This is a genomic window from Methanoregula sp., from assembly GCA_041645435.1.
Classification (GTDB): Archaea; Halobacteriota; Methanomicrobia; order Methanomicrobiales; family Methanospirillaceae; genus Methanoregula.
Genome location: JBAZQB010000003.1, coordinates 230,200 through 285,437, shown reverse-complemented (window position 1 = coordinate 285,437; position 55,238 = coordinate 230,200). Strand labels below are relative to the sequence as shown.

Genomic DNA, 55,238 nt, shown 5'->3' with positions numbered 1-55,238 from the left:
CAATCTTATTCTTGATGACAAACGTTTCCGGGAACACCTTCCTACGATCCGTGCCCTTTCCGACAGCCGTGTCGTGATCGTCACCCACCAGAGCCGACCCGGTAAAAAAGATTTCACTCCCTTAGAAGCCCATGCGGAGAAGCTGGAGCATCTGCTGGGAAAACCGGTTACCTATGTCGACAGCATCTTCGGGCGCCATGCCCGGGAAGCCGTGCACGCAATGAAGACCGGTGAGGTGCTGATGCTGGAAAATGTCAGGTTCAATGCAGAGGAGAACCTGACTTTAAAACCCGAAGAAGCCAAAAAGACGCACCTGGTGAAGAAGCTCTCTGCAATGGCAGATGTCTTTGTCAATGATGCATTTGGTACTGCCCACCGTTCGCAACCTACGGTTGTTGGCCTCCCCATGGTCATGCGTTCAGCGGGGGGACTTCTCATGGAAAAGGAAGTCTCCACCCTTTCAAAAGTATTCTCCGGTGCACCGCGCCCGGTCTGCATGGTACTTGGCGGCACCAAGGTAGATGATTCTATCGACGTAGCCCGGCATGTGCTGGAGAATGGTATCGCTGATACGGTCATCGTCATTGGCGTTGTTGCAAATGTCTTTTTGATAGCAGCCGGGTACAATATCGGCAAACCCTCCACCCAGCTGATTGCCCAACTTAAGTACCAGCCGGAGATCGAAAAGGCAAAAGAGATCCTTTCCCGGTTCAGGGATCGGGTTGTGATGCCTGAATCTGTTGCGGTGAGGCAGGACAATCACCGGGTTGAGTATGCAATCGACCGGATACCTGATGATGCGCCTGTTCTGGACCTTGGCATGGATTCTCTTGCATCGTTTGTCCAGGTATTAAAGAAATCAGGAACGGTGGTATTCAACGGACCTGCCGGTGTCTTTGAAGATGCAGACTTTGCGACTGGCACCTATGAACTTCTCAGGGCCGCTTCTCAGGTCGAGTTCTCTGTTGTCGGCGGCGGGCACACTGCGGTGGTTATTGAAAAACTCGGTATCGAAAAGGATTTCACCCATATCTCAACTGGCGGCGGAGCGTGCATCGAATTCCTGACCGGAAAAAAGCTCCCTGCAGTTGATGCATTGGAGCAGTCAAAAAAGATTTTCGGGTAGATTATTCTTTTTTCAGCAACGCACTGATCATAAAATTTGATAGCGGTGTTTTATATCGCTTTGTTGTTACGATATCCGGAACGCACTGCGTCATTTGAACAGTTCCCGGTACTGCAGGTGAAGGAATTGTTTGGATAACAGGGATTCCCATCTCTTTTTTCCGGCTTTTCATGGTACTGAGCACAGCAAATGAGAAAGCCAGTGCGGTGAACATGAACAAGCAGATCGAAAAAAACAGGGTAATTCCTACGATACGGGTAATGATGCCTTCCTGGAGAACCGCCCAGGCACCGGGAATGAAAAGACTCCAGAATACAATTACAGCAAGTTTTGTGGATTCGGCCGGACTTGAGAGACTCCGTTCGCGGGACGTTTCATCACCGATTGGGTATTGATCAATCATCTTACCAAGAGCAATGAGCGCGACACTGCAGGCAACTGAGAAGATGCCCACGATTGCCAGGAGCAACAGGATGATTTCGTTCATAAGTCTACCTCGGAATGATCTCCTATTACCCGCCGCGCTATAAAAAGTATTCTATAAGTATGCTATAAAGGATACGATTATGAAATTCGTAATACTTATGAATTATTGCGGGCGATTAACAGGCTATTTATAGTATTTAGCCCTAGTTTTTAGGGAATGGCAGAAAAGATACCGGCGACCCGCGGGGAACGTGTTGCAATATCCTATAAAATGCCCCCCAATATCTACGAAAAGGTCAATAAACTCGTGTATGAGGAAAAGAAGTTCTCTACGGTCTCTGACTGTATTACACAAGCTTTATTAGCCTTCGTCGATAATCACCACGATATGGGACAGTTTAAAGAGCTGTTCAAGGACTACATGTCATCAGATGAGGGTCGGGAACTCATGAAAAATATGATGAAAGAAGTACTCATTGATGTGTTATCGCACCAGAAAATCGATACAAAAGACTCCAAAAGTAATCCATAGGTAAGTTACTTCCACCCATTTCCTTCTTATTCTTTTAGCATGCAGTATGCTCAAATGTTTAACTTCATTGCAGGGTAAACCATGCAGATCCGTATCATTGCGGTTGGAAAAATCAAGGAGAAATACCTGCAGGAAGGCATTGCCGAGTACGAAAAGCGCCTTCGTCCGTACGTGAAACTGCAGGTTATCGAACTGGCAGAAGAGAAACGTCCCCTTTCTGCATCATCATCTACTGAATCTGCAGCAAAGATAAAGGAAGGAGAGCGGATCGTTACAGCTCTCCCTGAAGATTCCTTTGTCATCGCCCTTGATGTGAGGGGGCAGAACTGGTCGAGTGAGGAACTGGCTGCCTCGTTCCGCGAACGGGAACTATCCGGGCAGAATCACCTGGCCTTTATCATTGGCGGGGATCTTGGGCTCTCCCCAGCTATCCTTGCCAGGAGCAATTTTCGTCTATCTCTCTCTAAGATGACCTTCACCCATCCCATGGCCCGGCTTCTTCTCGTTGAACAGGTATACCGGGCATTCCGCATTCTCCGGGGCGAGCCGTACCACAAGTAAGCAGGAATCACCCATAATCCCCGCCGACATGCTCGTTATTTCAAATGTCTTTGTTTTATTTTTGTTTGTTGACACCGGTTAAGTTCCGAATCGAGCCCATTCTCTTTAACTGAAGGACGAAATGGAGTAGATTCTGCCCGCATGAATAAAATATTAATAATTGAATTGCAGTATATTACTCTAATGTACCAGTCCCCTCCTCTTGAAACGGTCAGGATGACGCGGATATGGGCCGCTCATGGTAAGCGGATGCTTTTCTCTCTCAGTTAAAACCTGCTTTTTTTTTAGAATCCGGCAGGGAACTGGTAACGTTTTAAACTTTGGGATAATCAGGAGGAATCTATGTATTTAAGTCTTGAGAAACATGACGGCGAGTGGTTCAATTCCCGCTCTTACAAAGGGGCTGTATATGATCTGATGTACGCTGCCATGTCCGGAACGGATGCGGCAGGGCGGATTCGCGCAGTTATTGCCTTGGGGAAGAGCGATGATCCGCGTGCGGTCCGTCCTTTAATGGATCTGTTAACCGACATGGACCCGGAGATCCGGCTGTCTGCGACAACCGTTCTGGGCCAGCTGAAGAGTGGTCGCCCTGTGGATGAGCTGATCGGGCGCCTGCGGGACCGGAGTGAACGGACTGCTACCCGTGAACAGGCAGCAGTATCGCTTACTGCAATCCGAAGTACAGGAGCACTCCGGGGGCTCCGGGAGTTTATCGCGGATGAGAACGAGGACCCGGCCCTCCGATCATATGCAGGCAACCTGTTAACGAATATTGTAACTTTATAAGAGACGGTGCTACCGTTTCCTGTATCCAATCGCCACTCTTTTTGTATCAGTCCGGTACAATGAGATACTGCTATGAAACCCTCCCAACCAATCCCGGCAGCCGGTATATGCAACCGTTGCGGCGAATGTTGTCGCTGGCTTCCTGTTGTTCTTGTCTGGCAGTGCAAACCCCACCAGCTGCATTTCCTCCGCGAGCGGGGGCTCAGGGAAGAAGGCGGCTATTTCCTTGCCGATTCCCCCTGCCGGCACCTGATAAAAGAGGAGCCTGACGGCAGTGGGATACAGAAGTGGGGCTGTGCAATCTATAATACCCGGCCGGCCACCTGCCGGGACTTCTGCGGAAAAGCCTTAAGCGGTGGGAAGCGGTTTTACGTACCCGAAGGCTGCTCTATGGCTGGTGGAAAGGGTGGGGAAACAGGGAACGAACAGAAAAATCCCGATCAAAAATAGAAGTAACGGGGTTATATCAGGGTTGCAGTAATGCCCAGTACTCCCGACTGAATAATCACGGCAACGGCAATGATCACCCCGGCCATCATCAGCGCAACAGCAATATTGCCTTTCTTAAGCTCCCTGAATATCTCAATACCTTGTGTAAGCCGGTCAAGGATATAGAGAGCAAGATAGATTGCTGCTACGGCAAGGACAATGCCAAGAATGAACTGGATGATGGTAAATCCCACGACAACCAGACCGTCACTCGTGAAGATCCCGACATCCATTGCCTTGTTAATTCCGACTGACAGACCTGTGACGCCGGATTCAACAATAATGGCGATAGCAACAAAAACCGCAGCAACGAGGATGGCAACAGCGATGTTCCCTTTCGCCAGTTCTTTCTCTTCATCAATCCCAGGAGTAATCCTGCTCATGATAGAAAAACCGATATAGAGTGCCACAGCCGCGAAAACAACAGAGACTACTAACTGGAACAGACCTAATACGGCATTCGCAAGAAGCATGGGTTGTACCTTGGTTTTATCATTTATCCATTGTTCCGAATATATTTTTGCCTGGTAGATGAATTCTTCAGAATATATGCCATGAATTTTTCATTCATAGATCTATATGAACCGGTTAAGGATTATCCCCCTATCAATACATCCTCAGCAGTAGTGATGCCGGCAGACCTTTGGCCGATAGAACCGGTTCCGATACGATCTGTATGATCACTGTTATCAGGAGGCTCATGAGCACAAGCACAACATAGACACTCTGATTAAAATTCCCCATTTCAAGTCCGATAAGTGAAGACCACAATTGCAGCTGCCAGTCTGCCATCGCATCCGTACCCATTGGCAGCCTCCACCTTGCCAATACTAATCCCCCCTTCGTGTCATCTTACATGACGGTAAATGTGAAAAAATGAGTAGTGAATTTTTTTTCGTTTTATTATTCAAGCACTCTTCTCTTACCGGTTCAATCGGCCGCACACGATCGTGGTGCCTTTCTCCCCTGCAACGGTGCTCACCCCGCCATCCCAGTAGAGTCCGACCGGGTTGCTCTCCCCATCTACCATCATCCCGAGAATTCCACTACCAAGGCCGTTCTTGTATGCCGAGCCGGTCCGTGAATCATCGCTGTGGGCAATGGAAGCATCAAAAATCCGGACGAGCACCTCATCGTTCCGCTTCGGGTTCACCTTCGGCTCCCCGGCGATGATCCACATGTGGCCGGTGTCGAGCGTGCTTGGAGTAAGCCAGAGGCAGACGTCTCCTGGTTTCAGGTCAACGGGATGTGCCACCCTTGTCCATCCGCCCGCGTCCGGCGTCTTCGTATCGAGCTTGTTGAAATAACCGGCGTACGATTCGATAGACGGGTTGACCCCTTTGCCAATCACTTTGTAGCCGGCCGGATCGGCATTCATCAGCACGTGATCGATAAACCCGAGGCAGTCGAACTTGTATATCCCCGCCGGTTCGTCAACGGTATAGGGAGGATGCACATATTCAGTGGATTTCATGTTTGAGAACATCCGAAAAGCCTCGCGCCAGATTATATTATCCGTTTTCACCGCCGTCAACTGCGCGGCAATACTCAGTGCGGGCGTTGTTCCGGCTGCGTGGCTGGTCGTATCCGTCCCTGCCGGAACGGTCTTTTCCGGGGTGACAGATGTTACACTCACAGGAGCAGTCGCGCTCTGCGGTGCCGGGGCTGTGGTACACCCGCCGAATGCAGCGAAAAGAACGAGTATCAGGAGAACACAAACGGTTGGAAATCGGCAGTCCATAAAAATAGTATGCGTACGGTGTCTCTTATACTATCCGGAAGGCACGTCGGAAAAGAGGGTAATAAGGGGATGAGCCGGGATCTCTAGTTCCCTGCTTTAGGTTCTTCCTCTTTTTCTGCTTCCTCGCCCGGCTGAATCGTCTTCATCGAAGGGAACAGGATGACTTCCTTGATGGAATTATTATTTGTCAGCAGCATGACAAGCCGGTCGATACCGATCCCAACGCCACCCGTCGGCGGCATACCGTACCCGAGAGCATTGATGAAATCGTAGTCGATCATCTGGGCCTCAACATCGCCCATTCTCCGCTTCTCATCCTGTGCCTCGAACCGTGCCTTCTGGTCGACAGGATCGTTGAGTTCCGAGAACCCGTTTGCCACTTCCATCCCATGGATGAAGAGCTCGAACCGCTCGGTGAATCCTTCTTTGGTCCGGTGCCGTTTTGCCAATGGGGAGTTCTCTACCGGGAAATCGTACACAAACGTGGGCTGCATGAGTTTCTCTTCAACAAGCCCTTCAAAGAAGTAGACAAGGAATTCCCGCTGGGACTGTGGCTTTTCTGATTCCGGCAGTTTGTGCTGGAGTGCCAGAGAGCGGAGTTCTGCTACGCTGTGAGCAAAGACATCGATGCCCCCGTACTCCTTCACGGCATCCGTCATGGAGAGTTTCTTCCACGGCTTGGCAAAATTCAGGGAGATCTCGCCATAGGGGATCTCGAACTTCCCGTGTACCGTGTTGACGATCGAAGAGACGATATCTTCGGTAAAGCCCATCATGTCGTTGAAGTCATGGTACACCCAGTAGATCTCCACCATGGTGAACTCCGGGTTGTGGTTGGTATCAACACCCTCGTTCCGGAAGTTACGGGCGATCTCAAAGACCTTCTCGAATCCACCCACCACGAGACGCTTGAGGTAGAGCTCGGGCGCAATCCGCAGGAAGAGTTTCTGGTCGAGGAAGTGGTGGTAGGTGGTGAACGGGCGGGCATTTGCCCCCCCGTATACCGGCTGGAGAATGGGGGTTTCAAATTCTAAAAATCCGTTGTCATCGAGGAACCTGCGGATCAGGGCGACAATCCTGCTCCGGTCCCGGAATGTCTGCCTGCTCTCTTCGTTCGTAATGAGATCTACGTACCGCTGGCGGTAACGCTTCTCCACGTCCGTGAGCCCATGGAACTTCTCGGGAAGCGAGCAGACCGCTTTGCACAAAATGGTAAAAGAGTCCACCCAGATGGTGATCTCGCCGAGTTTGGTCCTGAAGACATGGCCGGTAACCCCGATGATATCCCCGCGCTCGATGTACTGGTTGAAGAGTTCGAACTGCTCTTCCCCGAGATCGTTTTTCCGTATGTAGAGCTGGATCTTGCCTGCTTCGTCACCAAGGTCGGCAAAGATGGTCTTGCCATGGTTCCTGACAATATAGATCCTCCCTGCGGTCGTGACACTCTCTGCACTCTTGTCATGAGTTATGTCGGCGTACCGGATTTTGATATCAGAAATGGTATCCTTACGGTCGAACGTGGGGGGAAAGATCGTGATTCCTTTCTCCTGAAGCGAGGATATTTTATCGAGCCTTGTTATTTCAAACGGAACGTTTTCGAGGATATTGGTCATCTTAAAAGCACCACGGTCAGTAAGGATGTTTATGTATCGTAATTATGCGATTCCGGGGGTAATAATACCATCAGCATTTGCGTCGGAAAATGATAGCAGTCTGTTTTTTTTAAGATTATTTTTACGCACGGCAATAAAAACGGCCAACAAACAATCAATCAGGTATTTTTTCGCTTTTTGAGCATTCCTGAAGCATATTTTGCAAGCCCATACACCCCGTCCGTCGAAGGGTGGACCTCGATGAACTCCTCGAAGTCATGAACGGAAAAATGGCGGCTCATGAGAAATGCCATATATCCCGCAATAAGTCCCCCGCCCGGGCCTGCGGTACATACGCCCTCGATCGCGCCATCTTCCCAATTGAGAAATATCTTCGCAAGACCCGTATCCCTCGCAGGGACCGACCAGAATGTACCCGGTCCGGCCGGCCCCGGGATTGCCAGCGATGCTGTGTTCTCGGTACCCGATCTGCAAAATGCCAGCTCCTGCGAGAGGTTGATCGATTGCGGGATGAACCGGGAATCCATGGCGCGGGAAATCCCCAGAATGTTATCCGCAGCCACGATACCCTGATGACGGGCAACCGGTGTCAGGTAGGGTGGGCCGATCACATCCCCGCAGGCATATACCTCCGGAATACTGGTGTGCATGTGCTCATCAACGATAACTTCACCAGCCGGTCCTTTTTTGACACCATTGAGCATTTCAGAACGCGGTACGAGTCCTGCGGCAATAAGCACGGCATCTGCCTGATGCCGGGTGATCTTCCCCTCTTTTTCCAGTGTGAGTGTTTTTTCGTGCGAGTTCCCGTTTATTGACTGGACCCGGGTATTTTCCTGTATGTCCACCGATGAAAGATCTTTAACTGCCAATGCACGGAGGTGATTATCCATATCTTTCAAAAGTGTGCTCCTGCACAGGAGAGTTACCTTACTGCCGAATGTACTGAAAATATAGGCAAATTCAGCAGCCATCACCCCCCCGCCGATGATTGAGAGGTTCTCCGGGATCTCCTTTAACGTAAACAGGGTATGCGGGGTGTAGACTTCCGGTAGATCTATTCCCGGAATTTCCGGAATATGGGGTCGTGACCCGGTAGCGACAATCACCGTATCCGCTTCGATCTTCTCGTCATCCAGAAAGACGGTCTTTCCCTCAAGCCGGCCGGTCTTCCCGTAGACGATGTCCACGCCAACAGATTTTGTCTCATTATCGAGTACAGATGCAATCTTTGCCTGGATCGCGTGCATCTCGTCAATCATCCGGGGAAAATTGATCACAGGGGATGCATCCATTATGCCGAGATGCTGGAAAGCATGGAAAGAATGGATCGTGCGGGCCACATCATTCAGGGCACAGACGGGCATACACCCAAAATGGAGACACTGGCCCCCGATACCTCCGCGTTCGATAAGCCGAACCTCTTTTCCTGCAGATGCGAGCCGGATTGATGCGATCCTTCCCGCAGGGCCACCCCCAAGAACAACGATCATGGGATTTCCTTTATCATAAAGAGAAAAATCTGGTTTTTAAGGGAAACGGGTTCTTCGCTATTACGGCCCGTATCAACCCCTTGTTTCAGAAGACTTCGCAGCCCTCATCCATAGGTTCAGAGAGCAATTCGCCGGTGAATGCGTTCACTTCGACAATCTTCTTGCCCCGTATCTGCCAGACCGGAATATAGATCTGCCTGGAATCAATGGCGATATTTTTCCTGTCAGGTTTCAGGATCTTCTCTTCATAGAATATCGCATCGCCTTTCTCCTGCTTGATCCGGACCTTCTGGGTGAGCCGTTCAATCAATTCATTGACAATTCGTTCGGAGGCTTCATCTTTGCGGATATGCGGATCACAGACCTCAGACCCTCCGGGAATATCGGTCTCCTCAACCATCTTACCGTCGAGTTCGATTTTTATCCCGTTGATCGCGTTGATCGCACCCCAGCCGTCTGCATCAAACGGGATTCTGCGGTCTTTGTAGACCTGCTCTCCGCTGCTCGTATAGTGGAACAGGAAATAGGGAATAAATCTCAGTTTTGCCGCACCCTGCACCCCGGCGGTTCGGATCGCAGCCTGCTCGGTGATCTTTATGGGGAGGTGGGGGAGCGTGATACCCGAAGGTTCTTCTGCCTTTGCTGCGGCCGATGCAGCTGCGGTTACAGCAGCTTTTCTGGCTTTTGCCGGCGTGAGATCCAGTGACAGTTCGCGATCGAGAATATCGGCAAGGACTGCTTCTCCGGTATACCGCACAAATTCGTCAACCCCCCACTGGATGCAGTTCTCGGTTGTGATCTCTTTATCGAGAGAGAACAGCAGTTTCTTGCAGGTCATCTCATGGTCATCGATCATGAGACTATAATTGGTCTTATCGAACTGTCCGATCAGATCGCTCTCGTTCGAACAGAGCACCAGCAGGCAGGTGCCATCACGCACTGCTGAAAGGTCAAGAGGGTCATCAACCTCTTCGACCTCGTACCGTGCCGCTTCAAGAATGAGTCGCATCGCATTCTTGGCTTTTTCCCGCATATCGTGTTCCATCATACATAAATTGCCTTACTCATATAGAACAATTTTTCTATTGTTATGTCCGAGATTAGTATAATGAACCTCCCGTTGAAATTTGTCAACCATAATATCGAAGATTTTGCCATTCAGGTAACATTCGATCCGACGACGGGAGAAGGAAACGTTGTATACAATCTCTCATTGATAAAAAACGAAGATCTTGATTTTGCGATATCTGTTCTCAAAGACGCTAACAAAACCGGTATCTGTGTCAGCGGAATGGTCAAGTTCTTTTCTTCAGGAGAAAAAGTTGCAGATTTTGTGATTCCCAAAGGCTGTACCGGCATCTGCACGATGTGCAGCATCACGTTTGATGGTCTTTTAGTAAGGCGCGGTATCCCGATCAACCCGATTGGAGGCGGAGTAGTCGAGATTGAGAACCGGACCCCGATCCGATTCACGCATATCATCCTGTACGAACATACCACCATCGATCCCCTGCAGGTACTCATATCCCAGAAGACCACCTCGGTAACCAATGTTATGCAGCGGGGGAGTGGTAACATTCTTGCAAATATCCGGGAGTTCCACATGGAAGCAGAGCCTCTGGTTGTTAATGTACTCGATGAATTATCGAGCAGCAGTTACTCAGGAATCCTTGAAGTGGGCATGCCCAACCTGTCACTCCTCGGTGTGCCCGTGAGCCCGCAATATGTTGCCATCGCAGCAATTGGCGGCACTAATCCTATGGCAGCGATCCGGGAAGGGGGACGCTGGGTTCAGATTCAGGCGATGAAGGGTCTGATGGATATCCGGCAGATGGACGAGATCAGAAATTATTAAAAGAAAAACGGGTTCTCATTCCGGCTTTCTCGCCCAGTCCACGATCAGGTTATAGTACCGTGAGAAGAACCGGATAAACCCTTCTGCTTCTGAGAAAAGTGCTACCGCATCTTCCTTCCCGGTTCCTAAAATGACCAGTACGCGCCGGTTATCGACAATGCAGATCCCTCCCGCCATCATATCCTTTACACGGTCAAGTTCGCGGGGCATCTCCGGATGCTTTTTGACATAGACTCGCATTTTTCCCGTGTTGCCGCAATCCCACTGGTGGGTGACAATCTCGACGTCTGCACGCTCTGCTTTATCCTCAAGAATCTCTTTTATTTCCGGTGAAATGATCTGGGGGTGGGCGATGATCCGTATATTCTGGCTTGCAGCGGTCAGGATATCCGTGAGTTTCCTCTGGATGTTTTCGATACCGTAGACATTCCATATCAGCTCCTCACTGCTCTGTTCGTGGCCGATCCGTTCACGGTGGATCGCTGACAGGATCTCGCGGGCATCGGCAGCATCGTGTTCGATCCTGCTCATCATGATTGAAACACCCTCATCCGGCGAGAGAGCAGCAAACCGTTTGGGGGTCGAACGGGCTACTGAAACAAGTTTTTTTTCCTGGAGTTGATCGAGTACCGGATATACAGATGCGCGCGGGACGGTGGATATTTCATGGATCTCACTGGCAGTCGCGCTTACCACTTTTAAAAGAGCAATATATACCAGAGCTTCATATTTTGTCAAACCGAGTGATTTGAGACAATCAATAACCCGGGCAGAGCCGGGTAAGGGTTGTTTCATTGGAACATGACTTTATATTGTGCAATAATAAATGTTGTTATAATAATAACAACAAGGGATCACTGATGGAATATCGAGGATGTATTATATTTATTCTGGTGCTGTTTCTCGGCTGCAGTATGCCGGTGCTGGCAGTCGACACCTATCTCGGGGCAACTCCTCACCTGTCAGCAGAAATCTCGGGTGTCAATGAGTTCACCCCGGGAGAGGATGTTACCATAAAGGTCATTGTACAGAACCGCGGCGTGAACGATTTAAAATTTCTCACCAAAGGGACGATCGCTCGCGATGATCTGCCGACAACCGCAAAGATGGTAACTGTTGGACTCGCGCCAGGCAATGCCCCCATCATAATCAAATCAGATTCCCAGAATATCGGGGATATCAAGACGCAGGGGCTTTATACCGTCTCCATTTTGGCAAAGATCCTCTCCAACGCCTCTATGGGGGAATACGAGATCCCTCTTACGATCCGGTACACCTACCTTGCTTCCTCTGACAATGATGTGGCTGACATCCTTCAAAACGATTACCGTGTCGTAAATGACACATTTCCCTTAACGGTAAAGATCAAGCCTCAGGTAAAAATTGAGGTGATCGAAGCAGTCCCGGAAAACCTGAATGTCGGCAGCGGCGGTTATCTCAACTTAACGATACAGAATATCGGGTTTGAAGACGGGAAGAAAGCGACGGTGAAGATACTTCGTAACGGCTTAAGCCCGATCATCCCAACCGATAGCAGTGTTTTTATCGGGGACTTCCCGCGCAATGGAACCGTTACCTGCCGGTACAAGGTGGCAGTATCAGGAGATGCAGCAAAACAGACCTATCCCGTAGATATTGCGGTCACCTATGAAAACCGGGACGGTGATATCGTTACCTCCGCGACAGATACGGTGGGTATTCCCATTGGGGGGAAACTGACGTTTTCTATAGCCTCAGCCCCTGCCCAAGTAAGTCCGGACTCCGACAATGTAATTACTGTCGAGTACAGGAATAACGGGGATACGACGGCCTATCATTCACAGGCAAGGATCTCCGCAGTTGACCCATTTACCAGCTCAGATGATACCACCTATCTCGGGGATTTAAAACCCGGCGAAAAGGCCACAGCCCGGTATCAGATACACACCGGTGATGAAGCAGAGATCAAGACCTATCTGCTCGATGCAGAGATACGGTATCGGGATTCACTCGATAACAGCCAGGTGTCAGATACGTTTAAAATACCGGTTGCGGTTGAACCAAAACCTGCTTCAAGTGAGCTGGTCACGATGCTTCCGGCATTTCTTCTCATCGTAATCATCGGCATTGGCGCGGGGTATTATTTACTTGTAATGAGAAAGAAGAAGTGATGCTTGGATGGGATGGGGCTCTCCCTTTGCCTTCAGTCCGGACAATTGAGGAGATGCGGTCTGTCCTTGCCGATCCTTCGTGCGAGGCAAACGCCCCCCTCTATTTTATGTACCGTGATCTGGCAAAGTCAGATGCGGATCGTCAATGGCTGCGCAGTCATGAGCTGCGCTATGATCTTACGGTGATTCCTCCCTGTACACTCAGCGGCGAATGGGTGAAGACCAAAGGACATTATCACCCGAAAAATCCGGTAGGGTCAGGCTATCCGGAAGTCTATGAGGTATTGGAAGGCGAAGCGAAGTACCTGCTCCAGTCGCGGAGGCTGGATGATGTGGTAATGATCTCTGCACATGAGGGCGACATCGTCATTATCCCCCCGGAGTATGGGCATATCTCCATCAATCCTTCTGCTGACAAGACTCTTGCAATGGCTAATATTGTTTCTACCGCATTCGAGAGCGAGTATGGTGAATACGAGACTCTCCACGGGGCTGCGTATTATGCAATGAGTAATGGCAGCCTGAAGAAAAATCCCTATTATCCGAAGATACCCGAGCTCCGGTATCCCGGCACCCCCTGGAGATCCACAGTAAGCCGGTTCTGCAGGGGGCCCCTTTACAATCTTATCGGGGATGAGGCCGGGCTCAGGTTTCTCAATTTCCCGGAACAATATCCCGGCATTTTTGCAGATCTGCTAAAAGGTTAGGTGCTGAGAGCCGCTTGTGCTCGCTTTTTTTCACCAATGCAAGGACTTTTTCTTCAGTGGGCGTTGCTGCCTTCCACTGGTGTTGCTCAAGAGCCCGTAACGCTGCATCGATCTCGGCATAGGAAAGCCCGATCTCCCGTTCGTCACTCTGGCCTTCCCATAACCCGGCAGACGGGGCTTTTTTCAGGATAGGATCCGGGATGTCCAGTTCCCGTGCTGCTTCATAGACTTCGTCCTTATACAGGTGAAGGATCGGCTGGAGGTCAGCTGCATTATCCCCGTATTTGGTGCAGTAGCCGAGCATATACTCGCTCCGGTTGGATGTCCCGCAGACCAGCCGGTGATCGAGATTGGCATAATAATAGACTACAGCCATCCGTATCCGCGCCATAAGGTTCCCGGTCAGGTACCGGGATCCGGTATATCCCGTCATGGCCCGGAATCCTTCAAGCATCGGTTCAATACTGACTACCCTGTGTTCCATACCAAGCCGTCCACAGAGTGTTGCAGCATCTTTGCAGTCTTCAGGATTACTGATTGCAGAGGGAAGTGAAAGCCCAAGTACCTTTTCAGGGCCGATCGCCCGGCAGCAGAACGTTGCTGCTACCGCAGAGTCTACACCCCCGCTCACGCCGATGACAATACCCGTGCATCCGCTGTTCCAGTAAGCGTACCGGATCATCTGTTCGATCTGTCCCAACCTGCACCCAAGATCTGTTGCCATGCGTATTCTTCCGGTTATTATTCTTCCGGTTATACTAGATGAATGAACTTTTTCAACTGTTCGGTATCTCCCACTGCAATGAGAGCATCCCCTTCTAAAATGATCTCTTCTGCCTCCGGGGCGATGATTGAACGGCTCTGGCTCTCGATACCGATGATCCTGACTCCTGTTTTTCTGGTGAACCATTTCAGGGGTTTCGAGTACGATTTATTGGCATGTTTGAGGATCACCAGATCGCTGTTTGGCAGTTCGAGAAGAATGGTGGCAGAATCAGCAAGGATGATCCTCGCGATTGTCTGTCCCCCGATCATGGGCAGGAGGGCCACGTAATCCGCACCCGCCCGGTAGAGCTTTTCAACCGTTGCCGGTTCATTGGCACGGGCAAGGATCCGTATGTCCGGGTTGAGGTTCCGGGTCATGAGCGTGGTAAAAATATTCACATCGTCATCGTTTAAGGCAACAATACAGAACCGTGCTTCTTCAATGCGGGCCTTTTTTAATACACTCTCATCCTCAGCATTGCCGATAACCTGTTCTACGGCATGTTGTTTTGAATCCACTACTATGCAGGTGACGCCGGATGCATGGAGTTCCTGGTACGCACCGGCACCGACATCCCCATATCCTGCGATCACCGCAAAAGCGTCTGAACATCCATCGGCATTGAACTCTTCCCGGATCGCAGTGACAATGGATTCTGCCCGGCCAAAAAGGAAGAGGGAGGTCGTGTTGTCGACAATGATATCGTGAGTGGGTTCAGGAACGAATTTCCCGGCTTTCCAGAGGAACGGAACAATTATGCCGAATCGTTCAAAGAGCTGAAGTGCTGACAGGGGGCGGAATGCCGCCCTGCACCCGGAAACCACCGGAATGTTGATGAGCCTGAGTTCCTGTTCTGCTGTGTGCTCGAGATTGATGTTGATCCTGTCCAGCCCGGGAATTTCCGGCTCTGCATCCCCGCTCGGGTTGAGGACGGCATGGCGTGCTAGGATCCTCCCGGTTGCGTGTTTGGGGGACAGTACGTAATCCGCTCCTGCATACCGGAGATATCGTTCAAAGGAGAGCTTGTCCACAACGGAAATGATCTTTCCTTTCACCCGTTCACGAATGCCGAGGACAATACTAGCGGTCTGCCGTTCATCTTTGCAGATTACGATATACTTTGCCTTATCGATGTGTGCAGCCGCCCATGTTGAGGGATCGGTATAATCCCCCCAGACAACGTAGGCACGTTTCCGGTAATGCGTGGCAATCTCAAGAGCGATTGCCTTGTCCTGTTCAATGATCACGATATCGTGTTCTGAGATCGTGAGGCTGTCAATAACCGAACGGGTGAGCTCATCATATCCCATCACAACGGTATGCCCTGACAGCACATGCGGGGTTTTTCGTGGGGGGGCGGGTGCAAGGAGGGCGGTAAGATACGGGGCGAGAAGAAGCGGGATAACGACGAAGATCATGATCACCCCTGACAACATAATCTGGATTGTCAGGAACATCGTAAGATCATTGGAAAACGGGAGCAGCCAGCCGAATCCCACCGTTGTCATCGATTCGACCACAAACAGCAGCGCCTGAGGCCATGAGAGCGGTTTGTTCTCAAGCACCGGATATACCGTGTGGAAGATGTACGTATAGAGGGCGATGAGCATGGCAAACGCAAAAAAATAAATGGATATCTGGATACCCGGCGAATTCCTGATCACCCGCCATATCCGCCCTCGTTTAGGCTGTGCCATCTTTCACCTCACTCTGTATTGAACCGTTATTGCAACACCTTTGCTGGTATTCCGCGAACCATTCACACGCATGGATGAGACCTGCGATTCCCAGGAGGGATACTGCCAGGTTTTCTCCCAGATTCAGGAGTGCGTATTTTGTTGCAGGATGATTATTTGTAAAGCTTTCCAGCATAGTGACCGTATCCTTGTGCAGTTCGTCTCCCTGTTCCGGGCTGAGTGCCGGTTCATCGCCAAACCCGCAGATTCCGGTATACAGGGATATTTCTGCTGCAGTGACTGATATGAACGGACAGATCCGGGGAATTGTTTCCGGACATGGTTTTCCGCTCAGCTTCTCCACCTCCCCCCGGATGATGCTCTCCAGCACCGCACCCGCTACATCATCGACAGAGAAACCCCGTGCAATTTTTGTGATCCCGTGTTGTTGAGCAACCTTTTCGAGCAGAAGGAAGTGATGGGAGTTACCATCGCAGGAAGCAGAAGGTTCTCCCGTTCTCTGCGTGACAGTATCAACCCCCTCACCTGATTTTCCCCCCCACGACCCCGTAATACATTCTGTATCCAGCCGCTCTGCAATCCGCTTAAGGTGTAATGTGTCGGTGGGATCACTCGTTCCGTCATCGATCATAATAGCGCTGATCCTTATATCGCGGCGCTCTGCGGTAAGTTTTTTTAAAAAATACAGGAGCGCGCTGCTGCTCTTATCGATGGAGAGGGGAACTGCGATGTGATCGCCGGATTTGAGCCAGCCCTGTGCACGTATCACCTTTTTTGCCTTTGCTTCAACATCGGCAATAATGTGCTGATCGCAGAGATGCAGCCCCGAATAGGGCTGGAAAACCATTGCATCACGGGGACACTTGCTGCACTGCATACATCTGACCTGTTTTATTCTGGAGAATAAAAGATGTTTAAGGTTGTCATGAATCGTTCCAGATAGTTAATAAGGAGTGATTTTATAGTCCGGGACATCACCACTTTAACGATTATGGCTGTCTCTGCGGAACACATCCGCACCCTGCATAAATACGAAAAGACCATTCTTTCGGTGCTTGAGCGCCAGATGTCACGCTATTCCTGGGTTCCCCTGGAACAACTCATAACCAGTACCGGATTCGCAGAATCCGAAGTGAATTACCGGTTAGCCCGCCTGATCGAGTGGGGCATGGTCCGGTTCAACCCGGTACCCTACGATGGGTATGCCCTTGTTTTTGGGGGATATGACACGCTTGCACTTGCAAGTCTCACCCGGAAAGGGATTATATCGGCTCTGGGGGCCCCGCTTGGGGAAGGCAAGGAATCAGTTGTCTATGAGGCTCTGGGTCTCGGGCCGGTTGCCATCAAGTTCCACCGGATTGGGAGCCGATCCTTCAATTCAGCACGGGTCAACCGGGAGTACATGGCCGAGGGGCATTGTCCCTGGCTCATCGCATCGAAGCTCTCTGCCGAACGGGAGTATAAGGCATTGGTAGCTCTTCACCCGAAGGTCAGCGTTCCGCTCCCCATCGCACAGAACCGGCATACCGTCGTGATGGCGCTTATCCGGGGAGCGAACCTCAGCCGCTGTCGGCTGGAAGCTCCTGCCGCTGTGCTGGATGAGATCCTGGCAAATGTCCATAATGCCTACCATGCCGGGGTCATCCATGCCGATCTCTCGGAATATAACATACTTATGGAAGACGGCAGGTGCGTGTTCATCGACTGGCCCCAGTGGATAGAGACCACTCACCCGAATGCAGAAACCATCCTTAACCGGGATATTGATAACATCCTCACGTATTTTAAACGGAAATACCAACTCACGTATGACCGTGAGGATGCGATTCAATGCGTGACCGGCTGAACGTTTTTGGCATCGATATCATCAAGGGATCGGTGAGATCGCGTACCCGCAGGCCGGTCTATGCCCTGGTCCGGATGCAAGGCCCGACGATCGTCAGCGAATCCGAAGTTTCGCTGTACCGGCTTTTCCGTATGCTGAGGGAGGAACAACCCGATATCCTTGCCGTTGACAGCCTGCAGGAAATTGCTGCGGACCAGCGCGAACTCTACTTCTTTTTGCAGGGTCTGCCCCCGCAGACCCGGCTCGTTCAGGTAACCGGGGGTGAGCGCAAAGAGACGCTTGGTAAGGTTGCAGCCCGGTACAATATCAGTTTCAACCGGTTCGATCCCTTTGCGGAAGCCCGGACAACCGCACAGGTTGCCTCGCTTGGTGCGGGTGCCGAAGTGATCGCGTTTGAGAACGAGAGCGAGATCATCGTGAGCCGGCACCGCTCACCGGGAAAGGGCGGGTGGAGCCAGAACCGGTACGTGCGAAAGATTCACGGTGCGGTCCAACTCAAGGGGCGGGAGATCGAGCAGGCGCTTGTCGCAGCCGGGCTGAGGTATGACAAGAAAGAGACCCGGGCATTCGGCGGGTGCAGCCGGGTGGTATTCCGGGTCTTTACTACCCGGGACCAGGTCCCCGTTTCAACCTACCGGGGCTCCGATGTGCAGGTGCGGATCAATGGCAAGCGGCTCGAACGGATCCGTTATCGCCCGCTCTCGGGAAAGCCGCGGTACCTGATTGTCGGGATCGACCCGGGGACTACTACTGCTTTTGCCGCATTGGATCTCGATGGGAACCTGTTGCATCTCCAGAGCTCCCGGCAGATGAATATGGGGGATGTGATCGAGTCACTCTACAAAGTGGGAAAACCCCTCATCATTGCATCCGATGTGCAGGATATGCCCTTTTCTGTCGAGAAGATCCGCCGGGCGTTCAGCGCGATTGCCTATACCCCGAAACAGGACGTGAGTGTCGAGACCAAGCTGGAGCTTACCGCACCATTCTCCTATGGAAATGATCACGAGCGGGACGCGCTCTCAGCAGCTCTCGATGCATACCGCCAGTACCGGCACAAGTTCCAGAACCTGATAAAGCGGATTCCCCCGGGCCACGATCTCGATGAAGTCCGGGCACGGGTGATCCGCGGGCAGTCGCTGGAACATGTGCTCGGCGAGATGAATGATGTCCCTCCCCCTGCCCTCCAACGGGAAGCGCCTCCTGTCCGTGTTGAAGAAAAACATGATGAACGGGTGCGGATGCTGGACGGGATGGTTAAGCGACTCCGCACGTTTGTTGCAGAACTGCAGGAAGAGTGCAAGGGAAAAGATTACGAGATCCATCGCCTGCAGGCACGTATCCGGAAGGTCCATACCTCCCGGGATGCCGAGCTGGCAAAGGATACCGAGGTAATAAAAAAGGATGCAGTTATCTCCAGCTTAAAAAAACATTTACGAAAAGAGGAACGCCATAACCGGAACCTTGCCAAACGGCTGGCACGGATCAAACAGTTCGCGGAACTTTCCATGGATGGCGAGGTGCTTCCGGTGAAGGTGATGGACGCGCTGACAAAAGACAGTCTTCGAAAACTTGCGGATGATGTGGGAATCGAGGAGGGAGATATTGTCTTTGTCACCCGGATCGACGGCTGGGGCAGGAGCGTTGTGAAGGATCTTGCCGAAATGCGGGTGAAAGCCGTGGTTGTCGGGGTCGCAGTTCTTGCCGGGAGCGATCCGCTGCTCCTTCCTGCATTTCGTGAAGCCGGTGTGCCCCTGCTGACCGATAAGGAGGCGGGCGTCCAGGTGCGGGGAAAGCAGGGACTCTGTGGTAAGGATGCGCTGGATATGGCACTGCTCCAGTGGCAGGGAGTACAGATCCGGCATGAGCGGGAGAAAAAGACGGAAATGATTGAGCACATCTTCAAGGAGTATAAGAGCGAACGGGGTAAGGAGGTAAAAAAGAGTGGATGACCGCGAGCTCCTGAACGTGGTGATGGGTGTAGTCGGGCGGGAGAACTGCCTTGATGATTGTGCTGAGCTGCCCTGTGGTGAACAGATCATGGTAGTGACTACCGATATGCTCCACCGGACTACCGATTTTGTCGAAGGAATGACCGACTGGCAGGCCGGCTGGATGAGTGCTGCAGTCACCCTCTCGGATATCGCCAGCATGGGTGCAGCCCCGAAATATCTCCTTATCGCCGTAGGGCTTGATGACTGGAAGTCCCTGTCGGGTGTGATGCAGGGTGCACAGGACTGCTGCAAAAAATACGGTGCGGCAATCATTGGTGGCGATATCGACCGGCACGGGGAGCTTACAATAGTAACGACCGGTATGGGACTTGTCGACAAAGACTCTATTGTGCGGCGGAAGGGTGCCCGGCCGGGCGATCTGGTCTGTATCACCGGTACGCCCGGGCAGGCGCAGGCATGGCTTGACGGGTATCTCCAGTTTGAAAAGGCGCTCTTTGAGCCGCAGCCCCGGGTTGAGGAAGGCCAGCGTCTCGGCCGGGCCGGTGTCAGTGCAATGATGGACGACAGCGATGGGATCGCTCTCTCTCTCTATGATTTGGCAAGCGTGAACGGGTGCGGATTTGCAATCGATACGGCAAAACTGCCCCTTGCTGCCGGTATACCCTTTGAGCAGGCACGCGAACTCGCGCTCCATGGCGGCGGGGATTATGAATTGATCTTCACGCTCTCCCCCGACAAATTCCCTGTTGCTGGTGTGCCTTCGACGGTGATCGGAACCGTAGTGGCAGAAAAAACGGTTACCGCTGATGGCCGGCCGCTTGCAAAACGCGGATACCAGCACCGGTGGGAATAATTTTTACCCAAATCACCGGCGCATTAATTACGATCAACACGAGACATCTCTCTACATAAGGACAAGGAACCGCATGGAATCGCTGGAAAGTAAGCTGGACCGGTTATCCCCCGATCAGCGCAGGGAAGTTGAAGATTTTGTGGATTTCTTACTCCACCGGTCAGGTTCCCCGCAGGAAACGTCCGGTCCGATTACGGCAAATACACTGGTTTTTAAGGCTGTCCCTCCCGTGGTGATCCCGGTGATGGCCCCCCTGATCGTTCAGGAAACCCCGCGGGTTGTGGTGCATGAGCAGAATCTCCGGCAGGAAGAACCACCCCCGCCGGGAATTCCAGAAGAGTATTCTTCCCCGATACAAGAGATTACCGTCGAGGTTGAGGACCGGATTACCCGGGACTACATGGATTACGGCCAGTTCGAGCAGCAGCCGTCTCCTGCAACCGAAGCGGTAAAAAAAGTCAAAGCGAAACTGATCCAGAAGAGCGAGCAGGACACGTCCCGCCACCTGCTTGACTGGATTGATTAATTCTGTCATGTTTTTTTTCAGAATTTTATGATCCAACCACTCCTGAGTCTTTTGTACATAACTTTCAATGATGATAGTGCCATCGCACCTGAAATTATCGCGAGGGTAGCACCATTTTTATCCGACACGATCCGGGTCATCAAATGAAAGCAGGTCCCCGTGCAACGGACTTTCAGAAAAAAATGAGAGAAAAAGATGGACTCGACGGGATTTGAACCCGTCAAATCGCGAGGGCTCTGCCCTTCGAACCCGGCACGACCTCTGTCGTGAAATGAACCGTAAAATAAATCCCGATCGCGTTACAGTGGCGTTCAGAAAAAATTGAGAGAAAACGAGTGGACTCGACGGGATTTGAACCCGTGGCCTTCACGTTGCAAACGTGACGATCTACCCCTGATCTACGAGCCCTGCAATGCTATTTGCGGCATACTATTTTTCCGCCTATCCCATATAGTTGTTACTGTTGTTTTGGTAAAAACCGGCCTTTTTTGCATAAGAAACGGGCCTCCTCCCAGAAAAAAGAACGAATTATCTATTTTGTGATCTTCTGGTTGTCACTCTTTTTTAGCCTTCATTACATGGGAAAATATTGTGGCTCCCGCCGCGATCATTGCGGTAATTACCCCGATTATGGCAACAACAATGCTCGAGTTTTCGAACAATCCCTTGGCCTGCGTAGGCTCAGCCGTTACCACCGGTACTATGATCGACACCGGTGTCGCGGCTGCCTGGACCTGGTTCAGGGGGGGAAGAGTCCCGAATGCATGGGATGTCTGACCCGGGATTACATAGATACTCCCCTCGTAATCATAGTACCCGCTCTGGGTAAGCCGGATGATGTGAGTCCCCTGCTGGATTCCGGTCAGGTTTGCCGGGGTTGTCCCGTAATATATCCCGTCAATGAGGATACTGGCCCCGGGGGGAGATGAGTACGCCGTCACGTTTCCTGTTGTTGGTATGGGTGTTTCTGATGGAACAGGAGGGGGAGTCGTAATGGAGGTTTCCGGCAGGGCGGTCATTACCGTGGTTTGTTGGGGAGTGACCAGTGTTGTCGGAATAGGAGCGGGTACAGGCAGTAACCGGGTTATCAGCCGGTCAAGGATGGTATCGGCTGTCCCGCCGTTCATGTATGACGGGACGGGTCTTGTTGTCCACTCGATCACGTACCCCTTCCCGTACGTGCCGTAAAGAAGGGCAGGCATCCCGGTATCATAATTCAGTACCGTAACAGAACCGTTCCGGGTAACCACCTGCCCGTTTTCGGGTGCTGCACCCTGCAATGAAAACCGGGTCGGCAGCCCCGCAAAAATTTCTTTGGAAGCAGCAGCAGTTGGATCGGATACTTCAAGAAATTGCCCGCCCGGGACAGTTCCGTTATTGTAAGCCGGCAGGCTTGCATTAAAAAGACGGTTACAGGGATACGTGACAACAAGGATTTTACCCTCTGCTACTGCCGCCTCGATCTTCGCCGCAGTTGACAGGCTAAAGGTATCTTCTCCGCCAAGAATGATCACATCTGCGGAAGGCTGGATGAAACGGGTTATGTTGCTGTCAAGATCGGTTCCTGCGGATCCCGGAATCGACTGCAGAACCACAACCGAATCATTGTGAAGCACCGTATCGAACCCGGAATTTGTACCATAGAGGGTGACATTATAGGCGCTGACCGGTAGTATGATTATCAGAATTGCAAAGAAAATTACTATTGATGTGGTATATGATCCGCTTACGCGTGACATTTGTCTCTCCCTGTCTTCTGGTTGATCCGCTTTAGTGAAGTAAATAAGTACGTTGTCAGGAAGTGTGATAAATCCGTTTTGGCATGGTGCCCCATCCGGCTCTGCAAACGTTATAAAAAAATAACAATAAGGACATTCACGCGTTTTTTATTGACACAACCTGCACTGCCGGATCGCGAGAAAAAACAGATGAAAAGAACCCGGAATATGGACCCGGCGGGATTTGAACCCGCGGCCTCTACGTTGCGAACGTAGCGATCTACCCCTGATCTACGAGCCCGCTTTTTGTGGCATACAATTTTTCAGCGCAGGGGATATAGTTGTTGCTATCCCTCGAACACCCGCTATCGCATCGTATGACAAGATGTCGTGAAAAAATGATGGCGTATCAGAGAATGATCTCGATATCGAGTTTCTCTGCAAGTTCCTTATACCGGTTCCGTATGGTGACCTCAGTGACACCTGCCACTTCTGCCACTTCGCGCTGGGTGCGTCGTTCTCCCCCGAGAATCGAGGAGATATAAATTGCGGCTGCTGCAACACCGGTCGGGCCCCTGCCGCTGGTCAACTCGCGTTCCCCGGCCTGCCTGAGAATCTCTACTGCGCGGCTCTGGACTTCTCCTTTGAGGGTAAGTCCCGAGCAGAAGCGCGGCACGTAATCGATGGGAGAAGTCGGGAGGAGCTTTAATCCGAGTTCACGGGAGATGAAACGGTATGTCCTTCCAATCTCTTTTCTCGACACACGCGACACTTCGGCGATCTCATCAAGGGTTCTTGGCACATTACACTGCCGGCAGGCCGCGTAGAGGGCTGCTGCTGCCACTCCCTCAATGCTCCGCCCACGGATCAGGTTCTTGTCCACCGCGTCACGGTACACGACTGCTGCGGTCTCACGGACATTTCGTGGGAGGCCGAGAGCCGATGCCATCCGGTCAAGTTCGGACAGTGCAAATGCAAGGTTGCGTTCGGTTGCATTGCTCACACGGATACGGCGCTGCCACTTGCGGAGCCGGTAGAGCTGTGCCCGGTTCTTGGACGAGATTGCCCGGCCATAGCTGTCGCGGTTGCGCCAGTCGATCATGGTCGAGAGACCTTTGTCGTGGATGGTAAAGGTCATCGGAGCGCCAACCCGTGAGCGCTTCATGCGCTGGTCATGGTCAAACGCACGCCACTCGGGACCCCGGTCGATAAAATCATCATCGAGTACAAGTCCGCAGCTCTGGCAGACCAGCTCCGCCCGCTCGTAATCGTGAACGAGCTGTCGCCCGCCGCACTCAGGACAGACCGTCTCGGTATGGTTCTCTGCTTTCTTCTCTGTCTCTTTCTGCTTTGTCCGCGACTTGAGCGCTTCCCTCTCACTCTGGAGAGTTTTTAATTTCTCAACTTCTGTCATCCACATTCCCCATTACTACTTTTTCTTAATGGCACAAACCGATGTTTTGTGGTATTGCGATCTCATTTTGCGAAGAGTTTCTCGTTGGGCAGAATTGCGCATTTCTCACGGCAGAGGACCGCAGCATATGGTGCTTTCACATTGCCAAAAAGATCCAGGATTTTCCCAACCGGTTTCATCCGCTTGTCAGTCACTTCACTGTATAATGCGGGCAGCTGGCCGGCATCGCACTGGATAATGAGCATCCGACTGCCAACGGTGCTCAACGCTCGACCAACAACCTTCATGCAAACAACCTCACAAACGCAATATTACTGAAATAATTTAGTAATCTATATATATTCAACAGCACGGTATTTAAACGTTCCGTGAAAGTATAAATAGAATTTTTAGGAACCAAGGATTTGGTCGATATTTAAAGATATAACCTCTCTGCTCTCCGCATCGGTCAGTCCGGCTCCTTTTGCCACAATAAATTTTTCCTGTCCGGTCAGAATATCGTGCGGAGCATGCGCGTCAGAGTCAACCACGAGCTGGCAGCCTGCCTGCCGTGCGATCTGTGCCACGTGCCCGTTCGTCCGGTTGTGCCCGCCCCGTGAGGTGAGTTCAATGGCGATCCCGTTCTTTGCAGCGAGCCGTGCATCCTTAATGGTAATGAGTCCCGGATGAGCAAGCACGTTTACGTACCTGCACCCGCAGGCGGCATGGTTTGTCCCGGGGGCTACCGGTTCAACCGGTGTTTCACCGTGAACGATAACAATGTCTGCCCCCAGCTCCTTTGCAGATTTTGCAAGACCTGCAATCTGGGTGGGTGGAACGTGGGTGAGCTCAACCCCGCAGAGTAACCGGACCCCATAGATCTGTGCAGAGTCCCGTACCCTTGCCAGGGTTGCAAGTATCTCTTCGGTATTGGAAGTGTCAGCGTGATCCGTGATCGCGACGGTAGTGTAACCGATCACCGCCATCCGCCGGATTAATTCAATCGGGAGCATCTCCCCGTCAGAGAGAATGGTGTGGGTATGCAGATCGTACATGCGTTTACCGCCCCTTATCCATCTTCTGGGCCACTTTTTTTATGAGTACTTCTTTTTTATCGGGCCACTCGGCAACAATACGACCTTCATGGCGCTCCCAGTGTGCGGGATGGTGTTGCTCTTCTATCCGGAATTTCACTCCCATTTTCCGCAGGGAGCGTTCAATATCCGCAAGAACCGGCCCCTTGGCTGCCAGACTGCGCGGAACCCTCCTCCCCTCACCGCGTGTATACCCTGCATTGAAGTAGCAGGGATAAAGAATGCACTCCCCTTCTACCATTACATGAGGGTTTGTGGGTCAAGGTATAAACAGTGTACGCTCCCAATTTGTTACATGCATCATATCGACGTCAGGATTGAGAAGGATGTATACGACGTCAACAACACTCTGGCCAGCCAGAACGCACAGCACCTGAAGGCACACGGAGTCCGGGCGTTTGACCTCCTTGGGGCGATCGGTTCGGGTAAGACCGCGCTCATCGAACGCTTGGTCCCGCTGCTCAACAAAAAAGGTTTGAGGGCAGGTGCAATTGCCGGTGACGTATACGGAGACGATGATTTTAAACGGATTGTCGCACTGGGAATCCCTGCGTTCAATGCGAATACCGGCAAAGAATGTCATCTCGATGCCCACCTGGTCGAACACGCGATCGATCATCTGCCCCTGGACGATATCGATGTGCTTTTCATCGAAAATGTAGGTAACATGGTCTGCCCTACTGATTTCCGGCTTGGTGCTGAGAAGCGGATCGTTGTGGTGAGTTCAACGGAAGGGGATGATGTGGTGAACAAGCACCCGATGATGTTCCGGGACTGCACAATCGGGGTAATCAATAAAGTAGATCTTGCACCGCTCGTTGGGGCAAACCTTGACCGGATGCAATCAGATATCAGGAGGTACAATCCTTCTATGCCCGTGTTCCGGACAAACTTAAAAACCGGGGATGGGGTTGCCGCATTACTCGACAGCATTCTGGCATAAATTTCCGGGATTATAACCAATTCTTATTGCAGGGCATTCCGGAAAAGTTACTCATGCAAAATTTTTAAAAATGCTGACAGCGGAAAATGCGGCCATCGGGAAATACTATAAATAATTCTGAAGGGAATATATAGAGCACCATCTTTTAGGAATACCATTCCGGGAAGATTTTATAGAGAGTGACACCATGCAGTGGCAGGGAGAATCAGTACGTAAGGTAACCGGTGGCAGGCGCCGTCCGGCAGCAATGAAGCGGAGAGCGGAAATCGGTCTTGCACCGGCAGACACCCATATCGGGGAAGACCGCAGGAAGATCATCCGCACGTATGGCGGAAACGACAAGGTCCGGGCACTTAAGGCATCTTTTGCGAATGTGACCAACCCCGCAAACGGCGAAACCAAGAAAGTGAAGATTGAAAAGGTCGAGGAAAACGGTGCAAACCCGAACTACGTCCGCCGGAACCTGCTCACCAAGGGCGCTGTTATCAAAACCGAGATCGGACACGCCCGCATTATGAGCCGCCCTGGCCAGGACGGCGTTATCAACGCAGTGTTGCTCGCATAATCAATAACAGACCAGCAATCTTTTTTCTTTCTGACGTGCATACTCTAGCTATGCGAAGGATCTGTTATCGTTTCCCCCAGCGGGTGGATCTCTCATTTGCGATGGGGATGCCTTTTAATGAAACGCTCAGGTATATTGCCGATCTGGATAATCATGAGTCAACCAAGACGACCGGAAAAGAGCTTGTCAGGGTAAAAACCCGGGTAGAAATCGCACTTGACCGGGCAACGTTTGGCGAGATTACTCCTGAAGTTTTACGCCCGGGTGTAATCACAGAAGCTGTTGATTTAAAATGCTCTGTACTTGCCCTTGCCCTGCGCGGCGGGGGGAAAGTTCCCATTGCAAACGATGTCTTCTTCCTTCGCCTGACCGATCAGGTGTCCCGCACCGACATCGATATCGCAAAGGAAGGCAGCGGTGAAGGATTAGATGCGCTCGATATGAAGAATATTCTCTTGGGTACTGCCAAGTGACACTCCGGATTACGGTCGCTGCACCGTTCAAGCACACCCGTAAGGCCGGCATGCGAAAAAATGAGCTGGTCTATTATTTCGCGCTCGACCGGAAATGGATGAGTACCGACCAGGCAAACCAGTTCCTGCGGCGTGCAGAAGAAGACGGTCTTTTGAGTCTCGAAAATGGTATATTTACCCCCCGTTTCGATCTTACTGCAATTACCATCCCTATTGGCTTCAAACCGACTTCAGCCATCTTTGAACGCAATGATCCGGCCCAGGAACTTATCGGAAGGATAGCTAAAGCCACAACAATGCAGGAAACGGATATCGTTGCAGAGATGAACCGGACGATCAGGGATGAGTTTGACAGTCACCTTCTGCCTCCGGCGGCCCTAATCCTTCTTGCAAAAAAATATGGGGTCCTCTTTGAAGACCTGTCTGATGCGCTTATGCAGAGTGTGAAGAAAGGCTGAATCCTTCCTTTTTATAGATTATTGGTCTGTATCAAATCCCAAATCAGCAGAGCACAAAGTATTTCGCCCATTTATTCAAGATCTATCCGTAATAATGTCGGGGTTTTGACTTATGAGACGAAAAAACGATCCGTGGGATAAGCCATGGGTGACCATTGCAGCAGTTGCAGGGATCATCGCAGTTGTTATCATGGCGCTCGTGTTTTTTTTGAGCAGCGGGAATACCGGGGGGCCAGCCACACCCGGGCAAAGCACTCCCGCGCAGGCAACACCGGGAGCTTCTGGCACGTCTGCGCCGTCTACGACCCTTTCAGGAGCCAGTATAAGGGCAGAAGCGATCAAAGAGACCCCCACAGCCACTGTCCCGGATACCGGGGCTTTTGTCAGGGTGAGCTACATTGGGGGGTTTGCCGGGACCTATGGGATAAACGGGGAGATGTTGACCGTGAGAGATTCCGGTGAACAGGTATTCCCGCTCAATGCTACTACAGGGACTGTATCAGCAACATTCCACAAGGAAGATGCTTCCACCCGCCACGAGATTATCGTTGAAATCTACAAGAACGGCAAGGCACTCATGTTTGCCAGGAATACCTCTGCTTATGGGGAAGTGAGTGTCAAATCCCAAGTATAATCTGTTTTTTAAACGTTTGATAAAATCGTAAAAAAGAATTGGTATCTTATCTTTTGCCGCGGGCTTTTGCTGCAGCTTTTTCAGCCTTCTCCCCTTCAATTTTCGGGAAGAGTTCATCGAGAGTTTTCTCTCCATAGGCAGTTACGCTTGCATTTATCTGAACGAAATCCTGGGTGATCTCACTGGACCGGACCGTCTTTCTCCGGCGTTCTCCATCCATGCTGGGGTGAAATCCGATTCCGCCTGCAAGGAGCAGGTTCCTGCGGCCTGCGCCGGGGATACCCTTCTTTGCAGGGATGCCGGTCCTGTCCGAGGCACCGGTGATCTTGATCTTGTATCCCGCAAGTCCGATCGGGGCTCCATCTAATTCATCGCCAATTCGCTTGCCAACGATCGACCCTGCCGCGCCACCGCTGGCGTCGACATTGTAGGCGCGACCGGTCTTGGGGTCTGATACTACGACTTTTAAGTCCACCATTCAAATCTCTCCTTATTGGTTTTTTTTCCAGAAAAAACCAGGTTTCTGGATTTTTTCACGTCTCGAACTGCCGGCTCGATCGCCTACACATGAGAAGTACCCATTTTATTATACTGGTGCGCTATTAAACCCTCGTGTCATTTCGGGTAATGCCTTTTCATTTACCCCAGAAGGGTTCGGTTTTCCTTCGCATCGATGTGAACTCTTCCAGGATCTCCCGTGTACTCGTGTTCAATGACTTGAGCATCTCCTTTTCCAGCACTTTTACGTGGCGCTCGGGAACATCCACAAAGAGGTCATCTCCCACGTTTAACTGTCTCCCGATCGTTGCGCCCTCAATCGAGATCGCCACTTCAAGTCCGGCATCCGCTTCCCTTATGTTCTCCTGCCGGAGTTGCATGGATTTGAGATGGCCGACTTTCTTTCCATCAAGCTTGACCAGGTTAACATCATTGCGCAGCTTCCCTCCAAGAACCCGTACGCCCACAACTGCCGGATTGCTCTGCCGGAAGACGCAGTCGGGCATGAGGCGGATCTTTGCCGGCATCACTACATGTTCGAACCGCTGCTTGTCCAGGAGACGTTTCTGTTCATCGCGCCATGCAACGTACTGGTCGATGAGCTGGTAGATGACCCGGCCTTCGAAGACTTTCACCTGCGTATACAGCGGGTTTTTGAGAATCTCTGCGGCATCGGGAAGCAGGGGGGTGTTGAACGAGAGTAAGACGCGGAATACCGGGTTCTTTATTGTCTCTGTATCTATCAGGTCATGCCGGCTTACGGGGCCGACTTCCGCCCGCATCACACCAATCTCCTTTCCTTCAAGTTCCTTGCAGAGCGCTTCGAGTGCCCCGATGGTGTCAGCCTTGATGACGATGCCCTCTTCAGCAAGGTTGACGTGGATCTCGGTCATCTCCTTTTTGATCTTTGCTTCGATCTCATCGCGGTTGCCCCGGACTACAAAGAACGGAGAACCTGCAATCACCCCTTCCAGATCGGGTGCGGTGACCTTCACTCCTGCTGCTGCGACCACGGTCTTCTCACGTTCGAACCGGTCCTCAACAAGGATCTCTTTCATGGGTCGGGGTTTTAGAAGAGACCGGACCTTGGTAAAGATCACATCTCCCTGGGTGGCGACAGCAATTTCATCGCCAATCGAAAGGGTCCCGTCATACAGGATCACATCCAGGGTCGTTCCCAGTCCCCGCTCTTCTTTTACCTCAAGAACGGTACCGGCACCCGGACCTTCGACCACGAGAGTGAGTGCATCTCCCATGTAACGCTGGGCAAGCCCTATCATGACCATCAGCAGGTCACAGATTCCCTCACCGGTGTGAGCGCTGACGGGCACTATAGCGAGGTTGCGCTGGAAATCCGAGACCCGATCAAAACGATCCGCGGAAAAACCCAGTTCCGAGAGCTTACCAACCACTTCGTAGGTCTTGTTCTCCACATCCCCTATGACCCGGTCATTCTGCTTGGCAAACGATGCAAGGAACGACTCGTTTTCAAAGACTCTCCAGCCATGGATGCGATCGATCTTGGTTGCAGCGATCACAAAGGGTGTCTTGCAGGTGCGCAGGATCTGGAGTGCCTCGATCGTCTGCGGCTGGAATCCCTGGTTGATATCAACGACAAGGATTGCCATATCCGCAAGTGCACCACCACGGGCGCGGAGCGTAGTGAATGCGTGATGTCCGGGTGTATCGATAAAAAGCAGACCGGGAATGTTTATCGGTACTTTTCCCATCGTCCCGCTCAAAGCGCGGATCGCATCGATGGGAACAATGGTTGCACCGATGTGCTGGGTGATCGCGCCTACCTCTGAGCTCACAACCGAGGAACCACGTATCCGGTCGAGGAGCGAGGTCTTGCCATGATCCACGTGCCCCATAACGCAGACAATCGGCGTCCTTATCTTCGGGTTTCCCGCCATATACCCTCACCTTTCTTTGTCGTTTAGCTCTTTATCCGGGAGAAAAAAAGTCCCGCTTACCGTATTACCGCGTGTGCGCTCTCACGCCACACTTTCAAGGAATACCGTTCAGAGCCACCTGATATGTAATGGATGTCCGACCCTATTAATAGTCACCTTGTTCTCGGCAGCGTATTGATGAACACGGTATCGGGAACCGGGTCTGTACCGGTGTCCGTTTAAAGGTATAACCCCGAAGATTCAATAGGGATAGATTAATCAAAGCGAAGTGCAAATATAAAAGGGCAAATTGCCGGGGTGGGGTAGTTGGTCATCCTAGAGGATTGTGGATCCTCCGACCCGGGTTCGAATCTCGGCCCCGGCCTTGTTACTTCTCGTTAATGTTTCAATCTCTTTTTGGCCCAGATTGGGCTTATATTGTGAATGGTCGTTTACAGATAACAGATAATCCCGTTCTGCCTGAGTGCTCCAATACGGGGATCCTTTCTCATTTGCTCCAGAGTTTACCCCATTCGTGCGGAGAAATGCCCCCAGAACAACGATATGAAGATTGATTAGAGGGCACTGAAGTGCAACTCCATGTAACGTGAATGGGTGACAAAAATGAAAGAAACCCTATCAGAAATAAGTGGGGGTAACATCAATTTTTTTTAACATTTTTGACTAAGCGCGCAAATTGTGAGCTGGACGATCAGTAAGCATAATACCTATAGGTGCATAGTAGTGTTACTATGCAAGCAGCAAGTTCAATCTACATACGGGAGGATCTCAAAACACAACTGAGCTCCCTGAAACGCCATCCAAAAGAATCATACAACGATGTTATTGAGCGTTTGGTTACTCTCGCAGTCGATGATGAACCTCTCAGTGAAGAAGCTATACAGGGCCTGGAAGAATCTCTCCAGGAAGTCAGGCAGGGAAAATTAATTCCGGAAAAAGAGATCTTGAAGAAGTACGGTGTTAAATGAGCCCGTACCAGATCAAGTATACCCAACGGGCAGACCGTGATCTGAGTAAACTTCCGCTAGAAATCGCTCGGCAGGTTATCCAGAAAATTCATGATATCAGAGAGGAGCCTTATCGGTTCATTAAAAAAATAAAGGGATCAAATCCCAAGCACCCGGTATACTCCATCAGAATTCGCAGGGGAGTAAGAGCGTTTATTTCAATCCATGATGATGTTTTGATCATCCATGTTCTGGAAGTGGAACAGCGTAAGACTGCATATCGGGATTTTTAATTTTTAACGTCACACTCAAAACAGGCCTTCTTTTAATTTTCGATCGTTCTCCATCAGCACGGAGAAATGCCAACAGAACTGCAATTACAATGCATTTATTAAAATTCTATGGTTGACACAGCCACGAATAGCTGAATTTAATTCCGCGAATTCCATTCTAAAAAGTTTATATTCCGGTATAATACATTCGATATTCATGCAAAAAGCGGGTCGTGTCACAAGATCGGCTAAGATCTCAGTTGCTGAAATGTAACTGAGCGTTTTGTAATATCAATCATATCGAAACTGAATGTCGAATCAGTAAGAAAACGGGATGAAGAACCGCCCCGGGGGCGTTCCTTCGGGGCGGTAATGTTCATCGTGAAGTAGCCAGATTGCAGTACATTTTTGTACAACGACAAACAAAAATGTACATTATTCAGGGGAGTCCCTGCCGTCTGCAGCAGCCCTCGTGAGAATTCATATGGCACATCACAAGTATGTTCATGGCTATTCACCCCGCGAGTCGGAGCGACTCGCGGACCAGGCACAGACCCTCACGGGGCTCCTGCACGGTGACACCCGCTATCCCGCAGGTACCCGGGTGCTCGAAGCCGGTTGCGGGATTGGTGCCCAGACGGTGATCCTGGCACGGAACAGCCCCGGTGCCCTTATTACCTCGGTCGATATTTCGGAGGACTCGATACGGCGGGCGGAGGAAAAGATCCGGCAGGAAGGGATCACCAACGTGATGTTCCGGCTGGGGGATATTTTCCGGCTCCCGTTCGAACCGGAGAGTTTCGATCACATCTTTGTTTGTTTCGTGCTGGAACATCTCGCCGAACCGCAGCGGGCGCTGGAACAGCTCCGCCCGCTCCTGAAAGAGGGGGGAACTATTACCGTGATCGAAGGAGATCACGGCTCCACCTTCTTCCACCCGGAGGATCCGGATGCCCGCCGGGCTATCGACTGCCTTGTAAAACTCCAGCAGCAGGTGGGCGGCAATGCTCTGATCGGCAGGCAGCTCTATCCGCTGGTGTCCGGTGCAGGATATACAGATGTCCGTATCTCGCCCCGGATGGTCTATGTCGATGCCTCCCGCCCCGGGCTTGTTGAGGGATTCACGAAACTGACCTTCACGGCCATGGTTGAAGGAGTGGCCGATGAAGTACACCGGCAGGGACTGATGAGCCGGGATGCGTGGGACCGGGGGATAGCAGCGCTCTACCGCACCGCCGGACCGAACGGTGTCTTCTGCTACACCTTCTTTAAAGCCACCGCACGGAAATAAGGAAAACCATGAAGATCTCCATCATACTCGCCCATCCCGGAAAAGGGAGTTTCAACCATGCGATCGCGGACACCGCAACAACAGCCCTTCGCGAGGCTGGTCATTCGGTTACCGTGCATGATCTCTATGCGGAAAAGTTTGATCCCGTGCTCCCGAACAGGGAGATTTCCCGCGATGCCCCTCTCCCCGCTGAGATTGCAGCGCATTGCCGGGAGATCGCATCAGCGGATGGGATCGTAATCGTACACCCCAACTGGTGGGGGATGCCCCCGGCCATCATGAAAGGCTGGATTGACCGGGTCCTCCGGCCGGGTGTTGCATACCGCTTTGCAGAAACGGATTCCGGGGAAGGAATCCCGATAGGTCTTCTCACCGCAAAGGCGTTTATCGTCTTCAACACCTCCAATACTCCCGCCCTGCGGGAGCAGGAGGTTTTCGGCGACCCGCTCGGGCGGATCTGGAAGGACTGCATTGTCTCGTTCTGCGGGGTACCGCTCTTTTACCGGAAGATGTATGGCGTTATTGTCACCAGCACGGAGGAGCAGCGGAAAGCATGGCTGGCAGAAGTACGGAACCTGATCCTTAACACATTCCCCAAAAACTCCTGACAATCTCCCCGAATCTTTTTCATCCTGCCCATGTATACTCTCATGAGGTGAGGGAATGGATTTTTCTGACTGTGTAAAGTTTGCATCCGAGAATCCGGTCACTTATATCGCGACAGTAGAAGGCGACCAGCCGCGGGTCCGGGCATTTGCAATGTGGTTTTGTGACCAGACCGGATTTTATTACCACACCGGGACACCGAAGAGTGTCTGCCAGCAACTGAAGAAAAACCCGAACGTGGAGCTCTGCTTCTATGCTCCCGGATTTGGTGGGGGGACTATGATGCGGGTTTCTGGTAAGGTTGAATTCCTTAAAAATGAGGTGCTGGAGCGGCGGCTCTTCCGGGACCGGCCCTGGGTGAAGAACCTGATGGCAGCTGCCCCGAAAGGTGCAGAACTTGCCATGTTCCGGGTCGCCCACGGGGAAGCATATTTCTGGACAATGGCAGACAACATGCGGGAGCGGGATGTCCCCCGTGTGAAGTTCTGACCCATCTTTCTTCCGGCAGCACTTTCACACTGGACGCCCTTCCCCTTATTTTACCCAATATCGTACGTTGTTATACTGGAGTGACAATGGACAACACAGCACAGACCCGGAACATTGTAGATACCACCAGAGCCATGAACCGCTGCTGGACAGCATCATGGAACGAACCGGCATTCCGACAGTATATTCATCCCGATGCCGTGGCCATCGTACCGGCAACACCCGGGCGGCTCGAAGGGCAGGATGCTTACGTTGGCGGGTGGCGGGACTTCTGTGCGGCGGCAGTCATCCATGAGTGGAAAGAGACAGATCACAAAGTTCAGATCTATGCCGGCGGGAAAAGTGCCGTTGTCACGTACTTCTTCACCATTACGTTTGTGACTGGTGGACAGAAGCAGATCCTGCAGGGCAGGGACATGCTCTTTCTTGTTAAAGAGGGCAGGAAGTGGCTGGTCGCTGCCGACCAGTTTTCTCCGGAGCCGACGCAGGTCTGATACCGATCCTTCACATAAAAACCCTGTATCCCCGGCCGGACCAAAAACACAACCGGTATAAATGGTCGTATGAAAAATACTAGTGGAGAGATGCCATGGATTCCATCGTTCTTGTAGGCTACATCGCGGGCGCCCTCACCACGATCTCGTTTATCCCGCAGGTGGTCAGGGCATGGAAACTCAAGGAGACAAGGGATCTCTCACTTGCCATGCTCATTCTCTTTGCGGCCGGAATCCTTCTCTGGACGTGCTACGGGTTCTGGACGGAGTCGCTGCCCATTATAGCGGCAAACCTGATCACGTTTGTCCTGATTCTCGTGCTTCTCGGCCTGAAATGCCGGTACAAATAACTCTTTTTTATTGACGATTTGATACCGGGCCGTTATCCTGAAAGAATTAAATTCAAAGAAATTTTTTAAAAAAAAGATTATTGACGGGATACTAAGGGGAATGGTTAGTCCTCGAGAAGCACGAGGCAGCTGCCAATCTTGTCGTGCAGCCCCTGCCTTTTTTTGGTGAGCCCGATCATCAAAAACCCGATGAAGATGATTAAGGCGGAGATAAATTTCCCAAAGTGGCGGAGCGTGACCCGGGCAAATGTAGGTTTGTTGCCTTCCATATCGGTCACCATGATCCGCATCAGCACTTTACCGGGTGTTGCCTGGCTGCGGGAAGATTCGAACCCGGCGAAGTAGAGCCACGGGACAATGATGATGAGCATCCCGAACGCCGCTACAATGGGGGCGAGTGCCGCATCCGCCGTACCTGCCTCAGTAAGTTCGGATATCGGCGCACCCTGGGCCGAGAGATAATATGCATATTTTATCCCGTTTGTCAATGAGAAGAACGTGATCGTGACAATTCCAATAAGGAGGATGAGGATTGCATCAACAATAAACGCGATAAACCGCCTGCCAAGACCTGCATACACACCGACTTCCGGCCCCTCTTCCTCTTCAGGAACGATGACGGGCTTTACCGGAATAGATGCGATATCAAAACCGCACCACTGGCAGAATTTTCCCGATGCATCGGTCTCTTTTCCACATTTAGGACAGAACATTCCCTGTTACTCCTGATACATAACGTTAATCCGGGTGTCCTTTTTAATTTAACTGTTCTTTCCTGTCATTTTATGCAGGTTTACCTGCCGGAACCATGCGATGAGAAAAAACTATGCATGGGCGGGCAGATTTGTATCAGCAGCATTCCCGAGCACAAATCAGAAATATATTCAAATTTAAAGCAATTCCTATGAAATGCACCCTGTTCCTGCTGGCCGCACTCGTGCTTGCACTCTGTGCGCTCTCTGCCGGCTGCACGAGCCCGACACAGGCAGAGATCACACCGGTGGCTACACCCACTCCTCTGCCTACCCTGGTTACCACTTCAGTAGCAACCGTTGTGTCAACCCCTGTTGCGGTTGATACGCTGCCTCCCGAGCAGTTTGTGGATCTCCAGCTCACCAAAGAGCGTCCCGACTTTTCCCTTCACCTGCTGTATAATGGGGGTAAAGGAGAGATCTTTGTCCAGAATATTATGATGCGGGTCACCCGATCTGACGGGCAGGTCATCGAACAATACCTGAATGACATGCAGCGGAAACCCCGGCGCGGAGACGAGCTGATCATACAGGGCAGCAGGGGCAGTGACCGGGTCGAGGTCTTTGTGACCAGTGCAGGAAAAACGTATAAAGCGATCGACAAGCCGATGCTCACATCATCCATGTAAATATTTTTTTTAGTGATTCATCATTTGGTGCCACCAACCTTTAATGTCAGATATCAAATCAACAAATAGTTAACATTTTGTTGTCTGTAGTAAGCCTATTTTGATAATACCATACCCCCCTCTTGCGCCACCAGTCCCCCGTGGGGGACGGGGCGCATGGTGATTGGACGAGGTGGGTTACAGGTAATACGTCGTTATCGCAATCCGGGGGATGCCACAGTGGCGGGGGCGGAGGTGGAACCAAAGCCCCCAAGAACGTCTGATAAGTTTTCTCTTGGAGATGGCTTCTTAAAAAAACCGAAACAAAATCTTAATTGGTGGCTCTAATTAACGAATCACCATCTTTTTTTATCCTTATCCCGTGTGGTGTGATTTCCCGACCTTTTCAGCATACTTCTGGGTCAGGAACCCCAGAATGACAATAATACAGCCTGTTGCTGCGAGCACCAGCCATTGTTCGGGACCGGCAGTGCCAACAGCAAGCCGGGTGAGGAGGTTGAGCGGGTTTGACGGTAGTGCCAGTACAAAGAGGATCACGACCACCAGTGCTGTAGAGAAGATGAATTGTGCTGCTGTCCGCTCTCTGTAGTGCAGGGCCGTAAGAGTACCCAGCAGGATAAGGATAAGTGAAGTGATCACAACGTGTATCAGGATTAACCCGGCATTTTCAATGGCAATGCCATTTACCATGAGGAGCAGCAACCATGCCCCTGCCTGGATCGGCACCAGCAGCTCGCAGGCAAGCACTTTGCCCCAGACCATCTCTGAGAACGTGATCGGTGTCGAGATCAGTGTCTCTAAGGTCTCGTGTTGGTACTCCTCGGTAATGAGATCGATGACAAGCGCGGATGCAATGATCGCCGGCATAAAGACCAGCAGGGGAATTAAGAGTCCATATACAAACTCATAGAAGTCACCGCCCCCGCTGTTTTTCGGAACCTGGAGCGGGATCGGCTGTTCACTGAGCCGGAACGCCCGTACCTGTCGAAGATCCTTTTCGTATTTTAAGAAAATATCCTTGAGTTTCACATCGACAATTGCACTCTGGAGATCATTGGTCAATGTATAGAGCGTGATCTTGACCGGATCCTCTGCGGATGGGGGGGTGTCGGGCATATAGATCACTGCTGAAAGCTTTCGTTCTTTCAGTGCGGTGACTCCCGTAGAGAGATCCATCGGGTAGACCTGGAAATCCGGGCTGCTCTCAAGATATCCGAGCACTGCCGAATCATTGCCGGCATAGGCGATGTTGTACTTATACCGCGAATACTTCGAGAGTGAGGAAGGGTCATACATGGAGGTGAGCCCGACCATGAGGAACGAGGAGAACAGTGCGATGAAGAGCTGGAGCAGGACTGCGAGCAGGATCGTGCGCTCGTTGAACAATCCCCGGAACTCTTTCTTTGCGATAATTGACAGGTGACGTGCCTTCATCCGATCCACCCCAGGATAAAGTAGAGGTTATACAGGCAGTGGACCGTAGTGGCGAGGACAAGCCCGATAACCAGCCCGTTCCTGCCCCAGAATTTCAGCGAACATGCAACGATCAGCACTCCCACAAAATGCAGGAGCAGCGGCATCCAGAGCACTCCTAACGACAGGAAAAGAATACTGCCAAAGACCGATTCGGTGATCTGGGCAAGCGTGATAAAGAGGAGCAGTTTTTCTGCAACCAGAAAACCGATCGCGGTTGCAGCGCAGGCAGCGATCAGGTTCTTCCACGTAAGGAATGAGGGATCCTGGGCAAACAGGGTATAGATACCGACTGCTTTTGCACATTCCTCAATAAGTGCAGCAAAGATGAGGAGGAGGACCAGCGAATAGGGCATGGGCAGGTTGAAAAAGAGGGTGAGGCTCATCAGCTGTACCATGAACACAAACGGTATGGAGAACCCGGTCAGCAGGAAAAGCGAGAGAAACGGGTGCTTTTTGGAGATGATCTCGGAAAGGAACTCGCGAACCTTTGACAGGAGCGGTTTTTCTGAAAAGAGCCGCTCTTCTTTGAAGTTCTTCATCCCGATGTAGAAGAGCACAGCCCCGGTCAGCCAGAAGAGCGAGGTGGAATAGAGATAATCCGTAACTGTCCATGAAGCGCCCTGGATGGAAAGCACGATCAGCGTCAGCGGGGAGATGAGGGATATGACGTGCACGTTTGCAAAGATGCTGGGAAAGAACAGGTACGAGGTGGCGACTGTTGAGAAGAAGATCGAGATAAACGAGAGCTCCTTGAAACTGCGCGAGAGCATGCCGATCAGGAGCGCGTTTGCAAGGAAGAAGATGATGACCGGTATCAGGGGGAGAATAATGATCAGGGGTGCCCGCACGTAAAGGGTGAGCGTGGTGCAGATCGCAACCATGCCGATGAAATAGGGAAGCATCTTTCCGATGATGATCGATGAAGATGCCACGGGTGTTGAGAGCAGGACTTCGCCTTTGCGCTCAATGCGCTCGTTCATGATGCTCATCATGAAGAACTGGGACGTGAAGTAGAGCGGGAAGATGAAGACGAAGACGAGTATAATGGAGTCAAATGGCAGCGGGGGGGATAATTGTGAGGGTGTCTTGAACCTGCCCATCGTGCTCTCTGATGAGAGAGCTTCAGTGTAGCGCGAGATCTGGGTGTTCTTTGCGCTGGTCTTGACCAGTTCCTGCCGGAGTTCCTCTTTGGTAAAATCCAGTGCGGGCGAGGGTGTCGGGACGTTGCTGATCTCGCCTTCAGGTACCGGTGCTGCACGACCGGGGGCTGCCTGGACGTACTGACCAGACTGCGTGGATATGAAGGTGAGTTCGCTCTTGACGGTCTGAACATCGATCCAGAGCGGGTACGCAGCGAACAGATCCGTTTCCCGGTTATAGACCGTGTTGACGTATTTGGCATAATCGCGTTCAAGCGTCTTCTGTGCAGATTTTGCCCGCTCGGTCGGGCCCGCATATACCTGGCCGTGGATAATGACAAGGTCAAATGCATTCCGGTTATTCACAAGACTGAAAGAGTCTGTCTGGTACACGGTAAACCGGGCATCGCTTGCGATCAGCTCAGCAATCCGCGGATCATCCACGCCCACTTCATACATACCGTCCTGGAGGTGCATGCCCGTCTGTGCGGCAAAACCGGTGACTGCCACCAGCAACACGAAAAGAATGACAGCGAAGGGGAGAACATCCCGGCTCATCATGGTGAGGGATTTTTTTACTTCCCATCGCGCGATGGTCGAGATGTCGGTTAGCCTGCCCATGAAATGTCTGGCTCCTGAAGGATCTCCCGCAATGTATTGATCTGACGTTACCCCTGCGGAAGTGTAGTACAGAGTAGTATTTGGTATCGTTCAAATAGTACTCGGTGCTGGCACGGGAACTCCGTTTTTTGCTTTTTAAGGGGAGGTGAAATACCCATGAAAAAGCCTATGGTTCTATCGGTTTTGAAGTCCGGGGGACCTTAAACATCAGTCCCACTCAGGACCGGTTATGTCAGCACAACGTTGTTTACCGAGTAAGTGTAGTTGAGTTCCCTGGTCAGCAGGGGCATCATATTGTCGACATCGTAGAATGTCATATTCAGGTACGGGTCATAAGTGGAGAATTTTACCTCCATGCGTTGCTCTATACGGTCGACACCCCGGTATACTTCCTCTTTTGTCTTCCAGTCATCCCGGATCTTTGGATAAACTTCATAATCCTTGTCACTCACCGCGATCACCTTCTGCACATGATATCCCTGGTCGGTCAGGGTGGATGCAGCAGCGAGATCCGCAAGGGAGAAGGTATCCAAGCTGATAGTACCGCTACCCCGGCACATGTACCAATCCTTGGCGTGGGTGTGGAGAATGATATACGTGTGCCCGATGGTCATGTTCTGGCGGAAGAGATCCAAGGCAATGCTGGCGTAGTCTCCCTTGACAAAGGACATCTCTCCGCTGTTGACATCGATCAGGTACCCGAGTTCCTTTGATATCTTAATCTCACATATGCCCTGATTTAACGAGATGACTCTCGTGTCTGCCCTGTCACTGTTTTTTAACTGGTCAAGCTGGTTCTTTGCATCCTGAATCCGGGCTTTCAGGGCAGCATCAGAGATGTATACCGGTGTTTTTTCCACCGGGACCGCGGGTGACCGGTGTATTGTGGTGGTAGCGGTAACCAGGGGGACAACCGTGGGTGGCGTGACTGCGGAAATCGTGCTTTGCACTGGTATGGGTGCCGGGGAAAGTTGCGTAACAACCGGTGGGACGGAGTTCCCTGCATCTCTTTCCGGTGCAATGCACCCCGTTGCTGCAATGAGCAGGATACCTATGATGAGGGCAACACACCGGTTCATAGTGAACACTTCTGTTCTGGTTTTTATTAATCTGATCAGGTGCCCTCATCCCAATCTATATCTTTGATTCCACCCACATCTGATTAAAAAAGGCAGCCACGCATGATAACCGCCCGCAATCTCACCAAGAATTTTGATGGTTTTATGGCACTGGATGGTGTCAGCTTCGAGTTTGAAGACGGTGAGATCTTCGGGATCATCGGGCACAACGGGGCAGGCAAGACCACTCTGCTCAAGATCATATCGGGACTGATCACCCCCACATCCGGGGAACTTTTCATCAATGATATCGATGTGGCGAAAGACCCGTTTGCCCTTAAGGAAAAACTTGGCTACCTCCCCGAGGAATCCCGGCTCTACGAGACGATGACCGTGGAGAACTATCTCGCGTTCTTCGGGGAGATCTACGGGCTCTCCCCGAAAGAAATCCGGGTCCGGTCCAACCAGCTCTTCGCCGCACTTTCGCTGGAACCGGAAGGCAAAAAACTCGGGGAGTTCTCAAAAGGGATGAAGCGCAAAGCGGCGATCGCCCGGTCGCTCATCCATGAACCCAACTTCTTAGTCTATGATGAAGCCACCAGCGGCCTTGACCCGATGACCTCGCGGTTCATTGCCGATTACCTGCGCACGCTCAAAAAGGAGGGTAAGACGATCGTGCTCTCGGCGCACAACCTCTACCAGGTGGAAGCGATCTGCGACAAGGTGATGATCCTGAAACGCGGGAAGGTGGTGGCGTTTGGCACCATGAAGGAGCTGCGCGAGCAGTTTGGCTCTCTCACCTACACGATCTTCTTCTCAATCGGGGATGCAGGAGCACTCCTCGGGCATTCCAAAACCTACCGCCAGGAAGAGGGCCTTTTTGTGTGTGACGCGGAGAGTATGGCTGAGCTCAACGAATGCACCGGGCTTATCGGTGAAGCGGGGGGCAAGGTCGAGAAGATAGAGTCCCGGTACCCATCGCTTGAAGAGATGCTGGTCAAGATTGGGAAATAACTGCTGCGGAAAATTCAGGATTTTTTGAGCCGGATTTTGTTTTTATTGTCTGTAGCGAAACGTTTCTTCTGCCTGCTTTGCCTTTCCCGCCCTCATGCCTTTTCTTGATAAAAATGCGGGATTAAGGAGATGGGGATTACAACCCGCTGCGTTACCGTTTCAAAATATTTTTGCCGAACGCAAGAGTGATTATTCCTGCGGGATAACACCCATGAGGGAGAGATCCATGAACCCGATAATGACCGGCACGGTGACCCTGCGTGAAGCAAAGGATAACGACCGGAACGAAATCCTGGATATTTTCAATCACTATGCAACAACCGGGTTTGCCGCATACCCGGACGGACCGGTACCCCCGCAGATTTTTCCTCTCCTCCGGGAAGGGGCCATCTCGTTCTGTGTCATGGAATGCGAAAACGAGATCATCGGCTTTGGCATACTCAAATCCTTTTTCCCTTTCCCTGCATTCCGGCACACCGGCATGATTACGTATTTCATCCACCCGGAATATACCGGGCAGGGCCTTGGCCGGCAGATGCTGGACCGGCTGACGCAGGATGCCCATACCGCGGGAATAACTACGCTCCTTGCAAACATTTCATCAAAAAATGAGGGGAGCATACGGTTCCATGAGCGCAACGGCTTTGCGCATGCCGGGCGGTTGCATGCGGTTGGTGAAAAGTTCGGCGAGCTCTTTGATCTCGTCTGGATGGAAAAAAAGATTTGAAGAAGGATCTTTCCGCTCTCTTCATTCTTTTTATTTATGCAACCCGGATCATCGCACCCGTGTTCCGGGCCGATGTGATGAGGGTGGTGCCCCCGCCCGACTCTTTCATGAACGATTGTGCAGCCTGTTCGATCGCGTTCATGCCGGTATCCCCGACAGCATACACGGTCGGCCCGAACGAACTCATGCCCGCACCCGCAGCCCCGGCACTCCGCATCACGTTGAGGAGCCCGGTGACTTCCTGCGGTTGAAGGCCCAGTTCGACTTTCTTAAACCCGAGGGACTGGACCGCGTTGATCGATGAACCGAAGAGGTCGAGATCGTGCTCGACGATCCCGGGCAGCATCCGCATCAGTACCTCGTGGCAGAGGGCCTGCACCTCTCCGAGGGGCACGGGACAGTGGCTCCGGAATATGCCGGCCTCCATCGCACCGCTTGCTCCTGCGGGTATGTCCGGTGTGGCTAGCAGGATCTTCCATTCGGCAGGAAAGTCATGGCGGGCGATGACCGGGGGTGGATGGACACCCCGCGATGCCGATGACGGCCGGAAATCTGTTTTATCCCCCCCGGGGCCGAAGCGGTGTCCGCCATCGATGATAAAGCCCCCGTGTTCAAAGGCCGCCGTCCCGATGCCGGATGTGCCCCCGCGGCCTGCCAGTTGTGCAAGCTCGGTAACCGGTACATTTTTGCCATAGAGTTCGCAGATCGCCCGTGCAGTGGCAAGCGCCAGCTGCGAACCGCTCCCGAGCCCGGTATGGGCGGGATAGAGCGATCGAACCCTTATGGAAGCCCCGGCTCCTGCGTGGATCTGCCGGAGTACCTGCGAAGCGATCCCGCTCACCCGCTCTTGTGTTGCAGCATCGCAGCCGGTCACTTTGATATCGGGGCTCTGCTGCACCTCAAGGAGAATTCCCGGGTCATTAAGAGTAATCCCGATCCCGCCATCCACCCTTCCCGAACCGCCATGCATGTCGATCAGGCTGACATGGATCCGGGACGGGGTGTTTACCACGATCCGCCGCTCGTCAAGAAACTGGTTGTACGGGAACTGCTCCTCAATAAAAATCAGGGGCCTGTTCTGGTGGATGATCTGGTACTGCCGGCTGAGCACGGGTTCTTTTGGGCAGAGGGAAAAAATACTGCCCGCTTCAGGGGTAGCGGCTGTCACGCGGGCAGAGAGGATCTCGCGCCGTGCTTCAATATGATGTTGTTTTATGATCTTTCCGATCGGGATATCAGCCATCATCAGGTCCTTTTTAAAGGAAGGGGAAAGCCGTTCAACCGGAGTCTCGGATATGGCATAGATCAGCAGATCGTTGGTAACCGTGTCCCGGAGTTCGACGACCCGGTGATTTACCGGTTCGCCCTCACTGACTTCGACGCGCCCTGCGATCTGTGCATCTGCAGGTATGATCTCCTGCACGAGTGTCTTTACCGTAACGGCATGTCCCGTTATCGCCTCTAACAGTTGCGTGACAGAACCATCCGTGCCGAGCAGGATTTTCTGTACCCGTGACAACCGCCCTACCTGTTCTTCAATATCCCTGATGCTGCCCGAGACATCCATCCCAACAACCTTAACGCGGGGGATAATAAGCGTAATGCTATCCCGTTATAGTATGTTTTTTCCGGTTACCACACACTCTTTTACCTTGCCGGGCAACCCTTGTCACTGGCAGACCATGACAAATCCCGCAATCTTTGACCGTATGACTGATGAAGAGCAACGTGAGTACCGAAAATTCCTGCTCTGGCACTACCGGGTTGTGGACGCGTTCTGGTTCATCTATGTTGCCGAGCACTATGGCCAGCCCGTTGCAGAGAAGGTAAACGAGCAGGTGTGGGGCAAAGCCGGCGGGATGGCAGCAAAGGATCTCGTGCAGCGGTTCAATATTACCGAAAAGGGACTTTCCGGGTTTGTCAAAGCACTCCGGTTATTCCCATGGGCAATCATTGTTGATTATTCCATAGAGGAAAAAGAGGATGAAGTGATCATAACCGTACCGTCATGCCCTACGCAGGAGGCACGGCTCAAACGGGGAATGGGGGAGTATGTCTGCCGCGAGATGCACCGTGCAGAGTTCATGAGCTTTGCGCAGGTGATCGATTCGCGCATCTGCGTGGAATGCGTGTTTGCCCCGCCCGATCCCCATCCCCAAGAACTGTTCTGTAAATGGCGTTTTTATCTCAAACCAGAATAATCCCCCTCGCCAAAAACTGTTTTGTTCGAACCTCTGTATGTACAAGGTTTTTTAATACTGCCATATCGTTCTGTATTGTATATTTCCCGGTGGTTGTGTTTTCAACCCCATACGGTTTCAGAGTGCTTAATACACTTTACGAAAAAAAGTGTGAAGAGTCAGATACTGCCATCAGGTATGTATTTTCATGTCCGGTCCCCTGCACAAAATCTCCATCCTTTATGTCGATGACGAGGAAGCACTCTTAGATATTACTCAGATCTCTCTCGAAAAAGACGAAGAGTTCTCTGTAAGTACTGCCCTCTCTGCAGAAGACGCCCTCCGTGTAATGAAAGACCAGACATTTGACATCGTGGTCTCTGATTACCAGATGCCGCGAATGGACGGTATTGCTTTTTTAAAAGCCGTTCGCGAGCGGTTTGGCGATATCCCGTTTATCCTCTTCACCGGCCGTGGTCGTGAGGAAGTTGTAATCGAAGCCATCAATAACGGTGCAGACTTTTATCTCCAGAAAGGGGGGGATGTCAAGTCACAGTTTGCTGAATTGTCGCATAAGATCCGTCAGGCTGTGGCAAGGAGGCGGGCTGAACACTCGCAGATCGAGTCCGAGAAGCGCTTTGTAGATATCATCGATTTCCTTCCGGATGCCACATTTGCGATCAATCGCGAGGGATTCATCATAGCGTGGAACCGTGCCATCGAGGAGATGACCGGTTATCCCGCTGCGGCGATGCTGGGGAAGGGCGACTTCGAATACGCAATCCCTTTTTACGGTAAACGATGCCCGATCCTCATTGACCTGGTCTTTTCACCGGATGATGTGATCTCAAAGTGTTACACCAATATCCTGCGCGAAGGAACATCCCTGACTGCAGAAACAGACCTTCCTCGCCCGAAAGGAAGCCCGATCACGATCCTTGCCAAGGCAAGCCCGCTGTATAACAGCAAAGGTCAGATCACCGGTACTATTGAGGCTATCCGTGATATATCAGGGCGGAAGAGAGCAGAAGATGAACTACGCGCCGCATACGAGCAGATCACCGCAAGCGAGGAGGAGCTCCGCGGACAGCTTGATGTGCTGGCAGAAAACGAGAAGAAGATCCGTGAGAGCGAGATGAAATACCGCGATCTCGTGGAAAACGTCAACTCCGTCATTCTCACCCGTGACAATCACGGGGCTATTACATTTATCAATGAATTCGCAGAACGGTTCTTTGGCTATTCAAAAGACGAGCTGATTGGTAAGCAGGTTATCGGGACGATTGTCCCTATGGTAGAATCAACGGGAAGGGATCTCGTCCAGCATATCAGGGATATCAGTGCAGATCCCGAAACGTTCCGTAACAACGAGAACGAGAATATAAAAAAAGACGGTTCACGTATCTGGATGAAATGGACAAACCGTGCCATCCTTGACGAGAAGGGAAAACCTGCTGGTGTATTGTCTGTCGGGATTGATATCACCGAAAAAAAAGCGGCCGAAAATGCCCTCCGCGAGAGCCACGAACGGTACCAGGCCCTCTTTGAGCTGGGTGGTGAGGCAATCTTCCTGATTGACAATACTACCGGCAACATTCTTGAAGCAAATACCGGGGCTGCGGAGATGTACGGTTATACCCGGGAAGAACTTCTGCAGTTGCGCGATGCGGACCTTTCGGCTGAGCCAGAGCAGACCGAGCAGGTTACCGCCAGCACACCTGCGGGCAGCGTAGTGATACCCCTGCGCTTTCACCGCAGGAAGAGCGGAGAGGTATTTCCCGTCGAGATTCACGGGCGTTTTTTTACCTGGAAGGGAAGGAATGTCCATGTGGCGGCTATACGGGACATCACCGTCCGGCAGAATACCGAAAAAGCACTGATCGAAAGCGAAGAGCGTTACCGCGTCCTTACGGAACACGCATTCGATGGGGTGATGATTCAAAACCTTTCCGGAACCGTTCTCTACGCTAATCCCAGTATCGTAAGTATGTTTGGTTTTTCAGGCGCAGAGGAGCTCATAGGGCAGAATACGCTATCCCTGGTTGCTCCGGAATGCCGGACTATGGTGATGCGGGATATGCAGAATGTTATTGCAGGAAAGGGGGGCCATATCCAGAAATACAGGGCGGTAAAGAAGGACCGGACCGTCATCTTAATAGAATCTGTCGGTACCGGCATCACTTACCATGGGGAGCCGGCCAACATCATCGCACTGCGGGATATTTCGGAACGCGAACGGGTGGAGGATTCCCTGAGACGGGCAAATGCCAAGCTGAGCCTCCTCAACAGTGTTACCCGGCACGATGTGAACAACCATGTCCATGCGCTGCTGGGGTATATCCAGCTCGCCGGGATGCAGAACACGGATCCCATGGTAACGGATTTCTTAAAAAAAGCAGAGACCGCCGGGGGCCATATCACCCGCCAGCTGGATTTCACCCGAATGTACCAGGACCTCGGGCTCAAGGATCCCCTGTGGCAGGATCTGCGCAGACTTGTTGACCGGGCGGCTCCAAAAACGATCCAGTTTACAAATGACTGCCAGAGACTTGAGATCTTTTCTGATCCGATGCTGGAGAATGTCTTTGTAAACCTGTTTGACAATGCGATCCGGCACGGCGAGCATGTGACCTGCATCTCGGTCTGGTGCAAGGAGGTGGAAAATGGCATTGTCATTGTTATTGAGGACAACGGTGCCGGGGTTCCTTTGGATCTCAAGGCGAAGATCTTTGACAAGGGCTTTGGGAAACATACCGGTTTCGGTCTCTTTTTAGCCCGCGAGGTTCTTGCGATAACGGGCATATCCATTCATGAGACCGGAGTACACGGCAAAGGCGCACGGTTCGAGATTGCTGTCCCGAACGGGATGTTCCGAATCGTTTCAGATGATCCTGTGGCAGGAAAAGAGGCTGGATCTTAACAGAGTGATACCTGCTCAGAAAAAGCCTGTATCCTCTTGATAATCTGCCGGTAAATTTCCCGGGGAATCCGGTAATTACCGGGATCTCTTTTTCGTATCTGCGCTCTTTGTTTTCTGCCCGGGGATATGAGAAATAACCACGGCAATAGATTCCTGTGTGAGCCTCCCCCGCTTGCCTACCACGTCTCCGCTCCTTATGGTGCGGATGCGGGTTGTGAGTACATAGCTGTCCGCAAAAAGGTCAAGACCCCCTTCGGAAAAATCGTCAAGTGATATTGGTACGCATGGTGCATCGGTTGGTGGCCGGCTGCTGACCGGGCAGATCTGTACATCCCCGTTTTCGGTTGCAGAGATCACAATAGCCGGGCGTGTCTTTACCCCGCCCCGCTCTTCAAAAGCAACCGGTGCAAGGATGACATCGCCCCGCAGGTAACGCCCCATACCTTACTCATTCCGGCATGCAATGGCTTAAGGGATATGGTGATGCTGGCGCAGGATTTTATGGGATGAATGTGTATGTTCCCCTATATCGCATACACCAGGCACCGGGAGATCGTATGGCATCAGGTACACCTACGGCGCATGAGGCCTCGCTTCTTATGGGAGCGACGATGGCCGCATCCATGATCGGGATTTTTGTGGGCATTTTTTTCCTTTTTCTCAACATTGACATCGCAGTCAGGATAACGGCAGCAATTCTTGTCGGGGTTGTGGGAATTATCAGTTACGTCCGGCATTCGATCTACTACAAATCAGACCAGATACGGATGGGCTGGAGGCAGGATCACCCCGAATTCCAGCTCGAGGTCGGGTACGCAAACCTTGCAATCGGCCTGTGGGCACTCATTATTGCCGCGTTCAACTGGGGGTCGTTTGCCTGCGGGCTGATCATAGCGATCTATGCAACATACCTGCTCTGTACCCTGTCCCTTCACATATTTGAGGCCCGTGCCGAAGGAGACCTCCACATCACGGCTCACCGCTCGCGGGCGATGCGGAGCGTGTTCTCGACCGGCATTTTCGTGCTCGTGCAATTCGGGTTCGCAGCGATCGCATTTGCCCGGGCGGGTATGATCCCGTTTCTTCATCTCTGATCCTGCCTGCCACATACTTCTTTTAAGAGGTATCAGTGAAGACCCGGGCAGTTCTGTCGTTCTCTGATGCAGCCACACCCCTTTTCCCAAACGGAAGAATACTTAATGCAAAAAAAGCAGAGTGAACTGTGATGACCCGGTGCGATCACTGCGGGAATGAAGTTGTGCTCCCGTTCTCCTGCCAGTACTGCGGCGGGAAATACTGTGCAGAGTGCCGGCTGCCACCCAACCATGATTGCGTGAATATCGCCCTGTGGAACAGCAAGCCCCGCCCCACAGTCGGAATATCGTACGGAAAAGGGGGTGGGGCAACTCCTACGGGTGGCGGGTACATCGCAGGCTCGAAACGCAATGCAGAAAAACGAACGGGACACGGCATACCGTACCTGAAGCTCATGATCGCCATCATTGTCCTGCTCCTGCTCGGGTTTGCCTGGCTGGTGCTGAGCGGCTATCCCCTGGGATAATCGTAACCGGCGCTTCGTGTCCTCGCAGGACAGCACCGATCCGCCGCTTTGATTATTCCTGGAGCCTAATGTTTCTCAACGTGAGGAACCCGTACTATGCGTCCGCTTCACCTTCTTGCCAGTGCCAGCATTTTTTGTCTCTTTGCCCTACTGGCAGTTGCCATCTTCCTTTCGAGCCCGGCCATGGTATCTGCGACCCGCAGCCTGCCTGCTGATGATGTGAAGTATGTGCCTGATGCCTCCCTGCCACCGCCCCAATATTATACCGGTATCGATTTCGACACGCTGAAATCGAACGATCACCTCACGGTTATACCGCTGAAAAGTTACCGCCAGCAGATGACCAATTATAGCTGCGGAGCGGCAGCCGCGATGACGGTGATGTCCTGGTACAAAAATCCCGTGAATAATACCGATGCAGATGAGGAACGGATTTCCCGGGAAATGTTCAGCAATGTTACGGAAAAAACAGGAATCAACCCGGAACAGGTTGCGGCATGGTTCAATCGGCAGGGTATGAATGCTACCTGGGGAACCGGTGGAACCCGCGAGATGCTGCGCAATAACCTGAAAAATGGTATCCCAACCATGGTAGAATGGATGGATTGGGGCGGGCACTGGGTGGTTGTTGTCGGGTATGACACCCGGGGAACAGAAACGGTCTGGGACGATGTCATCATCTTTGCTGATTCCGTGGACTGCCACGATGACCGGGTAGATGGTGTCACGTATGCGAATTACGGGCAGTTCGACGCGATGTGGTTTGATGCCCACTATTTCCCGGAGGATATGCGGGAGCGGGTGTACGTGGTTGCCATGCCGGGTACCCCTATCCGGACTTCCTGAAAAAAAGCATTGGTTTTTCCCTTTTCAGGTACACGATTGCATCAGGGAAAAGTCCCATGAAGATCACACGACTCTACACCGGACGGGACAACCACTCGCATTTTGAAGATATCGAGATATCGTTCGATCCCAAGGGACCCCTGGGACTGTTTTCCGAACCTATCGGTGCAAAAGCGGTTTTTTTCAGGGAGATCCCGCCCGGCTACGTGTATCCCTGGCATACGGTGGTATGCCGGGAGTACGTAGTGACCGTGGACGGGCAGGCCGAGATCGAAGCAGGCAGCGGTGAGAAACGCCGGTTTGGCAGAGGAGATGTCCTTCTTGCAGAGGACGTTACCGGAAAAGGACACCAGACCCGGGCCATTGGCAGGAAACCCTGGCGTCAGATCTTTGTGACGCTGCCGTGATCAGGACAGGGCGCTGCGGGACTTATCCCTGATGGGTAATCACAAAAAAGATGATCAGCCGAGTGCTGCTTTCTGGAGCAGAAGACGACCGTTCGAGGTAAGGCGGAGTACTATCTCCTTACTGGATTTCCCCCCGTCGAGATATCGCTTGGAGAGTAAGATACGGACGTTTGACCTGATACTGCTCTCACCATGATTGGGGAGGAGCTGCTCAACCACATGGGTGATATGACATCCTTGTTTATCGCCGACTGCCTGAAGGATGTGAATATGGATGGGATCAGGCACAAAGACTTGCGGGGCTTCAAATGATATAGATTCCATAATTCAACCTCGTGTTAGGATTAACCGATTACAGATTCCCCGGTATGCACAGGATTGTTTTAGTTGTCCGGATGCCGTTTTGTATACAAGGGCTGCAAAGATGTTGTGCATGCCGCGGATGTGATGCCGGATTATGCTTTTTATTCCCTGTACCAGGAATCTGTGAACGTTTTACCATACTATTATAGGATGTATGACATGAAGTAACCATTCATACAGCTAATAGTTTTTTTATAAAAATTTGTGTATCGATCATTCCTGAGCGTGTAAACCCCCCGATCCGATTCCGCATTCCATGGCTTTATCACCAAAGCGGAACGACACTGAAGGCATGACAAAGAAAGAGCATGCGATGAAACTCGTTGACGAATCAACAGGACTTATGGAATGCCTTGTGTGTGGGGCAAAACACAACGCGGTGATGAAACCCGGCGCTGACGGGAAATACCTCCCCGAGAACTGGGAGTGCGTCAACAAGTGCAGATTAATCCACAAGGATGAAAAATCATCCCATAAGAAATAATTCTTTTTTATCTGCCAGTCCCCCGGTAAGGGAAATTGATATTCCGAATGCGGTGGAATTTTTTTAAAACCGGGAATCATTTTTTCGTTCCGCACTTTCTTATTTAGCATACCCGTACCCGAACGAGATTGCCATTCATCTCAGCAAACCCGTTCCAGCCTCAGAAGAGCCGGTCATGCTGTTCTGTTATTAGAAGGGCCATTGTGCTGGGGGAACTTTAAAATCCATCTTCAAAGCGTTTTTTCATACCTATCCGGGTGTCAATATGGTCGGATGTTACCGGAGCGGTGGTCTTTGTGTCAGGATTTATGGTGCCGGTAAGTGAGAAAAAAATTCGGAACGATTAAACCCTTAGGCGCGATCAATCAGGTACAAACGATCACGGACGGGTGGTTAGATGAGAGAAGGATTAAACCGGCTCCTGATGATGTGGAAGCCAAACCGGAACTGGCTGCTGCTCTCTATCGTACTGACGATTGGCGGTGCGATTGGCACACTGGCAATCCCTGCACTTTCGCAGACGCTGATCGACAAGGGTATCAGCGGCAACAATCTCTCCATGGTCATCCACTACGGCGGTTACATGCTGATCCTTACCCTTGCTGCCGCAGCATGCCAGATCGTCAACACCATGATCGCAGTCAAGTTCTCTGAAAGGACTGCCCATTACCTCAGGACGCAGGCGTACGACCGGATCCAGGTCCTCTCGTTCGGGAACATCGACCGCATGCGTCCTTCCGATCTCCTCGTACGGCTGACAAATGATATCCAGAACGTCAAAATTGCCATCCAGCAGGGCATCCTGAACCTCCCGCTCGTGCCCGTCATGCTCATCATCACTATCCTGCTGATCGCTGTACGGTCCCCCTCCCTGTTATGGCTCATGATCACCCTGCTTATCGTGTTCTCTGCCCTGCTTGGCGCCTATCTCTGGTTTGTACTGCCGGTTTTTGCCGTGCGTCAGGAGAAGTTCGATGCGATGAGCGGCACCCTGCAGGAGAACATGGGAGGTGTCCGCGTGGTCAAGGCGTTCGTGCGCCAGAAGTACGAGAACGAGCGTTTTTCCTCCGTTGCAGGCCAGGTACGGGCAGCGTCCCTGCGTGCCCAGTCCTATATCGCGTTCCTGATACCAACGATGCTCCTGACTGTCAACCTTGCGCTGGCTGCCATCTTCTACACCGGAGGAATATCCGTACTCGAGGGAACCGGTTTTTCCACAGGAGAGGTGATTGCATCGGTCCAGTACCTGTTCCTCCTGATCATGCCGTTCATGATCCTCGGGACGGTGCTGCCGGCAATCTCTGCGGCACGCCCCTCGTTAAACCGGATCTATGAGCTCCTCGATACACCCGCAGACGTACAGGACAGTAAACACCCGGTTGCAGTTGATCCGGCGTCCGTGAAGGGCCGGCTTGTCTTCGATCATGTCAGCTTCGGGTATACCGGCCCTGAGGGAAAACCCGGCCCAATGGTATTGCAGGACATCACGTTCTCCGCGGAACCGGGAGAGACGATCGGTTTCTTAGGCCCCACGGGTTCCGGGAAATCAACGCTCGTCCACCTGGTCCCGCGGTTCTATGATGTTACTTCGGGCAGGATCACCATTGACGGGACTGATGTGCGGGAGATCCCACAGCATACCCTGCGGGGAATTGTCGGGATCTGCCTCCAGCAGCCGAACCTCTTCTCCGGCACGATCCGCGATAACCTCCTGTTTGCCACAGAAAACCCGTCAGAGGAGAACATTGTCTCCGCAGCAACGGACGCGGATGCTGACGGGTTTATCCGGAATATTCCCCGGCAGTACGATGATGCTGTTGCCCGGCACGGGGCAAACTTCTCCGGTGGCCAGCGGCAGCGCCTTGCGATCGCCCGGACGCTTGCAGCAGACCCGAAGATCCTGATCCTCGATGACAGCACGAGTGCCTGCGATGTGGCAACTGAAGCCCGGATTCAGGACGCGATCAACCGGAGGTTTGCCGGGGCCACAAAACTGCTGGTAGCGCAACGGATCAGCACGGTGATCTCGGCCGATCGGATCATCCTTCTGGAAAACGGCCGGATCATTGCGTCCGGGTGTCACGAGGATCTGCTCCGGACAAGCCCGGAGTATAAAGAGATCTACGATTCCCAGCTCGGAAAAGGGATCGTCGGGGGTGAAACAGCATGAGGGCCATACCGGTTCCGCTGGACGAAGAAGACCTGCCTCCGATGATCCCCACGGTGAAACGGTTTATGGGGTACATGGCCCCCCACCGGCTGAAGCTTGCGGTTGTCATTATCCTCATGGCAGTATTTGCCCTGCTTGAAGCGGTCTTCTCGCTCCTGATGGGGACTGCGACCAACATCATCTCAGCCGGCCCCGGGCCGGTTGAACCCTTATACCAGGTGATCATCTGGCTGGTAGCAGGAGGTCTGGTCATCTGGATCTCGGGAGCAATCTCCCAGAAGCTGCTCTCGGGTATATCTCAGGAAGCCCTCTATCAGCTCCGCATCGATCTCTTTGCCCATATCCAGACGATGTCCCTGGACTTCTTTGACCGGCGTCCCATCGGTGAACTGATGAGCAGGGTGACCAATGATACCCAGGTGATTGAGCAGTTCATCAGTATCGGAGCGCTCCAGACCGGCCAGGCCGTGATGACGATCATCATCACCAGTGTTGTCATGCTGCTCGTCAGCCCGTCCTTAACAATCCTGTCCTATATTATTGTCCTCGTACTGGTCGGGGTCTCGTGGCTGATTACAAAAACGTCCGGCCCGGCGTTTGTGCTGCTGCAGGGCAGGACCGGGGACTTAAACGGGTTTGCCGAGGAATGGATCTCCGGCGCAAAGACGGTTATCGCATGCCGCCAGCAGGACGCGGCATCGAAGCGGTTCTCTGCCATGAGCCGGAAGGTAGCCGATATCGGGGAGAAAGCCCAGTTCTCCGCACTCATCAGCCAGCAGGTATCGAACATCTTTACCACCATTGTGATCGTCACCCTCCTCATTTTCGGGGGCATTATGGTGATGAACGGGATGGCAGAGATCGGCACCCTGATCGCGTTCATCGGGTTCTCGTTCAGCCTTCTGGGCGCCTTTACGACCATCTTCTCTTCGTATGCCCAGATCCTGAATGCTGTCGTGGGCGCATCACGCGTCTTTGAGGTTCTGGACCAGAAGCCCCGCGTGGATGACCGGATGAACGCTCCTGCGATGCCGGCGGTTTCCGGGGATGTCGTCTTTGACCACGTGGACTTCTCGTATATACCGGGGCGACGGATTCTTACCGATAATACGTTCCATGCCCTCCCCGGGCAGGTATTCGGGCTTTGCGGACCAACCGGCGCCGGCAAGAGCACGATCATCAATATCCTGACCCGGTACTATGATATCGAGAACGGAGTCATCCGTATCGATAACAATGACGTGCGGGAAGTCCGGCAGGACACGCTCCGGGTCCAGATCGCGCAGGTGCAGCAGGAACCGTTCCTCTTCTCTGATACGATCATGGCGAACCTGAAGTACGCAAGGGAGGATGCTACTGAAGAAGAGTGTATCAATGCAGCAAAACAGGCAAACGCCCATGGGTTCATCGTGCAGCAGCCGAATGGCTACGACACCGTTCTTGTAGACGGGGGAATGAACCTCTCGCAGGGCCAGCGCCAGATGCTGACCATCGCCCGGGCGATCGTGGCCAACCCGCGGATGCTGATCCTTGACGAAGCGACGAGCAACGTGGACACCCGCACAGAGAAACTGATCCAGGAGGGGCTGCTTGCCCTCCAGAAAGACAAGACGTCGTTCATCATT

The 55,238-nt window shown here is 52.1% G+C and carries 61 protein-coding genes and 3 tRNA genes (2 of these 64 only partly in view); 37 read left to right on the top strand and 27 right to left on the bottom strand.

Translation table 11 applies throughout. From position 1 onward, the window contains the following. On the top strand, positions 1-1,126 hold the 3' portion of the coding sequence (locus WC593_08090) for a phosphoglycerate kinase (GenBank protein MFA4825104.1). The gene continues 89 nt to the left of window position 1, outside the view; the window shows 1,126 of its 1,215 coding nt (coding positions 90-1,215); its start codon lies off the left edge, out of view; the stop codon is at positions 1,124-1,126. A gap of 1 nt (position 1,127) precedes the next feature. On the opposite strand, the gene WC593_08085 is transcribed toward WC593_08090, so the two are convergent. Next, positions 1,128-1,613 carry a hypothetical protein gene (locus tag WC593_08085; protein ID MFA4825103.1) on the bottom strand — a complete coding sequence of 162 codons (486 nt, stop codon included), beginning with the start codon at positions 1,611-1,613 and terminating at the stop codon, positions 1,128-1,130. A 156-nt stretch (positions 1,614-1,769) separates the two neighbouring features. On the opposite strand from WC593_08085, the gene WC593_08080 reads away from it, so the two are divergent. From WC593_08080 to WC593_08065, 4 genes are all read left to right on the top strand, one after another. Further along, positions 1,770-2,084 carry a hypothetical protein gene (locus WC593_08080; protein ID MFA4825102.1) on the top strand — a complete coding sequence of 105 codons (315 nt, stop codon included), beginning with the start codon at positions 1,770-1,772 and terminating at the stop codon, positions 2,082-2,084. 81 nt (positions 2,085-2,165) lie between these two features. After that, positions 2,166-2,645 (top strand): 23S rRNA (pseudouridine(1915)-N(3))-methyltransferase RlmH, encoded by a 480-nt coding sequence (gene rlmH, locus WC593_08075; protein ID MFA4825101.1) that lies wholly within the window; start codon positions 2,166-2,168, stop codon positions 2,643-2,645. A 342-nt stretch (positions 2,646-2,987) separates the two neighbouring features. Beyond that, on the top strand, positions 2,988-3,434 hold the full coding sequence (locus tag WC593_08070) for a HEAT repeat domain-containing protein (GenBank protein ID MFA4825100.1): 447 nt from the start codon (positions 2,988-2,990) through the stop codon (positions 3,432-3,434). Positions 3,435-3,506: 72 nt separating this feature from the next. Next, positions 3,507-3,884 carry a hypothetical protein gene (locus tag WC593_08065; GenBank protein MFA4825099.1) on the top strand — a complete coding sequence of 126 codons (378 nt, stop codon included), beginning with the start codon at positions 3,507-3,509 and terminating at the stop codon, positions 3,882-3,884. Between the two features lie 11 nt (positions 3,885-3,895). On the opposite strand, the gene WC593_08060 is transcribed toward WC593_08065, so the two are convergent. The 6 genes from WC593_08060 to WC593_08035 form a co-directional block, all read right to left on the bottom strand. Continuing rightward, complete coding sequence (locus tag WC593_08060) at positions 3,896-4,396, bottom strand: DUF350 domain-containing protein (protein MFA4825098.1); 501 nt, start codon at positions 4,394-4,396, stop codon at positions 3,896-3,898. A 133-nt stretch (positions 4,397-4,529) separates the two neighbouring features. Then, positions 4,530-4,751, bottom strand: a complete 222-nt coding sequence (locus WC593_08055) for a hypothetical protein (protein MFA4825097.1) — start codon at positions 4,749-4,751, stop codon at positions 4,530-4,532. Between the two features lie 94 nt (positions 4,752-4,845). Beyond that, positions 4,846-5,664: a hypothetical protein gene (locus WC593_08050; GenBank protein ID MFA4825096.1), complete on the bottom strand. Its 819-nt coding sequence runs from the start codon at positions 5,662-5,664 to the stop codon at positions 4,846-4,848. 83 nt (positions 5,665-5,747) lie between these two features. Continuing rightward, the gene (gene lysS, locus WC593_08045; GenBank protein MFA4825095.1) at positions 5,748-7,277 is read right to left on the bottom strand and encodes a lysine--tRNA ligase; all 1,530 of its coding nucleotides are present in this window, start codon (positions 7,275-7,277) and stop codon (positions 5,748-5,750) included. 158 nt (positions 7,278-7,435) lie between these two features. After that, entirely contained in the window at positions 7,436-8,770 is a 1,335-nt protein-coding gene (locus WC593_08040; GenBank protein ID MFA4825094.1) for an NAD(P)/FAD-dependent oxidoreductase, read from the bottom strand. An 85-nt stretch (positions 8,771-8,855) separates the two neighbouring features. Next, positions 8,856-9,818 carry a hypothetical protein gene (locus tag WC593_08035; protein ID MFA4825093.1) on the bottom strand — a complete coding sequence of 321 codons (963 nt, stop codon included), beginning with the start codon at positions 9,816-9,818 and terminating at the stop codon, positions 8,856-8,858. Between the two features lie 60 nt (positions 9,819-9,878). Here WC593_08035 and WC593_08030 point away from each other — a divergent pair, with 60 nt between their 5' ends. Next, complete coding sequence (locus WC593_08030; GenBank protein ID MFA4825092.1) at positions 9,879-10,625, top strand: DUF128 domain-containing protein; 747 nt, start codon at positions 9,879-9,881, stop codon at positions 10,623-10,625. Positions 10,626-10,640: 15 nt separating this feature from the next. On the opposite strand, the gene WC593_08025 is transcribed toward WC593_08030, so the two are convergent. Then, on the bottom strand, positions 10,641-11,420 hold the full coding sequence (locus WC593_08025; GenBank protein MFA4825091.1) for a helix-turn-helix domain-containing protein: 780 nt from the start codon (positions 11,418-11,420) through the stop codon (positions 10,641-10,643). A gap of 119 nt (positions 11,421-11,539) precedes the next feature. On the opposite strand from WC593_08025, the gene WC593_08020 reads away from it, so the two are divergent. Both WC593_08020 and WC593_08015 read left to right on the top strand, forming a co-directional pair. After that, a complete protein-coding gene (locus WC593_08020) occupies positions 11,540-12,775 on the top strand; it encodes an S-layer protein (GenBank protein MFA4825090.1) in 1,236 nt (411 codons plus the stop codon). Further along, positions 12,775-13,482, top strand: coding sequence for a glucose-6-phosphate isomerase family protein (locus WC593_08015; protein MFA4825089.1), 708 nt, complete (start codon positions 12,775-12,777; stop codon positions 13,480-13,482). Before WC593_08020 ends, WC593_08015 begins: the two co-directional genes overlap by 1 nt. Here the strand turns inward: WC593_08015 and WC593_08010 are convergent. Genes WC593_08010 through WC593_08000 form a run of 3 tightly spaced genes read right to left on the bottom strand, consistent with a single transcriptional unit; the run spans position 13,430 to position 16,822 of the window. After that, complete coding sequence (locus WC593_08010) at positions 13,430-14,206, bottom strand: NAD+ synthase (protein MFA4825088.1); 777 nt, start codon at positions 14,204-14,206, stop codon at positions 13,430-13,432. The two genes, WC593_08015 and WC593_08010, sit on opposite strands and share 53 nt — an antisense overlap. 29 nt (positions 14,207-14,235) lie before the next feature. Further along, positions 14,236-15,945 (bottom strand): potassium channel protein, encoded by a 1,710-nt coding sequence (locus WC593_08005; GenBank protein ID MFA4825087.1) that lies wholly within the window; start codon positions 15,943-15,945, stop codon positions 14,236-14,238. Then, positions 15,932-16,822, bottom strand: coding sequence for a tRNA(Ile)-lysidine synthase (locus WC593_08000; GenBank protein ID MFA4825086.1), 891 nt, complete (start codon positions 16,820-16,822; stop codon positions 15,932-15,934). Before WC593_08000 ends, WC593_08005 begins: the two co-directional genes overlap by 14 nt. A 114-nt stretch (positions 16,823-16,936) precedes the next feature. Between WC593_08000 and WC593_07995 the strand changes: the two genes are divergently transcribed. The 4 genes from WC593_07995 to WC593_07980 all read left to right on the top strand — a co-directional run bounded on the left by WC593_07995 (position 16,937) and on the right by WC593_07980 (position 21,125). Further along, entirely contained in the window at positions 16,937-17,791 is an 855-nt protein-coding gene (locus WC593_07995; GenBank protein ID MFA4825085.1) for an RIO1 family regulatory kinase/ATPase, read from the top strand. Further along, positions 17,776-19,743 (top strand): DUF460 domain-containing protein, encoded by a 1,968-nt coding sequence (locus tag WC593_07990; GenBank protein ID MFA4825084.1) that lies wholly within the window; start codon positions 17,776-17,778, stop codon positions 19,741-19,743. Before WC593_07995 ends, WC593_07990 begins: the two co-directional genes overlap by 16 nt. After that, positions 19,736-20,599 (top strand): thiamine-phosphate kinase, encoded by an 864-nt coding sequence (thiL, locus tag WC593_07985; GenBank protein MFA4825083.1) that lies wholly within the window; start codon positions 19,736-19,738, stop codon positions 20,597-20,599. The genes WC593_07990 and thiL overlap by 8 nt, the downstream gene beginning before the upstream one ends. Before the next feature lie 73 nt (positions 20,600-20,672). Then, a complete protein-coding gene (locus tag WC593_07980) occupies positions 20,673-21,125 on the top strand; it encodes a hypothetical protein (GenBank protein MFA4825082.1) in 453 nt (150 codons plus the stop codon). 336 nt (positions 21,126-21,461) lie between these two features. On the opposite strand, the gene WC593_07975 is transcribed toward WC593_07980, so the two are convergent. The 7 genes from WC593_07975 to WC593_07945 form a co-directional block, all read right to left on the bottom strand. Beyond that, positions 21,462-21,533, bottom strand: a tRNA-Ala gene (locus WC593_07975). 146 nt (positions 21,534-21,679) lie between these two features. Continuing rightward, positions 21,680-22,864 (bottom strand): PEGA domain-containing protein, encoded by a 1,185-nt coding sequence (locus tag WC593_07970; protein ID MFA4825081.1) that lies wholly within the window; start codon positions 22,862-22,864, stop codon positions 21,680-21,682. A 208-nt stretch (positions 22,865-23,072) separates the two neighbouring features. Beyond that, positions 23,073-23,144, bottom strand: a tRNA-Ala gene (locus WC593_07965). Positions 23,145-23,252: 108 nt separating this feature from the next. Beyond that, positions 23,253-24,257 (bottom strand): transcription initiation factor IIB, encoded by a 1,005-nt coding sequence (locus tag WC593_07960; GenBank protein MFA4825080.1) that lies wholly within the window; start codon positions 24,255-24,257, stop codon positions 23,253-23,255. Positions 24,258-24,319: 62 nt separating this feature from the next. Then, the gene (locus WC593_07955) at positions 24,320-24,544 is read right to left on the bottom strand and encodes a Gar1/Naf1 family protein (protein MFA4825079.1); all 225 of its coding nucleotides are present in this window, start codon (positions 24,542-24,544) and stop codon (positions 24,320-24,322) included. A gap of 102 nt (positions 24,545-24,646) precedes the next feature. Then, positions 24,647-25,291 carry a histidinol phosphate phosphatase domain-containing protein gene (locus WC593_07950; protein MFA4825078.1) on the bottom strand — a complete coding sequence of 215 codons (645 nt, stop codon included), beginning with the start codon at positions 25,289-25,291 and terminating at the stop codon, positions 24,647-24,649. A gap of 4 nt (positions 25,292-25,295) precedes the next feature. Further along, the gene (locus WC593_07945) at positions 25,296-25,571 is read right to left on the bottom strand and encodes a signal recognition particle subunit SRP19/SEC65 family protein (GenBank protein MFA4825077.1); all 276 of its coding nucleotides are present in this window, start codon (positions 25,569-25,571) and stop codon (positions 25,296-25,298) included. A gap of 54 nt (positions 25,572-25,625) precedes the next feature. On the opposite strand from WC593_07945, the gene hypB reads away from it, so the two are divergent. The 5 genes from hypB (at position 25,626) to WC593_07920 (ending at position 28,403) form a co-directional block, all read left to right on the top strand. After that, positions 25,626-26,273, top strand: coding sequence for a hydrogenase nickel incorporation protein HypB (hypB, locus tag WC593_07940; protein ID MFA4825076.1), 648 nt, complete (start codon positions 25,626-25,628; stop codon positions 26,271-26,273). A gap of 187 nt (positions 26,274-26,460) precedes the next feature. Continuing rightward, positions 26,461-26,838 carry a 30S ribosomal protein S8e gene (locus tag WC593_07935; GenBank protein MFA4825075.1) on the top strand — a complete coding sequence of 126 codons (378 nt, stop codon included), beginning with the start codon at positions 26,461-26,463 and terminating at the stop codon, positions 26,836-26,838. A 50-nt stretch (positions 26,839-26,888) separates the two neighbouring features. After that, entirely contained in the window at positions 26,889-27,311 is a 423-nt protein-coding gene (locus WC593_07930; GenBank protein MFA4825074.1) for a hypothetical protein, read from the top strand. Then, a complete protein-coding gene (locus WC593_07925; GenBank protein ID MFA4825073.1) occupies positions 27,308-27,769 on the top strand; it encodes a DUF2240 family protein in 462 nt (153 codons plus the stop codon). The genes WC593_07930 and WC593_07925 overlap by 4 nt, the downstream gene beginning before the upstream one ends. 112 nt (positions 27,770-27,881) lie before the next feature. Then, positions 27,882-28,403, top strand: a complete 522-nt coding sequence (locus WC593_07920; protein MFA4825072.1) for a hypothetical protein — start codon at positions 27,882-27,884, stop codon at positions 28,401-28,403. Positions 28,404-28,449: 46 nt separating this feature from the next. Here the strand turns inward: WC593_07920 and WC593_07915 are convergent, their stop codons facing one another. Then, positions 28,450-28,881 carry a 30S ribosomal protein S6e gene (locus tag WC593_07915; protein ID MFA4825071.1) on the bottom strand — a complete coding sequence of 144 codons (432 nt, stop codon included), beginning with the start codon at positions 28,879-28,881 and terminating at the stop codon, positions 28,450-28,452. A gap of 157 nt (positions 28,882-29,038) precedes the next feature. Continuing rightward, complete coding sequence (infB, locus tag WC593_07910) at positions 29,039-30,817, bottom strand: translation initiation factor IF-2 (GenBank protein MFA4825070.1); 1,779 nt, start codon at positions 30,815-30,817, stop codon at positions 29,039-29,041. Positions 30,818-31,108: 291 nt separating this feature from the next. On the opposite strand from infB, the gene WC593_07905 reads away from it, so the two are divergent. The 8 genes from WC593_07905 (at position 31,109) to WC593_07870 (ending at position 35,266) form a co-directional block, all read left to right on the top strand. After that, positions 31,109-31,181 (top strand) — tRNA-His (locus WC593_07905). Positions 31,182-31,548: 367 nt separating this feature from the next. Beyond that, positions 31,549-31,785, top strand: coding sequence for an antitoxin VapB family protein (locus WC593_07900; protein MFA4825069.1), 237 nt, complete (start codon positions 31,549-31,551; stop codon positions 31,783-31,785). Beyond that, the gene (locus tag WC593_07895) at positions 31,782-32,057 is read left to right on the top strand and encodes a type II toxin-antitoxin system RelE/ParE family toxin (protein ID MFA4825068.1); all 276 of its coding nucleotides are present in this window, start codon (positions 31,782-31,784) and stop codon (positions 32,055-32,057) included. The genes WC593_07900 and WC593_07895 overlap by 4 nt, the downstream gene beginning before the upstream one ends. 463 nt (positions 32,058-32,520) lie before the next feature. After that, positions 32,521-33,327: a methyltransferase domain-containing protein gene (locus tag WC593_07890; GenBank protein MFA4825067.1), complete on the top strand. Its 807-nt coding sequence runs from the start codon at positions 32,521-32,523 to the stop codon at positions 33,325-33,327. Between the two features lie 8 nt (positions 33,328-33,335). Continuing rightward, positions 33,336-33,935: an NAD(P)H-dependent oxidoreductase gene (locus WC593_07885; protein MFA4825066.1), complete on the top strand. Its 600-nt coding sequence runs from the start codon at positions 33,336-33,338 to the stop codon at positions 33,933-33,935. 55 nt (positions 33,936-33,990) lie between these two features. Beyond that, positions 33,991-34,422 carry a pyridoxamine 5'-phosphate oxidase family protein gene (locus WC593_07880; protein MFA4825065.1) on the top strand — a complete coding sequence of 144 codons (432 nt, stop codon included), beginning with the start codon at positions 33,991-33,993 and terminating at the stop codon, positions 34,420-34,422. Between the two features lie 86 nt (positions 34,423-34,508). Further along, entirely contained in the window at positions 34,509-34,916 is a 408-nt protein-coding gene (locus tag WC593_07875) for a nuclear transport factor 2 family protein (protein ID MFA4825064.1), read from the top strand. Between the two features lie 95 nt (positions 34,917-35,011). Beyond that, positions 35,012-35,266 (top strand): SemiSWEET transporter, encoded by a 255-nt coding sequence (locus WC593_07870; GenBank protein MFA4825063.1) that lies wholly within the window; start codon positions 35,012-35,014, stop codon positions 35,264-35,266. A 104-nt stretch (positions 35,267-35,370) separates the two neighbouring features. Here WC593_07870 and WC593_07865 read toward each other — a convergent pair whose 3' ends face one another. After that, positions 35,371-35,979, bottom strand: a complete 609-nt coding sequence (locus WC593_07865) for an RDD family protein (GenBank protein ID MFA4825062.1) — start codon at positions 35,977-35,979, stop codon at positions 35,371-35,373. 191 nt (positions 35,980-36,170) lie between these two features. Between WC593_07865 and WC593_07860 the strand changes: the two genes are divergently transcribed. Then, on the top strand, positions 36,171-36,647 hold the full coding sequence (locus tag WC593_07860) for a hypothetical protein (protein ID MFA4825061.1): 477 nt from the start codon (positions 36,171-36,173) through the stop codon (positions 36,645-36,647). A gap of 354 nt (positions 36,648-37,001) precedes the next feature. Here the strand turns inward: WC593_07860 and WC593_07855 are convergent, their stop codons facing one another. The 3 genes from WC593_07855 to WC593_07845 form a co-directional block, all read right to left on the bottom strand. After that, positions 37,002-38,081, bottom strand: a complete 1,080-nt coding sequence (locus tag WC593_07855) for an ABC transporter permease (GenBank protein ID MFA4825060.1) — start codon at positions 38,079-38,081, stop codon at positions 37,002-37,004. Further along, complete coding sequence (locus WC593_07850) at positions 38,078-39,883, bottom strand: ABC transporter permease (protein MFA4825059.1); 1,806 nt, start codon at positions 39,881-39,883, stop codon at positions 38,078-38,080. Before WC593_07850 ends, WC593_07855 begins: the two co-directional genes overlap by 4 nt. A 227-nt stretch (positions 39,884-40,110) precedes the next feature. Beyond that, complete coding sequence (locus WC593_07845) at positions 40,111-40,962, bottom strand: hypothetical protein (protein MFA4825058.1); 852 nt, start codon at positions 40,960-40,962, stop codon at positions 40,111-40,113. A gap of 102 nt (positions 40,963-41,064) precedes the next feature. On the opposite strand from WC593_07845, the gene WC593_07840 reads away from it, so the two are divergent. Continuing rightward, complete coding sequence (locus WC593_07840; GenBank protein ID MFA4825057.1) at positions 41,065-41,955, top strand: ABC transporter ATP-binding protein; 891 nt, start codon at positions 41,065-41,067, stop codon at positions 41,953-41,955. Positions 41,956-42,181: 226 nt separating this feature from the next. After that, the gene (locus WC593_07835; protein ID MFA4825056.1) at positions 42,182-42,682 is read left to right on the top strand and encodes an N-acetyltransferase family protein; all 501 of its coding nucleotides are present in this window, start codon (positions 42,182-42,184) and stop codon (positions 42,680-42,682) included. 34 nt (positions 42,683-42,716) lie between these two features. Here the strand turns inward: WC593_07835 and WC593_07830 are convergent, their stop codons facing one another. Continuing rightward, positions 42,717-44,249: a beta-ribofuranosylaminobenzene 5'-phosphate synthase gene (locus tag WC593_07830; GenBank protein ID MFA4825055.1), complete on the bottom strand. Its 1,533-nt coding sequence runs from the start codon at positions 44,247-44,249 to the stop codon at positions 42,717-42,719. Between the two features lie 85 nt (positions 44,250-44,334). On the opposite strand from WC593_07830, the gene WC593_07825 reads away from it, so the two are divergent. Next, on the top strand, positions 44,335-44,883 hold the full coding sequence (locus tag WC593_07825; GenBank protein MFA4825054.1) for a DUF6125 family protein: 549 nt from the start codon (positions 44,335-44,337) through the stop codon (positions 44,881-44,883). Positions 44,884-45,070: 187 nt separating this feature from the next. Further along, the gene (locus WC593_07820) at positions 45,071-47,782 is read left to right on the top strand and encodes a PAS domain S-box protein (GenBank protein ID MFA4825053.1); all 2,712 of its coding nucleotides are present in this window, start codon (positions 45,071-45,073) and stop codon (positions 47,780-47,782) included. A 75-nt stretch (positions 47,783-47,857) separates the two neighbouring features. Here the strand turns inward: WC593_07820 and WC593_07815 are convergent, their stop codons facing one another. Then, entirely contained in the window at positions 47,858-48,223 is a 366-nt protein-coding gene (locus WC593_07815; GenBank protein MFA4825052.1) for a type II toxin-antitoxin system PemK/MazF family toxin, read from the bottom strand. Positions 48,224-48,339: 116 nt separating this feature from the next. Here WC593_07815 and WC593_07810 point away from each other — a divergent pair, with 116 nt between their 5' ends. The 4 genes from WC593_07810 (at position 48,340) to WC593_07795 (ending at position 50,596) form a co-directional block, all read left to right on the top strand. Beyond that, on the top strand, positions 48,340-48,876 hold the full coding sequence (locus WC593_07810; GenBank protein ID MFA4825051.1) for a DUF6790 family protein: 537 nt from the start codon (positions 48,340-48,342) through the stop codon (positions 48,874-48,876). Between the two features lie 131 nt (positions 48,877-49,007). After that, a complete protein-coding gene (locus tag WC593_07805) occupies positions 49,008-49,343 on the top strand; it encodes an AN1-type zinc finger protein (protein MFA4825050.1) in 336 nt (111 codons plus the stop codon). 96 nt (positions 49,344-49,439) lie between these two features. Continuing rightward, positions 49,440-50,189: a papain-like cysteine protease family protein gene (locus WC593_07800; protein ID MFA4825049.1), complete on the top strand. Its 750-nt coding sequence runs from the start codon at positions 49,440-49,442 to the stop codon at positions 50,187-50,189. A 56-nt stretch (positions 50,190-50,245) separates the two neighbouring features. After that, positions 50,246-50,596, top strand: coding sequence for a hypothetical protein (locus tag WC593_07795; protein ID MFA4825048.1), 351 nt, complete (start codon positions 50,246-50,248; stop codon positions 50,594-50,596). Between the two features lie 54 nt (positions 50,597-50,650). Here the strand turns inward: WC593_07795 and WC593_07790 are convergent, their stop codons facing one another. Next, positions 50,651-50,920 (bottom strand): hypothetical protein, encoded by a 270-nt coding sequence (locus WC593_07790; protein MFA4825047.1) that lies wholly within the window; start codon positions 50,918-50,920, stop codon positions 50,651-50,653. Positions 50,921-51,251: 331 nt separating this feature from the next. Here WC593_07790 and WC593_07785 point away from each other — a divergent pair, with 331 nt between their 5' ends. The 3 genes from WC593_07785 to WC593_07775 form a co-directional block, all read left to right on the top strand. Further along, positions 51,252-51,443: a hypothetical protein gene (locus tag WC593_07785; GenBank protein MFA4825046.1), complete on the top strand. Its 192-nt coding sequence runs from the start codon at positions 51,252-51,254 to the stop codon at positions 51,441-51,443. A 397-nt stretch (positions 51,444-51,840) separates the two neighbouring features. Further along, positions 51,841-53,613 carry an ABC transporter ATP-binding protein gene (locus tag WC593_07780; protein MFA4825045.1) on the top strand — a complete coding sequence of 591 codons (1,773 nt, stop codon included), beginning with the start codon at positions 51,841-51,843 and terminating at the stop codon, positions 53,611-53,613. Further along, a protein-coding gene (locus tag WC593_07775; protein MFA4825044.1) for an ABC transporter ATP-binding protein crosses the window boundary here: on the top strand, positions 53,610-55,238 show its 5' portion. 168 nt of this gene lie beyond the right edge of the window; the window shows 1,629 of its 1,797 coding nt (coding positions 1-1,629); the start codon lies at positions 53,610-53,612; its stop codon lies off the right edge, out of view. Before WC593_07780 ends, WC593_07775 begins: the two co-directional genes overlap by 4 nt.

What these genes read in the sequence shown, in the direction of transcription:
- WC593_08085 (MFA4825103.1), bottom strand. Translation starts at nt 1,613, where the DNA reads ATGAACGAAATCATCCTGTTGCTCCTGGCAATCGTGGGCATCTTCTCA.
- WC593_08080 (MFA4825102.1), top strand. Translation starts at nt 1,770, where the DNA reads ATGGCAGAAAAGATACCGGCGACCCGCGGGGAACGTGTTGCAATATCC.
- rlmH (MFA4825101.1), top strand. Translation starts at nt 2,166, where the DNA reads ATGCAGATCCGTATCATTGCGGTTGGAAAAATCAAGGAGAAATACCTG.
- WC593_08070 (MFA4825100.1), top strand. Translation starts at nt 2,988, where the DNA reads ATGTATTTAAGTCTTGAGAAACATGACGGCGAGTGGTTCAATTCCCGC.
- WC593_08065 (MFA4825099.1), top strand. Translation starts at nt 3,507, where the DNA reads ATGAAACCCTCCCAACCAATCCCGGCAGCCGGTATATGCAACCGTTGC.
- WC593_08060 (MFA4825098.1), bottom strand. Translation starts at nt 4,396, where the DNA reads ATGCTTCTTGCGAATGCCGTATTAGGTCTGTTCCAGTTAGTAGTCTCT.
- WC593_08050 (MFA4825096.1), bottom strand. Translation starts at nt 5,664, where the DNA reads ATGGACTGCCGATTTCCAACCGTTTGTGTTCTCCTGATACTCGTTCTT.
- lysS (MFA4825095.1), bottom strand. Translation starts at nt 7,277, where the DNA reads ATGACCAATATCCTCGAAAACGTTCCGTTTGAAATAACAAGGCTCGAT.
- WC593_08040 (MFA4825094.1), bottom strand. Translation starts at nt 8,770, where the DNA reads ATGATCGTTGTTCTTGGGGGTGGCCCTGCGGGAAGGATCGCATCAATC.
- WC593_08035 (MFA4825093.1), bottom strand. Translation starts at nt 9,818, where the DNA reads ATGATGGAACACGATATGCGGGAAAAAGCCAAGAATGCGATGCGACTC.
- WC593_08030 (MFA4825092.1), top strand. Translation starts at nt 9,879, where the DNA reads ATGAACCTCCCGTTGAAATTTGTCAACCATAATATCGAAGATTTTGCC.
- WC593_08025 (MFA4825091.1), bottom strand. Translation starts at nt 11,420, where the DNA reads ATGAAACAACCCTTACCCGGCTCTGCCCGGGTTATTGATTGTCTCAAA.
- WC593_08020 (MFA4825090.1), top strand. Translation starts at nt 11,540, where the DNA reads ATGCCGGTGCTGGCAGTCGACACCTATCTCGGGGCAACTCCTCACCTG.
- WC593_08015 (MFA4825089.1), top strand. Translation starts at nt 12,775, where the DNA reads ATGCTTGGATGGGATGGGGCTCTCCCTTTGCCTTCAGTCCGGACAATT.
- WC593_08010 (MFA4825088.1), bottom strand. Translation starts at nt 14,206, where the DNA reads ATGGCAACAGATCTTGGGTGCAGGTTGGGACAGATCGAACAGATGATC.
- WC593_08005 (MFA4825087.1), bottom strand. Translation starts at nt 15,945, where the DNA reads ATGGCACAGCCTAAACGAGGGCGGATATGGCGGGTGATCAGGAATTCG.
- WC593_08000 (MFA4825086.1), bottom strand. Translation starts at nt 16,822, where the DNA reads ATGCAGTGCAGCAAGTGTCCCCGTGATGCAATGGTTTTCCAGCCCTAT.
- WC593_07995 (MFA4825085.1), top strand. Translation starts at nt 16,937, where the DNA reads ATGGCTGTCTCTGCGGAACACATCCGCACCCTGCATAAATACGAAAAG.
- WC593_07990 (MFA4825084.1), top strand. Translation starts at nt 17,776, where the DNA reads ATGCGTGACCGGCTGAACGTTTTTGGCATCGATATCATCAAGGGATCG.
- WC593_07980 (MFA4825082.1), top strand. Translation starts at nt 20,673, where the DNA reads ATGGAATCGCTGGAAAGTAAGCTGGACCGGTTATCCCCCGATCAGCGC.
- WC593_07970 (MFA4825081.1), bottom strand. Translation starts at nt 22,864, where the DNA reads ATGTCACGCGTAAGCGGATCATATACCACATCAATAGTAATTTTCTTT.
- WC593_07960 (MFA4825080.1), bottom strand. Translation starts at nt 24,257, where the DNA reads ATGACAGAAGTTGAGAAATTAAAAACTCTCCAGAGTGAGAGGGAAGCG.
- WC593_07955 (MFA4825079.1), bottom strand. Translation starts at nt 24,544, where the DNA reads ATGAAGGTTGTTGGTCGAGCGTTGAGCACCGTTGGCAGTCGGATGCTC.
- WC593_07950 (MFA4825078.1), bottom strand. Translation starts at nt 25,291, where the DNA reads ATGTACGATCTGCATACCCACACCATTCTCTCTGACGGGGAGATGCTC.
- WC593_07945 (MFA4825077.1), bottom strand. Translation starts at nt 25,571, where the DNA reads ATGGTAGAAGGGGAGTGCATTCTTTATCCCTGCTACTTCAATGCAGGG.
- hypB (MFA4825076.1), top strand. Translation starts at nt 25,626, where the DNA reads ATGCATCATATCGACGTCAGGATTGAGAAGGATGTATACGACGTCAAC.
- WC593_07935 (MFA4825075.1), top strand. Translation starts at nt 26,461, where the DNA reads ATGCAGTGGCAGGGAGAATCAGTACGTAAGGTAACCGGTGGCAGGCGC.
- WC593_07930 (MFA4825074.1), top strand. Translation starts at nt 26,889, where the DNA reads ATGCGAAGGATCTGTTATCGTTTCCCCCAGCGGGTGGATCTCTCATTT.
- WC593_07920 (MFA4825072.1), top strand. Translation starts at nt 27,882, where the DNA reads ATGAGACGAAAAAACGATCCGTGGGATAAGCCATGGGTGACCATTGCA.
- WC593_07915 (MFA4825071.1), bottom strand. Translation starts at nt 28,881, where the DNA reads ATGGTGGACTTAAAAGTCGTAGTATCAGACCCCAAGACCGGTCGCGCC.
- infB (MFA4825070.1), bottom strand. Translation starts at nt 30,817, where the DNA reads ATGGCGGGAAACCCGAAGATAAGGACGCCGATTGTCTGCGTTATGGGG.
- WC593_07900 (MFA4825069.1), top strand. Translation starts at nt 31,549, where the DNA reads ATGCAAGCAGCAAGTTCAATCTACATACGGGAGGATCTCAAAACACAA.
- WC593_07895 (MFA4825068.1), top strand. Translation starts at nt 31,782, where the DNA reads ATGAGCCCGTACCAGATCAAGTATACCCAACGGGCAGACCGTGATCTG.
- WC593_07890 (MFA4825067.1), top strand. Translation starts at nt 32,521, where the DNA reads ATGGCACATCACAAGTATGTTCATGGCTATTCACCCCGCGAGTCGGAG.
- WC593_07885 (MFA4825066.1), top strand. Translation starts at nt 33,336, where the DNA reads ATGAAGATCTCCATCATACTCGCCCATCCCGGAAAAGGGAGTTTCAAC.
- WC593_07880 (MFA4825065.1), top strand. Translation starts at nt 33,991, where the DNA reads ATGGATTTTTCTGACTGTGTAAAGTTTGCATCCGAGAATCCGGTCACT.
- WC593_07875 (MFA4825064.1), top strand. Translation starts at nt 34,509, where the DNA reads ATGGACAACACAGCACAGACCCGGAACATTGTAGATACCACCAGAGCC.
- WC593_07870 (MFA4825063.1), top strand. Translation starts at nt 35,012, where the DNA reads ATGGATTCCATCGTTCTTGTAGGCTACATCGCGGGCGCCCTCACCACG.
- WC593_07865 (MFA4825062.1), bottom strand. Translation starts at nt 35,979, where the DNA reads ATGTTCTGTCCTAAATGTGGAAAAGAGACCGATGCATCGGGAAAATTC.
- WC593_07860 (MFA4825061.1), top strand. Translation starts at nt 36,171, where the DNA reads ATGAAATGCACCCTGTTCCTGCTGGCCGCACTCGTGCTTGCACTCTGT.
- WC593_07855 (MFA4825060.1), bottom strand. Translation starts at nt 38,081, where the DNA reads ATGAAGGCACGTCACCTGTCAATTATCGCAAAGAAAGAGTTCCGGGGA.
- WC593_07850 (MFA4825059.1), bottom strand. Translation starts at nt 39,883, where the DNA reads ATGGGCAGGCTAACCGACATCTCGACCATCGCGCGATGGGAAGTAAAA.
- WC593_07845 (MFA4825058.1), bottom strand. Translation starts at nt 40,962, where the DNA reads ATGAACCGGTGTGTTGCCCTCATCATAGGTATCCTGCTCATTGCAGCA.
- WC593_07840 (MFA4825057.1), top strand. Translation starts at nt 41,065, where the DNA reads ATGATAACCGCCCGCAATCTCACCAAGAATTTTGATGGTTTTATGGCA.
- WC593_07835 (MFA4825056.1), top strand. Translation starts at nt 42,182, where the DNA reads ATGAACCCGATAATGACCGGCACGGTGACCCTGCGTGAAGCAAAGGAT.
- WC593_07830 (MFA4825055.1), bottom strand. Translation starts at nt 44,249, where the DNA reads ATGGATGTCTCGGGCAGCATCAGGGATATTGAAGAACAGGTAGGGCGG.
- WC593_07820 (MFA4825053.1), top strand. Translation starts at nt 45,071, where the DNA reads ATGTCCGGTCCCCTGCACAAAATCTCCATCCTTTATGTCGATGACGAG.
- WC593_07815 (MFA4825052.1), bottom strand. Translation starts at nt 48,223, where the DNA reads ATGGGGCGTTACCTGCGGGGCGATGTCATCCTTGCACCGGTTGCTTTT.
- WC593_07810 (MFA4825051.1), top strand. Translation starts at nt 48,340, where the DNA reads ATGGCATCAGGTACACCTACGGCGCATGAGGCCTCGCTTCTTATGGGA.
- WC593_07805 (MFA4825050.1), top strand. Translation starts at nt 49,008, where the DNA reads ATGACCCGGTGCGATCACTGCGGGAATGAAGTTGTGCTCCCGTTCTCC.
- WC593_07800 (MFA4825049.1), top strand. Translation starts at nt 49,440, where the DNA reads ATGCGTCCGCTTCACCTTCTTGCCAGTGCCAGCATTTTTTGTCTCTTT.
- WC593_07795 (MFA4825048.1), top strand. Translation starts at nt 50,246, where the DNA reads ATGAAGATCACACGACTCTACACCGGACGGGACAACCACTCGCATTTT.
- WC593_07790 (MFA4825047.1), bottom strand. Translation starts at nt 50,920, where the DNA reads ATGGAATCTATATCATTTGAAGCCCCGCAAGTCTTTGTGCCTGATCCC.
- WC593_07785 (MFA4825046.1), top strand. Translation starts at nt 51,252, where the DNA reads ATGACAAAGAAAGAGCATGCGATGAAACTCGTTGACGAATCAACAGGA.
- WC593_07780 (MFA4825045.1), top strand. Translation starts at nt 51,841, where the DNA reads ATGAGAGAAGGATTAAACCGGCTCCTGATGATGTGGAAGCCAAACCGG.